This window comes from Rhizobium sp. Root491, from assembly GCF_001427205.1.
Lineage (GTDB): Bacteria > Pseudomonadota > Alphaproteobacteria > Rhizobiales > Rhizobiaceae > Agrobacterium > Agrobacterium tumefaciens.
The window spans coordinates 672,261-726,095 of record NZ_LMFF01000001.1 but is presented as its reverse complement, the minus strand read 5'-3'; the positions used below and the strand labels follow the sequence as shown (position 1 = coordinate 726,095).

Below are 53,835 nucleotides of genomic sequence, written 5' to 3'. Positions count from 1 at the left end.
CAGCAGGCCGCTTCCATCGAGGAAACCGCCGCGGCACTGGAAGAAGTCACCACCACGGTGCGCGACAGCGCAAGGGGTGCTGAGGACGCTGGCAATCTGGTTCAGCGCGCCCGCAGCGGAGCGGAAAAATCCGGCGTCGTGGTCCGCAAGGCGGTTGCCGCCATGCGCGAGATCGAAAAATCATCAGGCGAAATCGGCAATATCATCGGCGTCATCGACGATATCGCTTTCCAGACCAACCTGCTTGCGCTGAACGCAGGCGTCGAAGCCGCCCGTGCGGGTGATGCGGGCAAGGGCTTTGCCGTCGTCGCGCAGGAAGTGCGTGAACTCGCCCAGCGTTCCGCCAATGCCGCAAAGGAAATCAAGACGCTGATCGGCGCTTCCAGCCAACAGGTGGAAAACGGCGTCAACCTCGTCGACGAGACCGGCAAGGCGCTCGAACTCATCGTGGCGGAAGTCGAGGAGATCAACGCCCATGTCAGCGCCATCGTCGTCGCTGCCCGCGAACAGGCGACTGGTCTGCAGGAAATCAACACGGCCGTGAACACCATGGATCAGGGCACGCAGCAGAATGCCGCAATGGTTGAGCAGCAGACCGCTGCCAGCCATTCGCTCGCCCGTGAAGCCGAAGCGCTCAATAGCCTGCTCGGCCAGTTCAAGGTGGGCGGCGTTCGCGGTGCCGTTGCCGGCGCCGGCGGATATTCTGCTCCTCGCCAGTCCTCGGTGAAGCCTGTCTACCAGTCCGCACCCGCCGCACCAGTCAGAAAAGCCGCAGTGAAGCCTGCCTCCACAACCGCAAGGCCGGTCGCTTCACCCGCCCGCGCCCTTGGCCAAAGCCTCGCCCGCGCCTTTGGCGGCAAAGCGGAAGCGCCGGCTGCCAAGGATCAGGACTGGACGGAGTTCTGAGCCTGACGGTCACGATCATCAAGCGTGAATCAGGGGGCTGTGAAGCCCCCTTTTTGTTGCTAGATTTACGGCGCGAGCACTCAACCACGCGTTCTGTCGCCGTTTCTCAACAAAGGTGATTTCGAGATGGCACCTAGCATCAAGTTGAAAGTTCTGGATGGTGCATATGGGGTGGCCCGACTTGAGGCATCTGAAGCCATTCCGGCCTGGGCCGATGGCGGTGGCTTCGTCAGTATCACCCGGACTGATGATGAGCTTTCCATCGTCTGCCGGGAAGATCGTATACCTGGGCATGTCAGATCTGATACGGGTTGGTCCTGTCTAAAGCTACAGGGGCCATTTGCCTTCGATGAAACGGGCATCGTCTTGTCCGTTATCGAGCCGCTCTCGACCAATGAGATCGGTATATTCGTGGTTTCGACTTTCGATGGCGACCACCTGCTTGTGAAATCGAACGATCTGGAAAAAGCTTTCGTTCTGCTGAAAAATGCAGGGCATTCGCTCATCTAATATCCATTTCGCAGCGACACTGATGCACTATGCGTTGGTGGGACGATGATAGTCACGCGGCATGATCGGCCCGCACGGGGTGCCATACGGAAATGTCGCGCGGGGCATCTAGAAGCTCGGGCAAGGCATCGTGCCACGCCTGCCGATAGGGACGATGGATCTGAACGTCGAGTACGTCCTGATGGTCGCTCCAGGTCTCGTGCAGCAGGAAGTGGTTTTCGTTCTCGCCGTCGCGATGCAGGGTCGCATTCACAAAGGTGTCCTCGTGTCGCATGGCGTCGAGCAGATCATTCAGCAATCCTAGAAAACGTTCGCGCTGATCGGCACGGACCTTGAAGCCGATGAGATAGGTGGTGTGCATGGATAGTTACTCCTTTGTACCGTTCATCAGGGCGGCGCGGGTCTCGGCGTCGGCCGGGTAGAAACATTCCAGCACCAGCTCGGACAACGTCACATCCGTGGCGGTTCCGAAAACCGTGGTGGTCGAAATGAAGCGCAGCACGCCCCCGGACAACGGATCGCGTAGTTCGAGCGGTATCGCCAGCGGATCGGCCCCGGCGGAATGCCGTGGAGCTGCAGGCGCGGGATAGGCGGAAAGTTCCGCATGCAGCCGGGAAAGCGTCTCGTCTCCGGTATCTTCGACTTGGCGGCGTAGGCGATCCAGCAGGTGATGCCGCCATTCGGCAAGATTGACGATGCGTGAACTCAAGCCATCAGGATGCAGGCTCAGCCGCAATACATTGAGGGGCGAGTGAAGCAGGTCTTCGGATATGCCGGCGAGAAGCGATTTGATCGCATCATTGGCAAGAACCAGATTCCAGTGGCGGTCGACGGCAAGTGCCGGGAAAGGCATGTGGCCCTGCACCACGGTTTCGACGGCCTTACGAACGGCCGTCATATCAGGCGCATCCAGTGATCGTTCGGAATGGATCGGCGCATAGCCTGCCGCCAGCATCAGCCGGTTGGCGGCGCGGGCTGGCATGGAAAGCTGCTCTGCCAGCCTCGCCAGCATTTCACGGCTGGGCGAAGATCGCCCGCTTTCCACAAAACTCAGATGGCGCGCCGATATCTCGGCATCGGACGCCAGATCGAGCTGGCTCAATCTGCGGCGCGCCCGCCATTCCTTAAGCACCTGGCCGACATGTTCTTGATGATGTGTCATGCCCCGCAGCCTAGCAGAAGATATCGGCAATGCGATTACCTCGCAGGTAATTGTTCTGCGTCACAGCCCCCGGCATGCTCAGGCCGTCAACCAAAAGGAGCGCAATCATGACGCAACATCTCGCAATCGCCGAAACCTACCTCGCTGTCTGGAACGAGGAGAACGATGAACGCCGCCAGCGCCTCGTCAGCCAAGGCTGGGCTGAAATGGCGTGCTATACAGATCCTTTGATGCAGGGTGAGGGGCAGCAGGGGATTGCCGCGATGATCGAGGCGGCGCGGCAGAAATTTCCGGGATATCGCTTTGTGCTCACAGGCACCCCGGACGGCCACGGCAACTTCACCCGTTTTTCATGGCGTCTCATTTCGCCTGACGGAGAAGATGTCGCCGGCGGAACCGATGTCGTCAGCCTAAATGCCGAGGGGCAGATTGAAAATGTCGTCGGTTTTCTCGATGTCGCCGCATCCTGAGGCAGAGGCGGGTCGTCCCGCCTTCTGTCCCGTTAATGCTGTCAGCCGGCGAAACCGACGCCGGCCTGACGCTGGCCGAGCGCATTGAACACGGTGGAAACGATGCCGGCGCGGTCTAGGCCGGCATTGGCATACATGGTCTCGGGCTTGGCCTGCTCCACCCAATGGTCGGGCAGCGTCAGGGTCCGAACCTTCGGGCCATGGTCGACCAAGCCTGCGCTTGACATGAAATGCAGCACATGTGCACCGAAACCGCCGACAGAGCCTTCCTCGATTGTCACCAGAACCTCATGATGAGCGGCAAGCTGGCGGATGAGGTCGAGGTCGAGCGGCTTGGCGAAGCGCGCATCGGCAACCGTGGTCGAAAGTCCGGCGGCATCGAGGTCTTCGGCAGCCGCCAGGCATTCGGCAAGGCGTGTGCCGAAGGAAAGGAGTGCGACCTTGGTGCCCTCCTTGATGATGCGGCCCTTGCCGATCTGCAAAATCTCACCGCGTGCGGGCATCTCGACGCCCACGCCTTCGCCGCGCGGATAACGGAAGGAAATCGGGCCTTCATCATAGGCTGCGGCTGTGCGAACCATATGTTTCAGCTCGGCCTCGTCGGACGCCGCCATAACCACCATGCCGGGCAGGGTGGCAAGGAATGTGGTGTCGAAAGACCCGGCATGGGTCGGTCCGTCTGCGCCGACGAAACCGGCACGGTCGATGGGGAAGCGCACGGGCAAGCTCTGGATCGCCACATCATGCACCAGCTGGTCGTAACCGCGTTGCAGGAAGGTGGAATAAAGCGCGCAGAACGGCTTGTAGCCATCCGCCGCAAGCCCCGCCGCGAAGGTGACGGCGTGCTGCTCGGCAATACCGACATCGAAGGTGCGGGCCGGGAAAAGCTCGGCCATCTTGTCCAGCCCGGTACCATTAGGCATGGCGGCGGTGACGCCGATGATCTTGTCGTCGAGGGTCGCTTCCTGGATAAGCGCTTCGGCAAACACGCTGGTATAGCTCGGCGCATTCGGCTTGGCTTTCGCCTGCGCGCCGGTAATGACATCGAACTTGTTGACGCCGTGATATTTGTCCGCTGCCGCTTCTGCTGGCGCATAACCCTTGCCCTTCTGCGTCACCACATGGATGAGAACAGGGCCTTTCTGGTTGTCGCGCACATTGCGCAGCACAGGCAGCAGGTGATCGAAGGAATGACCGTCGATCGGGCCGATGTGATAGAAGCCAAGCTCCTCGAACAGCGTGCCACCGGTCACGTAACCGCGCGCATGGGTCACGGCGCGGGTAATGGCGCGGTCGATGGTCTTGCCGAGATAGGCGGTGAGTTTCTTGCCGAAATCGCGAAAGCCCATATAGGTGCGGCCGGAGGCCAGCCGCGCGAGATAAGCGCTCATCGCGCCCGTCGGCGGCGCAATCGACATGTCGTTGTCGTTGAGGATGACGATCAGCCGCGCGTCGAGCGCACCGGCATTGTTGAGCGCCTCAAACGCCATACCCGCAGACATGGAGCCATCACCGATGACGGCGATAACCTTGCGGTCGCTCTGATCCAGCCCCGCAGCCACCGCCATGCCGAGACCGGCGGAAATGGAGGTGGAAGAATGGCCGGCGCCAAAATCGTCATATTCGCTCTCGGCCCGACGCGTGAAACCGGAAAGCCCGCCTTCCTGGCGCAGCGTGCGGATGCGCTCGCGACGGCCGGTCAGGATCTTGTGCGGATAACATTGGTGGCCGACATCGAAGATCAACCGGTCTTCCGGCGTGTTGAACACCTTATGGATGGCAATCGTTAGCTCCACCACGCCCAGACCGGCACCCAGATGCCCGCCGGTGCTCGACACCGCGTCGATCATCTCGTCGCGCAACTCCCTTGCCAGTTCCGGCAGGTCGCGATCGTCGATCTCCTTGAGATCGGATGGAAAATTCACCCGGTCAAGCAATGGGGTCTGTGGCATTCCGGTCAATCGTTCGGCCTTTTCTCGTGTCAGCGGCGGGCACCAGTGCGTCTTTCATATGGAAAGCCAGCAGTTGAGCCCTGCATGTCGTTCACTTCTATAGAATTTCAACCCTCCGGCAAAGGGACAAACTCTTCTTCGTCGCCGGGAACGATATCGAAGCGTCCGGTTCTCCACTCCTGTTTGGCCTGCTCTATGCGTTCTTTTGATGACGAAACGAAGTTCCACCAGATGTAACGGCGCTGGTTGAGTGCCGCACCGCCGAAGATCATGATGTGACAGCCGCCGCTGCCGCTCTGTAATGTGATGTCGTCGCCGGGCCGGAAGACGAGCAACTGGTCGGCGGCAAAAACGTCACCTGCGACATCCAGAGAACCGGAAAGAATGTAGATCGCCCGTTCCTCATGGTCGGCGGAGAACGGGAATTTCACACCCGGTTCCAGCGTCAGGTCAACGTAAAGCGTGTCAGTAAAAGCCGAAACGGGGGAAGTGAGGCCTTCGAAATCACCGATAACGACCCGGCCGGATGCGCCCTTGATATCGATCAGAGGCATGTCTTCCCGGGCGGTATGGGAAAAGGCCGGAGCGATTTCCTCCATATGATCGGGGAGGGCAAGCCAGGTCTGCAGGCCGGACATGGAAAGCGGATGGCCGCGCAGGTTTTCCGGCGTGCGCTCCGAATGCACGATTCCGCGCCCCGCCGTCATCAGGTTGATGTCGCCGGGCCGGATGACCAGTTCGGTGCCGAGACTGTCGCGATGCTTGATTTCGCCGTCAAACAGATAGGTAACGGTGGAAAGCCCGATATGCGGATGCGGCTTGACATCCAGCGCCTCGCCCGCCTTCAGGATGGCCGGACCCATGCGGTCGAAAAAGATGAATGGGCCGACCAGCCGCCGCTGCCGCGTCGGCAGCGCCCGCCGCACGGCGAAGCCGCCAATATCGCTGGTGCGCGGAATGATGAGGTTTTCGATGGCGTCGCAGGCGAAAGCATCACCCGCGACAGGATCGTTGCCGGGAAAGAAGGACATCCGAAGCTCCTCGTATCGTTACACGCAAGCTTACCACGAACGATACGACGTGGGAGCGCCGTAATGTTGAACGCTGTGTCGCCCCCGTTCAACAGGACGTGTTTATTCGCCGTCCAGCGGCTCCACGCCCTGCGGTTTTCCGGCGCGGTCGAGACGGATTTTCTCGATACGCTTTTCGGCGGCGTTCAACAGCGTCTCGCAATGTTTTTTCAGGGCTTCGCCGCGCTCGTAGATGGCGATAGACTCGTCCAGCGCCACGTCTCCGCGCTCCAGGCGTGCAACAATGCTTTCCAGCTCGGCGACGGCCTTTTCGAAGGAATAACCGCTGACATCGGCTGTGTTGGCATTTTCCGTCATTTTCAACCCTTCATCATTCTCAAAATATGCATGGCCGCCGATTCCGCCAGCCCTTCCAGATCATAACCGCCTTCAAGCAGGCTGACGACCCGGTTCGAGGCGTATTTGTCTGCCATTTCCAGCAGCCGCCCCGTCGCCCAGTCGAAATCCTCGCCCACCAGATTGATCTGCGCCAGCGGATCGCGGTGATGCGCGTCGAAACCGGCGGAGATGATGATGAGATCGGGCGAAAAATCGGCAATCGCCGGCAGGACGCGGGATTTGAACGCCTCGCGAAAATACTCGCTGCCGGTATTGGGGGAAAGTGGCGCGTTGACGACATTGTTCTTCACGCCAGTTTCGTTTTTATCGCCGCTCCACGGGTAAAGCGGCATCTGGTGGGTGGAACAGAACAGCACTGACGTGTCGTTCCAGAAGATATCCTGCGTACCGTTGCCGTGATGCACGTCCCAGTCGATGATGGCGACGCGCTCTGCGCCGTGCACCTTCTGGGCGTGACGGGCGGCGATTGCTGCATTGTTGAAGAGACAGAACCCCATGGCCTTTGCGGTTTCCGCATGGTGGCCGGGCGGGCGGGACGCAACGAAGACGTTGTCGGCGGCACCCGTAAACACGTCATCTACCGCCACCATCGCAGCGCCAATACCGGTCAGCGCCGCTTGCAGGCTTTTCGGCGAGACATAGGTGTCGGCCTCGACGCGGTTGATCTCGCCATCTTCCTCGGGAATCTGGCGCATGACGGACAGCAGATGCTCCTCCGGATGCGCCAGAAGCACGGCATCCTCGTTGGCCTGCGGCGCTTGCTTGCGGACCAGCCGCTCGAAATTCGGATGTTCGAGCGCAATGTTCAGAGATCGCAGCCGATCCGGCCGCTCGGGATGGCCTTCCGGCGTGATGTGTTCAAGGAAGATCGGATGTTCGTAAAGACGGGTCGCCATTCTCTAATCCTCCCGAAATAAGCTGATCAAGCGCGCTGCGGCAAAAGCGGATAACCGACCATCACAGCGCGGCCGGCAAGGGCGGCAAGCACGGCCTTCAACGCATCGCCGGGAATGAAGGCGAGCGAACCCATGAACGCCTTTTCAAACCCGAGCCCGACCACCAGCGCCAGATAGGAGATGCCGAAGGCATAAAGCACGACCACGCCGCCGGCGAGGCTTGCGATGAAGAAACCGATACCCTGCGTCAGAGCCGACTGGCCGCGATTGACGAGTTTTTCCGAGAGCGTGCCGGTGACGAAAGCGGCAGCAATCCAACCGATCAGGAAGCCCGTGGTCGGAGTGGTGAAGATGGAAAGGCCGCCGCGTCCGCCTGAAAGGACTGGCAGGCCGATGGCGGCGATGAGGATGGTCAGAAGAACCGCGAGCGTGCCGCGTTTCGCCCCCAGCACGACACCGGCCAGCATTACGCCAAGCGACTGCGCGGTGATGGGCACCGGAATGAAACCAAGCGTGATCGGCGGCAAAAGTCCGAGTGCGATGATGATGGCGGAAAACAGCGAGATCAGCACAAGGTCGCGGGTCGTCATGGCTCGGGAACTCCGGATGGTTGTTTTGCCGTCAGCTTTGGCCTCTGAAACCGCGCGCGTCAATGGCGTCGGCGATGGCATCCGCATCCTTCAACGTCATAATGACGAGCGGCACGATGATCGTGGCCAGCCGAACGGGGAGGCCGCGCGCGCGGTGCGCATCGCGCACCGCATGGTAACGATTGACGATCTCCGGCACGAAGCGCACGACGAGCCCGACCGCGAGCCCGATATCGGCCGCCTTGACCAGCCCCAGCCTTTCCAGCGGGGCGGCGGCAAGCGCGATTTCGTCCATGAATTGCGAAATGCTGACGGTGATGGTGACGGCGGTGGCGAGAAGCGCCAGTGCAGTCAGCCGCAAAAGATTGACACTCGCATCGTGTACCGGAAGCAGCAGATAGCTGAAGGCGGCAACGAGGAGAATGGTCAGCATCACCGGGCGTAGCCGCAGGCCGATCTCGCGGAATTGCAGCCGCGTCTCGCGCAGAATGGCGGCGGCCACAACGACGGCGCATCCCAGCAAAAGCAGATCGCGGGTGAGAAACAGCGCAATGCTGAAAACCATCAGCGTCACGAGCTTGAGGCGCGGAGAGACGCGGTAGAGCCAGCCCGTGCCTTCGACATGCAGGGACTTCATCGCGACGCAACCTCCAGATAACGTGCCACCGCCTCTTCGGGGTTGGCGTCTGCAACAAGCTCGCCTTCGTGAAAAACCAGTACGCGATCGAAGCCGGAAAGCAGCGGCAGATCGTGGGTGATGACGACAAGCGCCTGCGACAGTGCAGCCATTGTCTTCTCAACGATCGCGCGGTTTTTGAGGTCGAGCTGATTGGTCGGTTCATCGAGAATGAGGATTTGCGGTTCAGTGACGAGCAGGGCGGCCAGCGCCGCCAGCTGCAATTCGCCGCCGGAAAGCTCGTGCGCGCGCCGTTCTTCCAGATGAGCGATACCGAGCCGGGCAAGCACGGCCTTGACCCGTGTTTCTGTCTCCGTCTTGCCGATGCCGAGTCGCTTGAGGCCGAAGGCGACATCGTCGCGTATGATCGGCAGGATGATCTGGTTCTGCGGATTCTGAAAGATGAAACCGACTGCCTGCAATACCGCTCTCGCATCTTTGACGGTGTCGAGACCGTTCACCGACACCTTGCCGCGCGTCGGCTTTGTCAGACCATTGATCAGCCGCGCAAAGGTGGTCTTGCCCGAGCCGTTGAGGCCGATCACGCCGATACGCCGTTCAGTCAATGTCAGGGACACGGGCTGTAAAGCCTGCCTGCCCTCGAAGGCGACGCCTGCGGTGTCGAAACGGATTTCCAAAATTGATGCATCCCTCTATCGCTTTCCGGTTCTATATCGTGTCATCAACAGAAGTGAAACAAAGAACAAAAAAAGAACATTGCAATCCTGAAAAAGCCGTCATACCTTCTGCTTTATGACGATCAAGGTTTCAAACGAAGCGGCAAGGCGGATTTTTCTGGCGCGGCAGGGGCTTTGCTCTCCGCCCGGAAAGGCGCTTTCCAAGGATGGCCTGCTGCAGCTCATTACCGATATCGGTTTCGTGCAGGTGGACAGTATCGGCACGGTGGAGCGCGCCCATCACCAGATAATATTCTCCCGAAACCAGACCTACAGGCGCGAACATCTGACAGCACTGCTGGAAAAGGACCGCGCGCTGTTCGAGCACTGGACGCATGATGCCTCCATCGTGCCGACCGAATTTTACCCCTATTGGAAGCACCGCTTCCGCCGCCGCGAGCCGATCATTCAGGAGCGCTGGCGCAAATGGCATGGTGAGGGGTTCGATGCGGCTTTCGCCGAGACGCTGGAGCGCATCGCCGCCACGGGTCCTGTTCTGGCGCGTGAGTTGAAGGAGGAGGGGCATCAGTCCGGCGGCTGGTGGAACTGGCATCCTTCCAAGACCGCACTCGAATATCTGTGGCACACCGGCAAGCTTGCCATATCCGGCCGCGTGAATTTCCAGAAGGTCTATGATCTGGCGGAGCGGGTCATTCCCGGCGAGCACCACGAAAGCGAAGTGGAGCATACGCAATTCGTAGACTGGGCCTGCCGGCAGGCGCTCACCCGGCTGGGTTTTGCCACCCATGGCGAAATCGCCGCCTTTTTTGATCTCGTTACCCCGCAGGAGGCGAGGGACTGGGTCAAGAGCCACCGTGACGAACTGTGTGAGGTCTCGCTTCTCGCAAGCGATGGCGGTGCTGCCCGTCCGTCCTATGCTTTTGCGGATTTCAGCGCCGATGTCGCCAACCTGCCGGAGCCGTCGTCCCGCGTCCGTGTGCTGAGCCCCTTCGATCCGCTGTTGCGCGACCGCAACCGCACGGAGCGGCTGTTTGGCTTCTATTACCGTATCGAGGTCTTCGTACCCGAGCCGAAACGGCAATATGGCTACTACGTCTTCCCGCTTCTGGAAGGCGACCGGCTGATCGGCCGTATCGACATGAAGGCAGACCGCAAGCGCAGCACGCTGGATGTGCGCCGCCTGTGGCTGGAACCGGGCGTGCGCGCCTCAGCGGGAAGGCTCGAGAAACTAGACGCGGAATTGTCGCGGCTTGCGAAGTTTACGGGAGTGGAGAGTGTGAATTATCTGGAGGGGTGGCGGGATGTGTAATTGCGCCTTGAGCCGGCGACTGCCTCTTCCGTCATGCTCGGGCCCGTCCCGAGCATCTGCAACGAAAAATGTATAGGATGCGTCTGCAGATCCTCGGCACAAGACCGAGGATGACGCCGGACGGGCGGAGAGGACGCCAAATCGAAGCGCCCTCGCGACGTCCCTAAATCACCCGATATCCGTTGCCGAAATCTTGATCCCGAAGCCTTCCAGCCCGACATAGTGGCGCTCGCGGGTCGTCATCAGCTTGATCGAGCTGATGCCGAGATCTTTGAGAATCTGCGCGCCGAGGCCGATTTCCAGCCACTCATTTTCGCGGGAGCGGGCCTGTGCGTGCGCTTCGTCGGGATCACGCGCCTTGCGCCGTCCGTCCACCTGGCCGACGCCGACAGAACCTTCGCGTAGATAGACGATGACGCCGCGGCCTTCTTCGGCGATCTTCTGCATATAGTGCTGCACCGGCTGGCGGTCGCCGAACACGTCGTCAGCAACGTTTTCAGGGTGCAGGCGGACGGGAATATCGACGCCATCGCGGATATCGCCGAAAATCACCGCCATATGCTGCATCCGGTCCCATGGCAGGGAGTAGGTATGCGCCTTGGCCGGTCCGAACGGGGTTTGGATGGTGAAGGAGGATTCCATCTCCACCAGCGTTTCCTTGCGCTGGCGATAGGCGATCAGATCGGCGACCGAAACATGCTTCATGCCGTGTTTTTCGGCGAAATCCAGAACCTGCGGACCGCGCATCACGGTGCCATCGTCATTGACCAGCTCGCTGATGACGCCGATGGGCGGCAGGCCGGCGAGCCGGCAGAGATCGACGGCCGCTTCGGTATGGCCGGAACGCATCAGCACGCCGCCTTCGCGGGAAATCAGCGGGAAAATGTGGCCTGGCCGTGTGAAATCCGACGCGCCGACATTCGGGTTGGCGAGATTGCGCACCGTCAAGGTGCGGTCATCCGCCGAAATACCGGTCGTCGTGCCATGCTTGAAATCGACGCTGACGGTGAAGGCGGTGGTGTGGGCGCTGTCGTTCTCCGCCACCATGGCGTTGAGGTTCAGCCTCTTTGCCTCGTCACGCGGCATGGGCGCGCAAACGATGCCGGATGTGTGGCGCACGATCAGCGCCATTTTTTCCGGCGTGCAATGAACCGCCGAAATAATCAGATCGCCTTCGTTTTCACGGTCGTCGTCGTCGGTCACGACAACGATCTCGCCAGCTTCGAAAGCGCGGATAGCGTCGACGACACGTTTCTGATCATAGGCCATTTCGGATTACCTCACTTCAACCGGCCGGTCTGGCCACGATCTCTCAAATAATGGTCGGCAACGGTGCAGGCCACCATCGCCTCGCCGATCGGCACGGCGCGGATGCCGACGCAGGGGTCGTGGCGGCCCTTGGTGCGCACATCCACATTGCGACCGTCGGTGTCGATGGACTGGCGCTCCGTCAGAATGGAGGAGGTGGGCTTGATGGCGAAGCGGGCGATGACGGGCTCGCCAGTCGCGATGCCGCCCAGAATGCCGCCGGCATGGTTCGACAGGAAAATCGGTTTGCCGTCATTGCCCATGCGCATCTCGTCGGCATTCTCCTCGCCGGAAAGCTCGGCCGAGGCAAATCCCTCGCCAATCTCCACGCCCTTGACGGCGTTGATCGACATCAGGCTGGAGGCAATATCCTGATCGAGCTTGGCGTAGATCGGCGCGCCGATGCCGGCCGGAACACCTTCCGCCACGACTTCGACGACCGCGCCGATCGACGATCCCGCCTTGCGGATGCCGTCAAGATATTCTTCCCACACCGGCACCATGGCCGGATCGGGGCAGAAGAATGGGTTCTGATCGACCTGGTCCCAATCCCAATTGTCACGGTTGATCTTGTGTTTGCCGATCTGCACCAGCGCACCGCGCACGTTGAGGCTCGGTACCACCTTGCGGGCGATTGCGCCTGCGGCAACACGCGCCGCCGTCTCGCGGGCGGAAGAGCGTCCGCCGCCGCGATAATCGCGAATGCCGTATTTCAGGTCATAGGTGAAGTCGGCATGGCCGGGGCGGAAGCTGCGGGCAATCTCGCCGTAATCCTTGGAACGCTGGTCGGTATTTTCGATCAGCATGGAGATCGGCGTGCCGGTGGTTATCATCGTCTCGCCGTCCTCATCCAGCATCACGCCGGACAGGACTTTGACGATGTCATCTTCACGGCGCTGGGTGACGAAGCGGCTTTGGCCGGGCTTGCGCTTGTCCATCCAGTGCTGCACCTCGGCAAGCGTGAAGCGGATACCGGGCGGGCAGCCGTCCACCACGCAGCCCAAAGCGGGCCCATGGCTTTCGCCCCAGGTGGTAACGCGAAAAAGATGACCGAAGCTGTTATGCGACATATTTCTCTAGACCGGAAAACGAGGGCGCGCCTGCGGACAGGGGCCGTTTAAAACAAGCGGATTTGTCATAGTAGAAAATCGGACCAAGGCAAAAGCCTTTCTTTCATCGCAAGTCCGATAAGAAGGTGACGCTGCGTTCACGACGCCGAGCAGCCCGGAAAACGACAGGCGTGACGATGGCTGACGACTGGCCGGATGAATGATTCGGCGGAAACGGTGCAGGGTTTTCCAGATGACAAAAGTGTAAAGGTGCTGGTGTTTTCCACGCTGTTTCGCGGTTTTCCAATATTGCCGGGAAATGCGGTGTAAAAATCACTAACGACTTGAACGCGATCCAAAATCCGTTCATCAATTGGGCCGAAAATGTCATGGTTGCGGGCAATTTCCGCCACATTCGAAAGGCAATTCTTCATGCATGTAAGGTTTTCACGCAAATTCACGAAAGCTAGATCGATGCGTATGATGATTGCCGCCCTTCTGGCCACCGCCAACTTGCTTATGCCTATCAACAGCTACGCCCAGAGCGTCGATGTCGAGGGAACGATCAGCAAGATAGACGTGAATGCGCTGACCATTACCTTGAACGACGGCAAGAATTACCGTGTGCCGGAAGAGTTCAATTTCGAAGGCCTGAAGGCAGGTGTGAAGGTCGTTGTTTTCTACACGGAAGTGGACGGAAAACGCGTGGTCGATGATCTCGAGGTCGTGCAGTAAACTGCGGTTTCGGCTCTCCTGTTGTCGAGGCGGACCTCTCTAATCCCGGTCGGGAAGCTCCAGAATTTCCATTATGCCGGACTTGATCCGACATCCAGCCGACGAGCGTCTGCGTGGCGGGATTGGTTTTTTTAGCCTAAAGATTTGGGTTGGCCGGGTTCCGGCTCGAGGCCGGAATGACGGAGGAGGATCGATACCCTCACGAAATCCACTCAGCACTGTTCCTGTCGATCTCGACCTTCAAAATCCGGTCCTGCGGGATCTGCGTCGTAGAGGCTTCATCCTTGTCCATGCCGGAAACCAGGCGGAAGATCGAGCGGATCACGCCGCCGTGGCAGACACATACCGTCGGCACCTCGACTGAGGAAAGCCATGCGCCAATACGCCAGGACAGGATTTCATAGCTTTCGGCATGCTGACCTGGGGGAATGAAGTCCCACTTGTTGGCCTTGCGCGCTTTCACCCGGTCGGGAAATTCTTTTTTCAGTTCCGGCAGGGTCTGGCCTTCCCAGTCGCCGAAGGAAACTTCGACGAGGCGGTCATCGGTGCGGTATGCGTGGGGATCGAGCCCCATCGCTCCGCGCATCAGCTCCATGGTCTCGCGCGTGCGCCCGAGCGGGCTTGCCACGTAATCGAAATCACGCGCGGTGTCGCCGAGAATTTGCGCCAGAACCTTGCCGTTGCCGACCGCTTGCGCGCGGCCGAAATCATTGAGCGGAATGTCTTTCTGGCCCTGAAGCCGGCGTATCGCATTCCAGTCCGTTTGTCCGTGCCGGATCACATAGACGAGCAAGGCGATACCCCTGTTTCAAAGTTCGGTCGGCTCAGTCCTTGACCACCGAAATATCCGGCGCGTCAACGGCCTTCATGCCGATGGTGTGATAACCGGAATCCACGTGGTGGATTTCGCCGGTGACAGCCGTCGAAAGGTCGGACAGCAGGTAAAGCGCCGACTTGCCGACTTCTTCGATGGAAACGGTGCGCTTCAGCGGCGCGTTGTATTCGTTCCATTTCAGAATGTAACGGAAATCGCCAATACCGGAAGCCGCAAGCGTCTTGATCGGGCCAGCGGAAACCGCGTTGACGCGGATGCCGCGACTGCCGAGGTCTACCGCGAGATAACGAACGCTGGCCTCGAGTGCAGCCTTGGCCACGCCCATGACGTTGTAGTTCGGCATGACCTTCTCGGCACCGTAATAGGTGAGCGTGATGATCGAACCACCATCATTCATGATCGGCTCCGCCCGCTTGGCAACGGCGGCCAGCGAGAAGACGGAAATGTCCATGGTGCGATTGAAGTTGTCGCGGCTGGTGTCGAGATAACGGCCGGTCAGCTCGTCCTTGTCGGAAAAGGCGATGGCGTGCACGACGAAATCGATCTTGCCCCAATGCTTTTCCAGCCCGGCAAAAACCGCATCGATCGTCTCGAGGTCGGTCACGTCACAGTGGCCGGCCATGAAGGCGCCCAGTTCCTGCGCCAGCGGTTCAACACGCTTCTTCAGCGCGTCGCCCTGCCAGGTGAGCGCGATTTCCGCGCCCGCGTCCGCGCAAGCCTTGGCAATGCCCCAAGCGATTGAACGATTATTGGCGACACCCAAGATGATGCCGCGTTTGCCAGCCATAAGGCCGGATGCCTGAGCCATTGTATGCTCCCTGATACTTTCGATTGATCCTGCCTATGGCATAGGCTGCAATCCTGTTCAAGATTGCCGAGGATCATCTACTGTTAGGGAACGTAACAAAGGGTGCGTTGTCCCGCCTATTCGCAAGACTTTTACAAATAAAGGCCTTCGCGCATGTGGCGCATGAGGTCAGTCACCTTCTCGTCCGGCTTTTCGAGCAGGATGATGCGCAATTCGATGACGAGATCGCCATATCCGCCCTTGCCGTCCGCAAGCCCCTTTTCGGCAAGCCGCAGCTCGCGATCGGAGCCGGACCAGGCAGGAATGGTGACGGTTTCCTCGCCAAGCGGCGTCCGGATACTCGTCTCGCAACCCAGAACCGCGTCACTGAGAGAGATTGGCAGCGTCGTATGAATATCGAAGCCGCGAAGGGAAAAGGCGTCGTCGCGTGCCGCCAGCAACGTGACGGCCAGATCGCCGCGCGCAATGTTCGGCAGCTTCAGCCCCTGGCCCTTTAGCCGCACCACATGACCGTCCGTCATGCCGGGTTCAAGCTGGAAGCGTACCTCGCGTTCGTCGGCAAGGGATACGGTGATCCATTTGCGCTCCAGAAGTTCGGTGACCGTAACGGTGGCTTCCGCCGTGATGTCAGGTGCCTTTTCCGGCGGTGTCTGCGGGGGGCGGAAGCGGCGCACGAGAGCGCTGAAGAGATTGGCGGCGAGCGAAGCGGCTGCGGTTTCGCTTGCAGACGTCTGCGTGGTCTCGCCAGCACCGGGCGCATCGCCTTTAACGCCAGTGGCTGCGGCTTTCGCCGCTTCGGCTGCCTGCTGCACCTTGGGGTCGTTCTGCGCGTCTGCGCCGAAAATCCGCTCGACGATATCTTCGGCCGTTTCGGGTTTTGCATCGGCTTTCTGGCCGGTTTGCGCCCTGTTGCGGGCATCCGCACGGGCCAGTTCCTCCATGAGCTTCTCAGCGGCCCTGGCGCGCTCGGCGGCCTCGCGTGCCGCCTCCCGCTGCTGCATGATTGTTTCGCCGCGCTGCTTTTTCTCGGCCGCCTTGCGGGCCTGGTCGTAAAGATCGCGCTTTTTGGGGTCTTTCAGAAGATCATAGGCCTGCCCGACCTCGGCGAATCGCGCCGACGCGTCAGGGTCATCGCGATTGGCGTCCGGATGGACGGTTTTTGCCTTCGTGCGCCAGGCAGCCTTGATGTCTTCGTGACGGGCGTCACGTTTTAAGCCGAGGATAGAATACGGATCGCGCATGCGAAACACCAGTTACGTTGGCTCAGGCACGTGCAGCCGCTCATGGCGCAATCCTGAAACAAACCCCTCCGAAAAGGGATGCCTGCGATCATTCGCATGCATGCCCTCGGTTCAAACAACGTCGACTGTGGCAATAAGTTGCTAAGCAGTTGTTTACGGGGAATGCGCGCTGCCATGCGGCCGGATTAATTCCGCGCGCCAGGGTAAACAGTTTATTTCTGTTCGAAGCGGGTAAGTAACCATTCGCCGGTTTCCGACAGGCAGGCCTGTCCGGCGTAACTCGCCACACCTTCGAAAGAGTGGCGCGTCGTCTTGAAATCGCGGCAGACGAAACCGCTGGACTTGTCTTCGTGAATGGTGGTGACGACACCGGCGCTGCCGGTTGCGGCATTGGCCCAGGGCAGGGGTTGTTCCGCGAGTTTGGTGAGATCCGCCGATGTGACCGCATTGCGGATGGTCGCGTCGTCGGTCTGCGGGTTATTATTGGGCTGGTTGGGAACAGAGGCGGTGGAAAGCGAGCGATCGACCTTGTCGCCGCCGAACAGGTCAAGGCTGACGCATCCGCTCAGCACCACAAGCATTGACACGATGGCGGAAACTTCCGCTATCGATGAAAGGAGGCCCTTTGTTCGACTGTTCGACTTTGCTATGACGGTCACCATCTTTCGCCAGAGATCATCTCTGGGGTCCAAATCAGCTCGGGAGCATTTTAGTCAATATGTCGGAAACGGGGTTAACATCCAGTGACTTCACTGAAGAAAATGAACCGTTCACGCTTTTTGCCGAATGGCTGAAGGACGCGACGGCCTCCGAAATCAACGATCCGAACGCGGTAGCACTCGCAACCGTCGATGAAAACGGCCTGCCGAATGTGCGCATGGTGCTGCTGAAGGACGTCGACGATCGCGGCTTCGTTTTCTATACGAATTTCGAAAGCCAGAAGGGCCGCGAGATCCTGGGCCAGAAAAAAGCGGCCATGTGTTTCCACTGGAAAAGCCTGCGCCGGCAGGTGCGTCTGCGCGGCGAGGTGGAGATCGTTACCGACGCGGAAGCGGATAGCTATTACGCCTCGCGTCCGCGCGGAAGCCGCATCGGCGCCTGGGCGTCGAAGCAGTCGCGGCCGCTGGAAGGCCGGTTTGCGCTGGAAAAGGCGGTTGCCGAATACACCGCGAAATATGCGATCGGCGATATTCCGCGCCCCTCCTACTGGTCCGGTTTCCGCATTCGCCCGGTCAGCATCGAGTTCTGGCACGACCGCAAGTTCCGCCTGCACGACCGTGTCGAATTCCGCCGCGAGACGCCGGATGAACCGTGGTCCAAGGTCCGCATGTATCCTTGAAAGCTGCAGGAGGCAGGCCGTCCTTGCCTGCCTATTTCAGCAGCGAATCAAATAGCGGCAGGCCGATGACGGCGGAAATGGCGATCAGGCAGTAGCAGATGCGCCTGAACGCCGCCTCGTCGGCAAGCCCGTGCAGCCGCGCACCGGCATAAAGACCCGCCCCGTAAAACGGCAGGGCCAGCAGGAAAAAAACAAAGACGTCAGCGGTGAACAGGCCACCAAAAAAATAGCTGGTGGCGGAGATCACGGTCGAAATCGCGAAATAGAGAATGACATTCGCGCGCACGAAAGCGCCCTTGAGGGCCCCGCCAAGCCAATAGGCGACGATGGGTGGACCGCCCAGTTGCGCCGCACCCGAAAACAGCCCGGCAACAAGTCCAGTGAACAGGGTGAGCGGCGTTTTCGGCCGGCCGCTGTAACGCCAGCCGGAAACGAGAAATAACAGCAGCACGACAACCACGATGGAAATGATCCAGCGCAGGGTGAGCGGATCCCCGCCGGAAAGCAGCAGCGTTCCAAGCGGGACACCGACAAGCGCACCGGCTGCCATGGTGAAGACTTCACGCCGGTCGGCCATGCGCCAGGCCGGCGGTATCATGCCGAGCGTCAAAACGCCGTCCACCACAAGAAGAACCACCGAGGCGATGCGCGGGCCGACAATGGCGCTTGCTAGCGGAATGAAGATGAGGGCCGCACCAAAGCCGGAAAAGCCGCGGGCAAGTCCGGCGAGAAAGGCGGCGCCCGCAAACATGACGAGCAGCGTCGGACTATGCGCGGTGATGAGAGCCGAGAAAAAATCGAGGAGAGGCATGGGTGACTGCATGGGTTTCGAATACCTCTTTATCCCGCATGCAGGCACCTGTCGCGGAAGTTTCAGCTGATTATCGCACGATACGCTTTCGAATCGACGCCGCCGGAGAATCGTGATCAGACTTGTATCTCACGAACAAAGGATGAACAAATGCTTGCTGTCTTGATGCGCCAGTTTGAAGCTGCATCACAGAAATACGCCGAGGAAAATGGGATCGTCCGCGATCCCGACTGGTATATGCTGAAGCTCCAGGAGGAGGTTGGTGAGGTCACGCAGGCCTGGAACCGGCTGACGGGGCGTGGGCGCAGCAAAGGCAGAAGCGAAGAGGAGATGAAACTCGATCTTGCCGACGAAACCGCCGATCTCTTGGGCCACGTGTTGCTGCCCTCGAAGCATCGATAGAGCGCAAGTGGCGTTTTACACCGTCGGTTTGACAGTTTGCGGGGAGGGACGCGACCCTACCGCTGCGGCTCTGCCGCTGCCGCAATTACGAGAGCGAAACGATAGAGAGCAGAGCTGCGAGAATGGCGGCCACCGGTGTCATGACCTGCCGCAGGGTAATCTGAAATGCGGAAAGAGCGAGCAATATCAGCGCTGCTCCGTTTATGGATGTGCCGACAAATGAATTCGCGCAGGATCGGCCTGCCAGCCTATACGTGAGGCACCATAAAGACCAATGGCTAAAGGCATGCGCCGCGCCTTCATGCCTCTGATAACGGCGCCTGTTGCAGGAGGCCGGCAACCGCATGAAGATCGGTTGAAACGGCAATGCATTTTTCCCGCATTTCCTCGGTCGGCGGCGCGACATCCGGCACCATGATCGTCATCATGCCCGCCGATGAGGCGGAGCGCACGCCGTGCCAGGAATCCTCCAGCGCCAGGCAACGGCCCGGATCGATGCCGAGACGTTTTGCGGCAGTAAGATATGGCATGGGCGACGGCTTCGGCTCCGAATAGTCGCCGCGGGCGACGATGGTATCGAAACGTTTGAGCAGGTCATAGGGGCCGAGATGACGCGTGACGGAATCGTGCCGCGAGGAAGTGGCGATGGCGCGGCGTATATCAAGCCTGTCGAGAAGATCGAGGATTTCGACGACGCCGGGTTTCAGCGCCACGCCTTCCGCCATCATCACGGCAAGATGCCGGAGCCAGGCGTCACGGAAGCTGTCGATCGGAAAATCCGCGCCATAATCGGCGAAAATGGTGCCGGTAATGACATCCCACGGGCTGCCGCAGACCTTCTGATAGGTCTCGACCCGCATTCCGTGGCCGCCCTCATCTGACGCGGCCAGAAAGGAATCGCGATAAAGCGTCTCGCTTTCGATCAGCAATCCATCCATGTCGAAAACGACTGCATGCGGGAGAAAAGGCAGCATGGCGGCTCAACCGAACCGGAAGGGGCGTTCGCCGAGGCTTTCGAACGGGCGGAGCAGGTAACCGTCCGGATCGGCAACGATGAATTGCCGGTTACCGACCTCGACTGTGCCGCGCCTGTACCATTTTTCCTCTGACGGCAGGACAAGATCGATCGAGGCCCGCTCAAGCCGCGCGAGGATGGGCAGCAGGGAAGGAACGGCAAGTTGCAGATTCATGCCGCGGCCCAGCGGAAATTCAAGCGCTGCATTTTCCGCCACGAAGGTCCGGGTCGCACCGATCTGGTCGATCATCAGCTGCGCATCACCCAGCGCCAGATAGGCAAAGCCCTCTTCGGCGCGCTCATAAACCACATGAAAACCGATCAGGTCGCAATAAAAAGCGCGGCTTTTCTGCCAGTCGCTGACGGCTAGTTCCGGGACGAGGGCATTTCGTATGATGGTCATGGTCTCCTTTGCCGCGCAGGCCCGGCGATGGGAGGCGTGGCCTGCGGTAATGGGGCGATATTATCGTCTTCCGGGTGACTTGCCAGAGGAATCCTCATCATGGCAGCCATGTGCGGAGTTGTGGGCTGAAGCGGGTTCAACTTTTCGTCCTGCCACAGCTTTTCTCACCTCATGCCGGACATGGTCTGGCACCCAGTCAGCCCAAGTCCTTGGGCTGCAAAGACTCATCTCGCCAAGCGGACGCGGGTAGGCTGGATTCCGGCTCGAGGCCGGAACTACGCCTTCGTGCCGCCGACGGTGATCTGGTCCATGCGCAGATGCGGCTGGCCGACGCCAACCGGAACCCATTGCCCGGCCTTGCCGCAATTGCCGATGCCGGTGTCCAGTTTCGAATCGTTGCCGATCATCGAGACGCGTTTCATTGCGTCCGGCCCGTTGCCGATCAGCATTGCACCCTTCACCGGCGCGCCGATCTTGCCGTTCTCGATGAGATAAGCCTCGGTGCAGCCGAACACGAACTTGCCTGATGTGATATCCACCTGACCGCCACCGAAGGAAACGGCATAGATGCCCTTCTTGACGGAGGAGATGATCTCCTCGGGCGTCTTGTCTCCTGACAGCATGTAGGTGTTGGTCATGCGCGGCATCGGCACATAGGCATAACCCTGCCGGCGGCCATTGCCTGTCGCCTTTGCACCCATCAGCCGGGCGTTCTGGCGGTCCTGCATGTATCCCACCAGCCTGCCGTTCTCGATCAGCACATTATAGGCCGACGGTGTTCCCTCGTCGTCGACGGTGAGTGAACCACGGCGGCTGTCGATGGTGCCGTCATCCACCACAGTCACACCCGGGGCTGCCACCATCTCGCCCATCAGGCCGGCAAAGGCCGAGGTTTTCTTGCGGTTGAAATCGCCTTCGAGGCCATGGCCCACAGCCTCATGCAGCATGACGCCGGGCCAGCCGGAGCCGAGAACCACATCCATGGTGCCGGCCGGCGCATCGACGGCGGTCAGGTTGACGAGCGCCTGGCGCAGTGCCTCGTCCGCACCGCGCTGCCAGTTCTCCGTGGTGATGAAATCGCCAAAGCCGACGCGGCCGCCAATGCCGTAGGAGCCGCTTTCCTGCCGGTCGCCTTCACCTGCGACCACGGAAATATTGATACGGGTCATGGGCCTGACATCGCTGACGCGATGGCCATCGGCGCGCAGAATATCCACTACCTGCCAGCTTGCGGAAATCGTCGCCGTCACCTGTCGGACATTCGCGTCTTTGTCGCGCAAATAGGCATCGATATCGGTGAGAAGTTTCACCTTCTCCTCGAAGCTCGGGCTGCCGATCGGGTTTTCGTCGCCATAGAGCTTTTTGTTAGTGCGTTGTGGGGCTGCGGCATAGGAACCGGAATAACCTCTGGTCACGGCGCCGACAGCATCCGACGCCCGCTTCAGCGCAGCCTGCGACAGCTCGCCCGCATGGGCGTAGCCAACGGTCTCGCCGGCCACGGCGCGCAGGCCAAAACCCTGGTCGGTATTGAAGGAGCCGCCCTTGAGGCGGCCGTTATCGAAGGTCAGCGATTCGGCCTGCGCATGTTCGATGAACAACTCGCCATCGTCTGCGCCGGTGAGCGCTTCCGCGACCAGCTTGCGCAACTGCGTCTCGTCGCAATCGAAGAGATTTACAAGGTCGTTGGTCATTGAAGGCTCCAAACTGAATAGTGTCTGGCAAGCATGTAGGATTGTGGGGCGTCGGTGGCAAGCCAAAGCGTGATTTGGCTCAAGTCAGCTTGAATATGAGGTGCACGAAAAAAGCCATGGCCACATAGACAGGGACGCTATGGAGAAGAACCAGCAACGTCAGACGTCCCCAGTGCTCAGGCGGATTTGGTACGACGCGTTCCCAGTGGAACTGCGACAGAATATTCCCAGTCACAATCATAATCAGCATTTGCGGCTGCGCGTTTCCTACCATGAAATCGGGCAAGAGGCCACTTTCATGAGCAAAGCTCACCGCAAAAGCAAATAGTATAAGTACCAGAAAAACGCCGCAAAACTGACGGAGGGTTACCGGTTTTCTATATTTCATGATATCCGAAAATAGTTAAAACAATACTTTCATGGTAGAGTTTTAGTCTCTCGGATTCAACCTTATTGTTTAAGGAAGCGCGTCGTAGCCTTCGGCAAAGCCGGTGAGCTCGATCGGAATACCGACACGATCCTGATCGACGGATTCACGCAGCGCGAAAACCGCGTTCTTGCCGGCGCGCAGAACCTTCAGCAGCTCGTCGTCAATATCGACCTCGACATAGCAGCCTTCGGAGAAGCAGCGGGTGAAATAGGCGCGGCCAATATTGTTGTTGTCGATATAAAGCTCCATGCCGTCCTTCAGAAGCACGCCAAGCGGTGCGAGGATACGCAGGATGCGCGACTTGCGGTCCGCGGTTTTCAGGACCACCACCGAAAGCCCCACTTCCGGGCGGTCGTCGGCAATCACGTTCTGCATCAGGGCGCATTGATCTTCGGATGCGCCTGCCGGCTTGTCGCAGATCACCGACCATGCTCCATGCGTCGACTTCGGCGTTCCGGGCGGCTGCTGTTGCGCCAGCGCCGCTGCGGCGGGAGCGATGATGGCAAGACCGGCGGCGGCAAGAAAAGTGCGCGCGAGCGGGGAAAGACGCATGGATACCTCTGGGATTCGAATCAGTGCGGCTATTTTGACGCCATAATCCGGAAAAAAAAGCCTTGGTACCTCAATTCCAGCCGAGTTGGGCGGAAATAGGACCTGTTGCCAGGTGCAGGCGCCTGATTTGACCGTGCGGCAGCCGGTGCCTGGTGGCTCAAGCCTGCTGCAAAAGCGCTGCCAGCAGGGGCTGCGCCGGATTTTGACCATTGCCAAGCGCGCCTGAAATATCTTGCAGGATACGGGACATGGGAAACTCGGCTGCGACGAACAATGGTGAAATTGGCTGACATCCGTGTCCTTACGCATATTGCGGCAGAGGACAAACTGTGGTTTGAAGTTAGTACCATAAGCATGGATTCTGCGTCTGTAATTGATCAAGATCAGACGCGTGAGGGAGAGGGTACCGTGACGAATAGGATTTACGCAGCATTGGCGGGGATGACCTGTCTGCTCACGGCTGTCGGCGCCCACGCCGATCAGCCGGTGCATTGGCAAATGGGCATGCAGGAGGCCGCCACGCCGATCATGCACGAAATACGCTGGTTTGAACAATATACGCTCTGGTTCATTGTTCCGGTTACGCTTTTCGTTCTTGCGCTGCTCATTATCGTCGCCTTGAAATTCCGTGCAGCGAAAAATCCGGTGCCGTCCAAGACCAGCCACAACACCGCGATCGAAGTGGTGTGGACACTTGCGCCGGTTCTCATTCTCCTGTTCCTCGCTTTCCCGTCGTTCAATCTTCTGAACGCGCAGCTGACGCAGCCGGAAAACCCTGATCTGACGCTGAAGGCGACTGCGACGCAATGGCTCTGGAACTACGAATACAAGGCTGCCGAGGGCGCCGAGCCGCTCGCCTTCGACAGCTATCTGCTGAAGGAGCAGGATCGTGCAGCTGCAGGCAAGGAGGACAAGGCCCGCTACCCGCGTCTTCTCGCGGTAGACAATGAAATGGTCGTTCCGGTCGGCAAGACCGTTCGCCTTCTGGTGACGGCGGCGCCTACGGATGTCATCCACGCCTTCGCCATGCCCGCTTTCGGTGTTAAGATCGACGCCGTTCCGGGCCGCCTCAACGAAACTTGGTTCAAGCCGGAGAAGGAAGGCCTTTATTACGGCCAGTGTTCCGAGCTTTGCGGCAAGGACCACGCCTTCATGCCGATCGCCATTCGGGTGGTTTCCGAACAGCAGTACAATGCCTGGCACGCCGCCGCCGCTTCAGATCTGAACGGCGCGAACCGGGCACTGATGGCCTCCGTCGATGGCGCTCCGCGCACGGTCGACGTTGCCGCCAACGAAACCAACTGAGACCTGGAGTGACGACAATGGCTGGACCTTCCGCACACGACGATCATCACTCGCATGGTCAATCCGCTCATGATGGGCACGCGCATGATGATCATTCGCATGATCATTCCCACAAGCCGGGCTTTTTCGCCCGCTGGTTCCTGTCGACCAACCATAAGGACATCGGCACGCTCTACCTGATCTTCGCCATCATGGCAGGTATCATCGGTGGCGGGCTTTCGGTTGTCATGCGTATGGAGTTGCAGGAGCCGGGCATCCAGATCTTCCACGGTCTGGCCTCCATGGTTTACGGCTTCGAGGGCGATGCTGCCATCGACGGCGGCAAGCACATGTTCAACGTGTTCACGACAGCGCACGCGCTCATCATGATCTTCTTCATGGTCATGCCGGCGATGATCGGCGGCTTTGCCAACTGGATGATTCCGATCATGATCGGCGCTCCTGACATGGCTTTCCCGCGCCTCAACAATATTTCCTTCTGGCTGATCGTTCCGGCGTTCATCCTGCTGCTCCTGTCGCTTTTCGTCGAAGGTCCGGCGGGCGGTTACGGCGTGGGTGGCGGCTGGACCATGTATCCGCCGCTTTCGACCAACGGCATGCCGGGACCGGCGGTGGATCTTGCGATCTTCTCGCTGCACGTTGCCGGCGCGTCCTCGATCCTTGGCGCCATCAACTTCATCACCACCATCCTCAACATGCGCGCTCCGGGCATGACACTGCACAAGATGCCGCTTTTTGCCTGGTCGGTTCTGGTCACCGCATTCCTACTGCTGCTTTCCCTGCCGGTTCTGGCTGGTGGCATCACCATGCTTCTGACCGACCGTAACTTCGGCACGGCATTCTTCTCGCCGGAAGGCGGCGGTGATCCGATCCTCTACCAGCACCTGTTCTGGTTCTTCGGCCACCCGGAAGTGTACATCCTGATCCTGCCCGGCTTCGGCATCATCAGCCACATCGTGTCCACCTTCTCCAAGAAGCCGGTCTTCGGCTATCTCGGCATGGCATACGCCATGGTCGCCATCGGCGCTGTCGGCTTCATCGTGTGGGCGCACCACATGTACACGGTCGGCCTTTCGCTGGAAGCGCAGCGTTATTTCGTCTTCGCAACCATGGTCATCGCGGTGCCGACGGGTATCAAGATCTTCTCTTGGATCGCGACGATGTGGGGCGGTTCGCTGACCTTCTCGACCCCGATGGTCTGGGCAATCGGCTTCATCTTCCTGTTCACGGTCGGCGGTGTTACCGGCGTCCAGCTCGCCAATGCCGGTCTCGACCGTTCGCTGCACGACACCTACTACGTCGTGGCGCACTTCCATTACGTTCTATCGCTCGGCGCGGTCTTCGCGATCTTCGCCGGCTGGTATTACTGGTTCCCGAAGATCACCGGCTACATGTACAACGAGTTCATCGGCAAGCTGCACTTCTGGGTGATGTTCGTTGGCGTGAACCTGATCTTCTTCCCGCAGCACTTCCTCGGCCTTGCCGGCATGCCGCGTCGTTACATCGATTATCCCGATGCCTATGCCGGCTGGAACCTGGTGTCTTCCTATGGTTCCTATATCTCGGCCGTTGCCGTGTTGATCTTCCTCTTCGGTGTTTGGGAAGCCTTCGCCAAGAAGCGGATCGCTGGCAACAATCCTTGGGGTGAAGGTGCGACGACGCTCGAATGGCAGCTGTCCTCTCCGCCGCCGTACCACCAGTGGGAACAGCTTCCGCGCATTCGCTGAATGCCGGACCGGAGTGCGCGGGCAGGGCTTGCGAACTCCGGAAGCTGAAAAGAGGGGATGGTGTGGGCTTATCCGCGCCGTTTCCCTTGAGGCGGACGGAGTCTGATGCTGCGTGAGGCATTTTGTCCAAGCGAAGCTTTTCGTGCGACATGATAAAAGCCAAGTACTGCCACTATGAATGGGCAGACGCAGCAGGGCGACGGAACGGGCGTGGCGATATGCCAGGCGCATGGCATCGGGTCTTTGACCCCGGTGCTGCTCGTGCCGGAACGTTCGGACCAATGAATTGACGCACCGTGCACGCCGAAAACGACACTCTGTTTTCGGGCTGGTGCAAGGGATGCCGCGGCAAGCGGCATCTGAAGAAAAACAGGATACGAAATGACCGTCATCGACAATCGCGAAATGCTTGGCCTGGAAAGCTCCGAACTTTCGGAAGCCGGCGCGCGCGATTATTTCGAGTTGCTGAAACCGCGCGTCATGTCGCTCGTCGTCTTCACGGCGTTTGCGGGCCTCGTGCTGGCGCCGGGCCACATCAACCCGGTCCTCGGCCTCATCGCCATTCTCTGTATTGCCGTCGGTGCCGGCGCATCCGGCGCGCTCAACATGTGGTACGATGCAGACATCGACGCCGTGATGAGCCGTACCGCCAAGCGGCCGATCCCGTCCGGCCGCGTAGCACCTGGCGAGGCGCTGGCCTTCGGGCTGACGCTCTCGGCCTTTTCGGTGGTCATCCTCGGGCTTGCGGTCAACTGGTTCTCCGCCGGACTGCTCGCCTTCACCATTTTCTTCTACGCCGTCGTTTATACGATGTGGCTGAAACGCTCGACACCGCAGAACATCGTCATTGGTGGTGCTGCCGGCGCTTTCCCGCCCATGCTTGGCTGGGCCTGCGTCACCGGCGGCGTTTCGCTTGATAGCGTCATCCTCTTCCTCATCATCTTCTTGTGGACACCAGCCCATTTCTGGGCGCTGGCGCTGTTCAAGATGCGCGACTACGGCTCCGTCGGCATTCCGATGATGCCGAACGTGGCGGGCGAGCGCTCCACCAAGAACCAGATGATCGTCTACGCGGTGCTGACGGCTGCAGTTGCGGTCGCGCCGTATTTCACCGGTCTGGCGAGCCTCGGTTACGGCATTTTCGCCGCCGTGCTGAGCGCGATCTTCGTTTACTGTTCGCTCGATGTCCGGCGCATGCCTGACAGTGACGAGAAAATGCTGCCCGCCAAGAAGATGTTCGCCTATTCGGTGCTTTACCTCTTCGCCATCTTCTCCGGCCTTTTGGCCGATCATTTCGCTCCGGCCCTGAAAGCCGTGATTTCGGGAGTTTTTTGATGGAAACCGTGGAACTGAGCGCGGCGCAGAAAAAATCGAGGCGCGGGCGCAACGTCGCGCTCGGCGTCTTGCTCGCCGGTCTGGTGGTGCTGTTTTACGTCATCACCATCATCAAGATCGGCTCGCATTGACGGCCTGACAGTGAGGGAATGATCGGAGGAGAGGAGGGGGACATGGCGAATACTGGGGCAAATATCGGGGCAGACAAGGCAACGGCCGGCACGCAGCGGGTGAGCAATCGCTCCATCCTCGTGCTCTGTCTCGTGTTTTTCTGCGCTATGATCGGCATGGCCTATGCCGCCGTTCCGCTCTACAGCCTGTTCTGCCGCGTCACTGGCTATAACGGCACGACCCAGCGCGTCGAGCAATATTCCGACGTCATTCTCGACAAGACCATCAACGTCACCTTCGACGCCAATACGTCGAATGGCCTCAACTGGGATTTCCGCCCGGTCGACAAGCTGGTCACGCCGAAAATCGGCGAGACGGTGCAGATCAATTTCAAGGCGACGAACCGCTCAGCGGTGGCAACCACGGGCACGGCGGTCTTTAACGTCACGCCCATGGAAGCAGGCGCTTATTTCAACAAGGTGGAGTGTTTCTGCTTCACCGAAACGACGCTTCAGCCGGGCGAAACGCTCGAAATGCCGGTGGTGTTTTTCATCGATCCGGATATCGCCACGGCGCGCGAAACGAAGAACATTCATACTTTGACGCTGTCCTATACGTTTTATCCGGCCAAAACCGAAAAACCGGTTGCGTCCTTGCCGGTAAAGACTGAATCTGGCGAAAGCAAATTGTGAGAGGAGACTCGGGCCTTTTGAGCAGGGCCGGGTCTGGGAAGAGATACCAGGGGATTGTCACACATGGCAGATACGCATCAGAAGAACCACGACTACCACATCATAGATCCAAGCCCCTGGCCGCTTCTGGCCTCGATCGGCGCCTTCATTCTGACCTTCGGCGGCGTCTGTTACATGCGTTACCTGTCGGCTGGCTCCTTCAAGCTGTTCGGCATGGAACTGGCCAATCCCTGGCTGTTTTACATCGGTCTCGTCATCGTGCTTTACACCATGTACGCATGGTGGGCAGACACGATCAAGGAAGCCAATGAGGGTAGCCACACCCGCGTCGTTTCGCTTCACCTGCGTTACGGCATGATCATGTTCATCGCCTCTGAGGTGATGTTCTTCGTCGCGTGGTTCTGGGCCTATTTCGATGCCAGCCTTTATCCGCACGAGGCCATTCAGGCGTCGCGCCTCGAATATACCGGCGGTCAGTGGCCGCCAAAGGGCATCGAGGTCATCGATCCCTGGCACCTGCCGCTCTACAACACCGTCATCCTGCTTTTGTCGGGCACCTGCGTCACCTGGGCGCACCATGCCCTGCTGCACAATGACCGCAAGGGGCTGATCACCGGTCTCGTCCTCACCGTTGCGCTCGGCGTCCTGTTCTCGACCGTGCAGGTTTACGAATACATGCACGCCCCGTTCGACTTCAAGAACTCGATCTATGGCGCGACCTTCTTCATGGCGACCGGCTTCCACGGTTTCCACGTTTTCGTCGGCACTGTTTTCCTGCTGGTCTGCCTGCTGCGCGCCATTGCCGGCGGCTTCACGCCGAAACAGCATTTCGGCTTCGAAGCAGCTGCCTGGTACTGGCACTTCGTTGACGTCGTCTGGCTGTTCCTGTTCTTCGCGATCTACATCTGGGGCGGCTGGGGCGCGCCGCTGGCGGAGTGATGCGGTTTGTTTTCTGACTCGGAGGGCGGCATCTGCCGCCCTTTGTGTTTAAACAGGCGGGCCGGACGGAGGTTTAACCGGCCCAAGGCGGGAGGCCATCATGTCTGAACCCGGAAACGGCGGCTTTGCGCCGGTGGACCCAATAAAAGTCGGGCTGAAGGGCTGCTGCCCACGTTGCGGCAATGGCAGGCTGTTCGACGGCTTCCTGACCCCGAAACCCGCATGCAGTGCTTGCGGGCTGGATTACGGCTTTGCCGATGCGGGTGAAGGCCCGGCCGTCTTTGTCATGCTGATCGTCGGTTTCCTTGTCGTCGGGCTGGCGCTTTGGTTCGATCAGCGTTTTGCGCCGCCCGTCTGGGTGCATGTCATGCTCTGGTTGCCTTTTGCGGTGATCGTCTCCCTCGTGCTGCTGCGCAAGATGAAGGGCATCATGATTGCGCTGCAATACCGCAACAATGCAAGCGAAGGCAGGCTTGATCGTGAATGAGGTTTCCCACATGAAGGCGGCGGAAAGACGCATCTGGTTTGCCGCGCCGCTCGTCCTTTTGGCACTTGCCATCCTTCTCGGGCTAGGCACATGGCAGGTGAAGCGGCTTTACTGGAAAGAAGCGCTGATTGCCGATATCGAGGCGCGGCGCAACGCAAGTCCGGCCACGCTCTCGCAGATCGAGGTCATTGCCAAAAGCGGCGGCGAAATTGAATATCGCAGGGTCAACGTTTCCGGCGTTTTCGATCATGCCCGCGAGCGGCATTTCTTCGCCACCCACCAGGGCAGAACCGGCTATTACATCTATACTCCGCTGTCGCTTGCCGATGGCCGTATCCTCTTCGTCAATCGCGGCTTCGTGCCGTTTGAGATGAAGGAGGCAACGAAGCGGCCTGAAGGGCAGGTCGCTGGCGAGGTGGAGATCAAGGGACTGGCGCGCGCGCCGCTCGTTGCAAAACCGTCTTCCCTGCTGCCGGATAACGATATCGCCAAGAACATCTTCTATTGGAAGGATCTGGCGGCCATGGCGTCGAGCACCGATATCCCGCCCAACAGGCTGGTCAACCTGTTCGTGGATGCCGACGATGCGCCGAACCCCGGCGGCTGGCCACAGGGCGGCGTGACGCTGATAGATTTGCCCAACAATCACCTGCAATATGCGATAACGTGGTATGGTCTGGCGGCGGCCCTTGTCATCGTCGCCGGTTTTGCCTATTTCCGGAACGGTAAGGCGCAAGGTGAATAACGCGCGCCCTGTCCGGTAAGGCTGGCTACCGGGCAAGGGCAAGGAGCACGCCAAGGAGCACGAATGAACATCGCCGTTTCCAAACCCCCTTTGACGATAAGGCTGTGCGGACCGCGCGGCTTTTGCGCGGGCGTGGACCGGGCGATCCAGATCGTCGTGCTGGCGCTGAAAGCCTATGGCGCGCCGGTCTATGTCCGCCACGAAATCGTCCATAACCGATATGTGGTCGAGGGGCTGGAAGCCAAGGGCGCGATTTTCGTCGAGGAACTGCACGAAATCCCCACCGAGCATCGCGAGCAGCCGGTGGTCTTTTCCGCCCATGGCGTGCCGAAATCCGTGCCGGAGGATGCGCAGGCGCGCAACCTGTTTTATCTCGATGCCACATGCCCGCTCGTCTCCAAGGTCCATAAGCAGGCCATGCGCCACCAGCGCCTCGGCCGTCATGTCGTGTTGATCGGCCATGCCGGTCACCCTGAGGTCATCGGCACCATGGGCCAGCTGCCCGAAGGTACTGTTTCGCTGGTCGAGACGGTGGAGGATGCCAGCACCTATGAACCGGTGGACCGAGAAAACCTCGGTTTCGTTACCCAGACAACGCTGTCTGTCGATGATACCGCAGGCGTTATTGCCCGGTTGCAGGAACGTTTTCCGGCCATTCAGGCGCCAGCCGCCGACAGCATTTGTTACGCCACCACCAACCGTCAGGATGCGGTGAAGCAGGCGGCCCCCGGCTGCGATCTCTTCATCGTGGTCGGCGCTCCCAATTCGTCAAACTCGAAGCGGCTGGTGGAAGTGGCGCTGCGCGCTGGCGCCAAACATTCGGTTCTGGTGCAGCGTGCGGCGGAAATCGACTGGGATGCGATCGGCGATATCCGCACCGTCGGTCTTTCGGCGGGCGCTTCCGCGCCGGAGGTCATAGTTGATGAGATCATCGAAGCCTTCAAGGCGCGTTTCGATACGACGCTCGATCTGGCCGTCACGGTGGAGGAAACGGAACATTTCCTCGTCAACCGCGAACTGCGCAGCATCGAGCTGACGACGGACGACATGGCTTTCGTGAACGGCAATGCCAGCAATGCCCTGCCACCGAAAGCCGCCACTGGCGCCTAGACCGGGATGGCGAGATATGTGAGCGGTTCCCACCGCGCATATGTCATCCCCTCTTCAGATTTTCACTCCATCCTTCATCAAGAGATTTGAAATTGGCAGTTTATACGGACATCACCGAAGATGATCTGAGGAATTTCCTCATACAATACGACGTTGGCAGCCTCACATCCTATAAGGGCATTGCCGAAGGCGTTGAAAACTCCAATTTCCTGCTGCATACGACGAAGGATCCACTGATCCTGACGCTTTACGAAAAGCGTGTGGAAAAATCCGATCTGCCGTTCTTCCTCGGTCTCATGCAGCATCTGGCCGCCAAGGGTCTGTCCTGCCCCTTGCCGCTGCCGCGCAAGGACGGGGAACTGCTGGGCGAATTGTCCGGTCGCCCAGCGGCGCTGATCTCCTTCCTTGAAGGCATGTGGCTGCGAAAACCGGAAGCGAAACATTGCCGGGAAGTCGGCAAGGCGCTGGCCGCCATGCATCTGGCCGGTGAGGGGTTCGAGATCAAGCGCCCCAATGCACTCTCCGTCGATGGCTGGAAGGTGCTATGGGACAAGTCTGAAGACCGCGCCGACGAGGTGGAGAAGGGCTTGAAGCAAGAGATCCGCCCGGAAATCGATTATCTCGCCGCCCATTGGCCGAAGGATTTGCCCGCGGGCGTCATCCATGCGGACCTGTTTCAGGACAACGTTTTTTTCCTCGGTGACGAGCTTTCCGGCCTCATCGATTTTTACTTCGCTTGCAACGACCTGCTCGCCTATGACGTGTCGATCTGCCTCAATGCCTGGTGCTTCGAGAAGGATGGTGCGTACAACGTCACCAAGGGCAAGGCGCTGCTGGAAGGTTACCAGTCAGTGCGCCCGTTGAGCGAGGCGGAACTGGATGCCTTGCCGCTTCTGGCACGCGGCTCGGCGCTGCGCTTCTTCCTGACCCGCCTCTATGACTGGCTGACGACGCCGGCGGGCGCGCTGGTGGTGAAGAAAGACCCGCTGGAATATCTGCGCAAGCTGCGGTTCCACCGCTCCATCAGTCATGTCGCCGAATACGGGCTGGTTGGCGAATGAAACATGTCGATATCTTCACCGACGGCGCCTGCTCCGGCAATCCCGGTCCGGGCGGCTGGGGTGCCGTGCTGCGATATGGCGAGACCGAAAAGGAATTGTCCGGCGGCGAGGCCGATACCACCAACAACCGCATGGAACTGCTGGCGGCCATCTCGGCGCTCAACGCGCTGAAAAGTCCCTGCGAAGTCGATCTCTATACCGACAGCGCCTATGTCAAGGATGGCATCACCAAGTGGATTTTCGGCTGGAAAAAGAAGGGCTGGAAAACCGCCGATAACAAGCCGGTCAAGAATGTGGAGCTGTGGCAGGCGCTGGAGGCGGCGCAGGAGCGCCATAAAGTGACGCTGCACTGGGTCAAGGGCCATGCAGGCCACCCGGAAAACGAGCGCGCCGACGAATTGGCACGCAAGGGCATGGAGCCTTTCAAACGCCGGTAACGGAAGTCTGATTTCTTCCATGCGGCCCTGATCCGGGCCAACCGTGATAAGGGATTGTGAAAACTGAAACCCGATCTATCTTGTCGTCAAACAGTTGGACGATGTTCCAGCGGAGGAGAGACATTCAGATGATCCTGCATTGTGTATTTCTACGGTTCAAGGCTGCAACGGCATCCTCTGAAAAACACGCGGTGTTTGAAGCAATTGCGGCCCTCAAGAACGTGATACCCGGCATAATCGACGTGAAATACGGCCAGAACGTTTCGCCGGAAGGCCTGAATGGCGGTTTCGTCGATGGCTTCATCGTGACGCTGGACAGCCCGGAAGCCCGCGACGAATATCTGGCGCACCCGCAACACATGGAAGTCGGTCAACGTTTGGTCTCGCTGACCGATGGCGGTCTGGCCGGGCTTCTGGTGTTCGATATGAATGTGTGAAAAAGGGCGGTTTGACCGCCCTTTAATGGATACTGTACTTCATTCGCGACGACAGAGAGGTGGCTTAAAGCTGCTCGATCATCGCTGCAGCGGCCGAGACCGTCGCCTGGCCGGGATTTTCTTCCACGTTGAGCGATGTAACCACGCCGTCTTTCACCAGCATCGAATAGCGCTTGGAGCGCACGCCGAGGCCACCGCCGGAGAGGTCGGCATCGAGGCCGAGCGCCTTGGTGAAGGCGGCGTCCCAGTCGGCGAGGAAGTGAATTTTGCCCTGGCCGCCGGACGATTGTGCCCATGCGCCCATGACGTGCCAGTCGTTGACGGAAACGACGGCGATGTCATCCACGCCCTTTGCGAGAATGGCGTCGCGGTTTTCGAGGTAGCCCGGCAGGTGGTTCAGCGAGCAGGTGGGAGTGAAAGCGCCGGGTACGGCAAAAAGAACCACCGTCTTGCCGCCAAAAAGCGCATCGGTGGTGGTTTCCACCGGGCCATCGGCGGTCTTTTCCTTGAAGGTTGCGGAAGGCAGTTTTTCGCCGATCTTGATAGTCATGTCCATGCTCCTATGGCCGTTTGGTTCGCGCGACTATAGAGCAAGGAAAAGAAAACTGTCATACGGTTTTCGCGGGAAATTCCATGGCTGAGACAGCCGTTCGGGATATGCCGCCTGAACGGTCAGGGCTTTGGAAAATTGAGCATGGTCTCCATGGTCCGATCGCCGGATTTGACAAGAATGGGCCAGCTGTTGCCCTGCACCTGATAGGTTTTTGGCAAGCCCTTGATGTTCATGTAGAAGGAGAGCTTGCGCTTGTCTCGCACCAGGTTCTGCGGCTCATAATAGGCAAAACCGGAGGGGCCGGCGATGAATATCTCGGTCTCCTTCGGCGCGTTTTCCGGCAGCTGCAATTGCACGCCAAGCATGGTCTTGTCGGGCGTGATGTGGAAATCGACAACCTTGAAATCGTCGGACGCAGCCTCTGGCAGCGTCTCGCGCGCCTCTTCCAGCAATCGCCGCTCTTCGTGGTCGTCATCGCCCGCATTGCCGCGGCTGATCGAAAACGTCGCCTCAAAGGGAATGCAGATATTCTGGCAGACGCCGATGAAGGCGGTGAGGTCGATATTGCCTCCCGCTTTGGCGTCCACGGCTTTCAACTGAAAGGGAATGCTGACAGCGTGATCGTAGCCGATATCGGTGATATCGCCGTTCTCGATGAGTTTGGGAACAGGATAGGCCATCGATGTCAGGCTTACACCGCTTGCCGGATCAAGCGTGATCTTGGGCGGTATTCCAGCTTCGCCTGGTTCGCGCCAATAGGTTATCCAGCCGTCTTTCGGCTCGATCTGCAACACGCCGCGCACCACGCCGTCCGCATCCATGGCAAGGCTTGCCACACGCATCTGGCCGCCTTCACTTCTCGCCCAGTCGGTAATTTCGGCCTGCGCTACTTGCCCGCCACCGAGTAGGGCGGCGAAGGCAACGGCGAGGCGAAGATGTGAAAATCGAAAGAATGTCCTGACGCTCATTCTTTCCGTCTAACCCAACATCGCCTGATGGACCAGTTACGAATTCGTGCGGTTCATCATTTTCGGTTGATTGATCGGGCGCGATGCCGCATCCTGTGCTTTGTCGAAGTGCGAACGCCGCTTTCCCGTTCAACGATGGAATTCGGCAAGCTGGAGGCGCCGGTGAGCTTTTCAACCCTGATGGACAAACGCGAACGTGGCTTTTTTGACAGCCAGTTCCTCATTGCGATGCCGGGGCTGGACAATGGCAATTTTGCCCGTTCGGTGGTCTATATCTGCGCCCATTCGGATGCCGGAGCCATGGGTTTCATCATCAACCGGCCGCAGCAGATCACCTTCACGGATATTCTGCTGCATCTGAAGCTGGTGGACAGCAACGACGCCATCATGCTGCCCAACCGCACCCGGGAATTTCCGATCCAGTGCGGCGGCCCGGTCGAATCCGGCCGGGGTTTCGTGCTGCATTCCGATGATTATTTAAGTGAATCGAGCATTCCGGTCAGCGACGACATTTCCTTGACGGCGACGCTGGATATCGTGCGCGCCATTTCCAATGGTCGCGGCCCGCAAAAGGCCACCATGATGCTCGGTTATGCCGGCTGGGGTCCGGGCCAGCTGGAAAACGAGATCGCCAATAATGGATGGCTGAATTGCCCGGCGGCGGAAGAGCTGATTTTCGACCGTGGACTGGACAACAAATACGAGCGGGCGCTTGCGCTTATGGGTGTGGATGCTCGCATGCTTTCTGCGGAAGCCGGCCACGCCTGATTTTTTCGTGATGCTCCTTTTGTCGACTGCTGGAACCAATCCCAATCCCTGACGTTAACAATCCCGAAAGCCGCACAGACAGTACGGCTCAACTAGGGAGCAGTAACATGGGTAGCACATCAGACAAGATCGCCGGTACAGCCAAGGAAGTTGCTGGCAAGGTCAAGAAAAACGTCGGCGAAGCAACCGGCAACAACGAGCTGCGCGCCAAGGGTGCCGCTCAGGAAACCGAAGGCAAGGTACAGAAGAACGTCGGCAAGGCCAAGGATGCGGTCAAGGGTGTTGTTGATCGTATGTAATGTCACCTGACGGGCTCCCGTGTCTTTGATGCGGTGCTTTGGAGCGCATGTGTTATCGCACATGCGCTCTTGTCGTCTGGGGGCCTGAAGGGCGGGTTTGTTACGCCTTTCACCTTGGTCTCTTATATTCGCCTTCACCCAATTCATCCACCGCAAGGGTTTCATGAATGAAGCTTTTCTCCTGCGCTTCCTGTGGCCAGCCGGTCCACTTCGACAATCGTTTCTGCGTCTCTTGCGGCCATCGTCTGGCCTTCGTGCCGGAGCGCCTTTCCATGGAAGCGCTGGCGCCTGCCGGTGAGCCGAACTGGCAACTCGTGGCCCAGCCGGAAAGACAGGTGCGGTTCTGCGCCAATGAGGTGAACGACATCTGCAACTGGTCTGTGCCGGCGGAAAGCCAGAACGCCTTTTGCCCGGCCTGCAGCCATAACCGTCTCGTGCCAAATATCGCGACGGATGAGGGTATCGAACAATGGCGCGGCATCAGCCAGGCGCAGCGGCATTTGTTCTATTCGATATTGCGTCTCGGCCTGCCGCATCCCAACCGCGATGCCGATCCTGTCGGCGGGCTAGTCTTCGACTTTCTGGTCGACGAAGTCGCACCTGACGGTTCGGTCATTCCCGCCATGACCGGCCACGACGAGGGCCTGATCGCCATTCGCGCGGCAGAGGTGGATGATGCGACGCGCGAGCAGGTGCGCACCAACATGAACGAGCCGTATCGCACCATGCTTGGCCATTTCCGCCATGAGGTCGGGCATTTCATCTGGAACAAGCTGGTTCGTGATGAGAACCGACTGGAGGCCTGCCGCGCGGTATTCGGTGATGAGCGCGAAGACTATGCCGCGGCGCTACAGCGCAATTACGAGCAGGGGCCGCGCCCCAACTGGCAGGAAACTTTCATAAGCGCCTACGCCTCCGTGCATCCCTGGGAGGATTTTGCCGAGTGTTTCGCGCATTATCTTCACATCGTCGATACGCTGGAAACCGCGCGCGCCTTTGGCGTGGCGATAGACCCCGACGGACATGAGGAAATGGCGGCGGAGGTCACTTTCGATCCCTATAATGCCCGTAGCGCCGCACAACTGGTCAAGGCCTGGATTCCGCTCAGCGTCGCCATCAACTCGATCCAGCGCAGCATGGGGGAGGCGGACCTTTATCCCTTCGTGCTGGCCCCGCCTGTTGTGAGCAAGATGGAATTCATCCACGACCTGCTACACGGCAGGATCGACGCGATGCCTCAACAGCAGATGCAGCAGTTCTCGATGGCGCAGTGAATACGAGACACGAGAAGTCATAGTCAGGAAACGCGTCGTTTCCTTCTCCCGTCATTCCGGCTCAATGCCGGAATGACGGCGGTGGATGGAGTAGCCCTTTACCACCCCATACTCCAATTCCTCTTACGAAGCTCGCTTCGTCGGCTGGAACCGCTCCCGCAGAAGCTTCAGCGCCGCATCGCCGGAAACCGGTGTGCCGAACAGGAAGCTCTGGCCGAAATGGCAGTTCATGCGTGAGAGTTCCGCCGCATCCTCAGGCGTTTCAATGCCTTCCGCCACCACCTGCATATCGAGCGCGCGCGCCATGGCGATAACAGAGCGCAGCAGCACGTTGCGCTTGTCGCTGGTATTGGCCACCAGTGCCTTGTCGAGCTTGATCGTGTCGAAGGGGAAGCGGGTGAGATAGGCAAGTGACGAATAGCCGGTGCCGAAATCGTCCATGGCGAGGCTGATGCCCGTTTCCTTCAGCTTGGAAAGCACCAGCCGCGCCTGTTCCGGGTTCTCCATCACCACGGATTCCGTCAGCTCCAGCTTCAGCTGCTGCGGATTACAGCGCGTTCGCGTCAGCATGCCGCGCACGTCGTTATACAATTCGTTATTCAGCAATTGCGCGCTGGAAATATTGACGGAGATGAAGATCGGCATCTTCTCGATGGAATGCTGCCAGTCCATCAGGTCGGTCGCTGCCCTCTCCAGCGCGAACATGCCGAGCGGTTCGATCAGGCCGGAGGCTTCCGCGATGGGGATGAATTCGCTCGGCGGAATGTTGCCGCGTTTGGGGTGTTCCCACCGCATCAGCGCCTCGAAACCGGCCAGCGCGCCATCGTCAAGCTTGACGATGGGCTGATAGGCGAGCGACAGCTCCTTGCGCTCGATGGCGCGGCGAAGATCGCTTTCCATTTGCAGGCGGTCGGTGCCGGACGTGCGGAAAGCGGGACGGAACGGCTCGACGCGGTTTCCGCCAGCGCGCTTGGCGCGGTACATCGCCAGTTCCGCATCGCTCAAGAGACCTGCGGCACTTTCCTGCTGGTCGATCCATGAAACGAGGCCGATGGAGGCGGTGAGGATGATTTCGCGATTGGCGAAATTGATCGGCACCATGATTGCCTTGTTCACCGCATCGGCGAAATCGGCCACCCGCTGCGGATCGCGCTCCGAGGTCAGGATCAGGCCGAATTCATCGCCGCCGAGACGCGCCAGCGTATCCTGCGGTTTCAACAGGCGGCGCAGACGCCGCGTCAGCGCGATGAGAATATTGTCGCCTGCAGCAATGCCGAGCGTATCGTTGACCAGCTTGTAACGGTCGATATCGATCGCCATCACCGTCGGGCGCACGCCGTCGCTTTCAGGAGAGAGGTTGAGGATCGATTGCAGGCGGTCGAGGAAGACCTGCCGGTTCGGTAGCCCGGTCAGATTGTCATTCATCGCATCCTGCAACAGCCGCTCCACCGAGTTCTTCTGCTCGGTGATGTCGGTGATGGTGCCGACGCAGCGGATGATTTCGCCGTTAGAGCCGAGAACCGGGCGGGCGCGGATTTGCAGCCAATGGAAATGTCCGTCTTCAGCGCGAATGCGGAATTCGTGATTGAGGCGGCCCTTGCGATGGTCGAGCAGCACGTCGAGCGTTGCCTTGAACCGGTCGCGATCGTCAGGATGCAGGCGCGGCAACCAGTTGCGCGCAGCACCATGCATCGTGCCGGGCTCCAGCCCCAGACGGTTGGAAATATCAGGTGTGGTGACGATGCGGTCGCGCGTCACGTCCCAGTCCCACACGGTATCGCCGCTGCCCGTCAGTGCGAGAGATTGCCGTTCGAGATCGGAAAACAGGCCCTGCTGATAGGCGCTGCCGGCAAAGGCATGCTGGATGACTGTGAAGCCGATCAGAAGCACGATCAGCACCAGCCCGCCGCCAAGCGCCGGCTGCACGATGTCGTTGTCCAATTGTCCGGTCACCGTCAGCCAGCTGCCGAACAGCCAGACGAGGATGAGCGCCCAGGACGGAACGAGCAAAATCGCCCGGTCGTAACGGTTGAAGCCAAGATAGATGATGAGTGCGATGCCGGCCGTCGCCGTCAGCGCGAAGGAGACGCGCGCGATACCGGAGGCGACCGAAGGATCGTAAATCGCGACGCCGAACAGCAGCGCCAGCCCCACCACCCAGGCAAAGGTCGCATAACCCAGATGCGCGTGCCAGCGGTTTAGATTGAGATAGGTAAACAGGAAGACCACGAAGCTGGAGGCGAGAGCCACTTCGGCGCCCGCCCTCCATATTCGCTGATCGCTGGATGTGACGGTGATGAGTTTTTCAAGGAAGCCGAAATCGACGCAGATATAGGCGAGCACCGCCCAGGCGAGCGCGGCCGACGCCGGCAGAACCGAGGTTCCCTTGACGACGAACAGGATGGTCAGGAGCACGGCCAGCAGGCCGGCAATGCCGAGAACGATGCCGCGATAAAGCGTGAAGGCGTTGATCGTATCCTTGTAGGCTTCCGGTTCCCACAGATAGATCTGCGGCAATTGCGGGGTCGACAGCTCGGCGACGAAGGTGATGACGGAGCCGGGATTGAGCGTGATGCGGAACACGTCGGCATCCGGGCTTGGCTGCCGGTCAAGCGCAAAGCCTTCGCTCGGTGTGATCGCGATGATGCGCTGCGAGCCGAGATCGGGCCAGAACAGCTTGGAATTCACCAGACGGAAATGCGGTGCGACGATAACGCGCTCCAGCTGCTCTTCCGAGACGTTGGCGAGCGCGAAGACGGCCCAGTCGCCCTGATGGTCGGTGGAGCTGGCACGCACCTCGATACGGCGGCGGATGCCATCCGGACCGGGCGCGGTCGAGACCTGAAAGGCTTCACCCTGATTGGCATAGATATCGGTTGTCGCGGTGAGATCGAGCGCCGTATCGTCACGGGAAATCTTCACTGGCTCGAAGGCGTAGGAAAGAGACGAAAAAAGCAGGAAAAACAGGAAGAACGGCGCAGCCAGTGCAATTGCCGCCAGACGTTTCGACAGGCACGGCGCAGAGTGAGTGTAAGTCATGTATCGTACTTCGTTCCACTGGAGCTTTGCTTGTCGGCAAGAAGGGAAAACATCGTATGATCCCGCCATTGGCCGTTGATTTTCAGATATTCCCGCAAGAGGCCTTCCCGCTGGAACCCGGCATTTTCGAGAAGCCGGATGCTTTTGAAGTTTTCCGGAATACAGGCTGCCTCGATACGGTGCAACTGAAGTCCGTTGAAGATATAGGGTATTACCAATTTTAATGCGGCAGACATATGGCCTTGCGCGGCGTAGCGTTCGCCCACCCAATATCCAATCATGCAGCTTTGTGCAGCACCCCTCCTGATATAACCGATGGTGATGCCGCCAACGAGCAACGTCTCCTTCTCGAATAGCAGAAACGACACGGCGGTGCCGGAGGAAAACTCCTGGCCGTTGCGCACCACACGCGTGCGGAAGGAGCCTTCCGTCAGTTCGTCCGGGCGCCAGGTGGGTTCCCATGGCTGGAGAAACTGACGGCTTTCCGAGCGCAGAACGTGCCACTGCTTGAAATCGCCATAGCGCGGCAGTCTGAGAAGATGGTTGGCGCTGCGCAGTTCCGGGGTGTCGTTATGTCGGGAAAGAAAACGCAGCATTCACCATCCCTGTACGGAAAGAAACCGCAACCCTCAGCCGTTCGCCTTTATCCTTGCGGGCTGCTGCGCGGAAAGCGCGGCAGTAATGTCTGAAAGAGGCGGCAGCTGTTCGAGCGGGCCAATTGCAGACAACGTCGGAACTGTATCGAAAAACAGCCGTCCTGCAAGATCGGTCAGGCGTTCCCGCGTGATGTCGTTCAGGCGCTCCATCATCTCCTCATTGGGGATGGGCCGGCCGTAAAGCATCATCTGCCGTGCCATCTGGCCGGCACGGGCTGCCGGGCTTTCCTGACCCATCAGCAGTTGCGCGCGGATTTGTGCGCGGGCGCGGTCGATTTCTTCCTGATGAATGGTCTGGGAAGATTTGCGCAACTCGTCGACGATGACGGGCATCAGTTCCGGCAGGTCGTTGCCGCCGGTCGCCGCATGCACGCCGAAAATGCCGGTGTCGGAAAAACCCCAATGGAAGGCATAAACGGAATAACAAAGGCCGCGGGACTCTCGCACTTCCTGGAACAGGCGCGATGACATGCCGCCCCCAAGAATATTGGCGAGAATTTGCGAACAGTAGAAATCGCGCGCGTGATAGGCCTTGCCCTCGAAGCCGAGAAGCACCTGCGCGTCCATGAGGTCACGGGTCTCGCGGATTTCCCCGCCGGTATAGATCGCCTTTTCGAGAACCGGCGTGGTGACCGGCAGCTGCGGCAGCGAGGCAAAGCGTTCTTCCACCTGCTTCACGAAGCTTTGGTGATCGACAGCACCCGCTGCAACGACGAAGATGCGATCCGTCGTATAGTTGCGGGCGAGATAATGCCTGATCTGGGCGCTGGTGAAGGATTGCACGGTTTCCGGAGTGCCGAGGATCGGGCGGCCGATGGTCTGGTCGCGATAGGCGACGCCGGAAAAATTGTCGAAAATCACATCGTCAGGCGTATCGGTGGCGGCACCGATTTCCTGGAGGATGACGTTTTTCTCCCGCTCCAGCTCGTCTTCGTCGAACAGCGACTCCGTCAGAATGTCTGCAAGAATATCGACGGCGAGCGGAACGTGGTCTTTCAGGACGCGGGCGTAGTATGAAGTTGTTTCCGTCGATGTCGCGGCGTTGACTTCGCCGCCGACATTTTCGATCTCTTCGGCGATCTGCCGGGCGGTGCGGCGCGCCGTACCCTTGAAGGCCATATGCTCGAGAAGATGGGCGATGCCGTGCTCGGCAGTCGTCTCGTTGCGGGACCCGGATTTGATCCACACCCCAAGAGCAACGCTTTCGAGATGCGGCATTCTTTCCGTGACAACGGTCAACCCGGACGAAAGCCGGGTCACATTAACTCTCATATCAAGTCTTTCCGCGTCTCTATTTGCCGGCGCGTGCGTGGCTGCCGATGAAGGTTTCCACCGTCTTCAGCTCTGCGTCCAGAATGTCGAAACGCTCCTCCCGGTTCATAATGTCAGCTAGCCATACTGGAAGCGCCGGGTCGATTGCGCAAGCGGATTTTACGGCGGCCGGGAATTTAGCCGGATGGGCAGTGGACAGGACCACCATCGGGCTTGATGCCTTTTCGTGTTTTTCCGCCACAAAAACGCCGGTCGCCGTATGCGGGTCGATCAGGTAACCGGTTTTCTCAAGCGTATCGCGGATCGTCGCCGCCACCTGCTTTTCGGTGGCGCGGCCGGCGCGGAAATCCTTCTTGATGAATTTCAGCGCATGCGGCGGGATTTCAAACGCGCCGGATTGCTTGAGGCCATCCATCGACGCCTTTACCGCAGCGGAATCGCGGCCATAGGCCTCAAACAGCAGCCGCTCGAAATTCGAGGATATCTGGATGTCCATCGAGGGCGAAGTGGTGGGCGTGACGCCGCGCATCTCGTAACGGCCGGTCTTCAGCGTACGCGCCAGAATGTCGTTGTCGTTGGTGGCGATGACAAGCTTGTCGATCGGCAGGCCCATCTTCTTGGCGACGTAACCGGCGAAGATATCACCGAAATTGCCCGTTGGGACGGTGAAGGAAATCTTCCGGTCGGGACCGCCGAGCGACAGGGACGCCGTGAAATAATAGACCACCTGCGCCATGATGCGCGCCCAGTTGATGGAGTTGACGCCCGAAAGCTTGACGCCGTCGCGGAATTTCGCGTCGTTGAACATTTCTTTGACGAGGTTCTGGCAATCGTCGAAATTGCCGTTGATCGCCAGCGCATGCACGTTGGAGGCGGTGGAGGTCGTCATCTGGCGCTGCTGCACCGGAGAGACCTTGCCATTGGGGAAAAGGATGAAGATGTCGGTGCGCTCGCGCCCGGCAAAGGCGTCGATGGCTGCGCCGCCCGTGTCGCCGGAGGTGGCGCCGACGATGGTGGCGCGCTCTCCACGCTCAGCCAGCGTATAATCCATCAGGCGGGCGAGAAGCTGCATCGCCACGTCCTTGAAGGCAAGCGTGGTGCCGTGGAAAAGCTCCAGCACGAAGGTGTTCGGCCCGGTCTGCGTCAGGGGTGCTACGGCCGGATGGCGGAACGTCGCATAGGCGTCGTCGATCATCGCCCGGAACTTGTCGGCCGGAATTTCACCGCCGGTGAAACGGTAGAGAACCTCAAACGCGATGTCCTGATAGGACTTGCCGCGCAGGTTGCGGATTTCCTTTTTCGACATGGAGGGCCATTCGCGCGGCACGTAAAGCCCGCCATCACGGCCAAGGCCCGCCAGAAGCGCGTCGCAGAAACCAAGCGAAGGGGCCGCACCCCTGGTCGATACATATTTCACGAGATAGTCCCTTGTCGTTTACCGGTCTGTCCGTTGCCGTTACCGGCTCTTTATCAGCAGCATCCCGCCGGAATGAGGCGATTGGCGAGGTAATGAAGGGCTTTTTTGAAAATTCAAGCAAAACCAAACATGCCAATCGATTTTTTCCGGCGTCGCTGCTATAGACCATCGCCAACCTGCGTGAAAGGTCAATAAACAGCGTCTCCGGTTCGGTTCCGGGACAATGGAGAGGGAATTAGAAGAGTGTCAGGGAATTTCTTGCGTTTGTCCGCCGCGATGTCGCTTCTGGCCGTTGTTGCAGGATGCAATTCCTCCAATCCGTCAGACTCGCTTGCCGTCAACCCTCCGGCGGCGCAGGCAAATGCCGTTGCTCCGGTGGTGCAGGCCAACTGCCCGACGGTCACGGTTCTCGACGCCAATGCCGTCCACCGCGTCTATGCCGGTGGCGCAAAGGACGATCCGCAGAAACTCGCCTATCAGGTTTCGCTGTCAGACACGACGCGCTCTTGTACCGCGAACGAAACCACGCTGACGGTAAACGTGCTGGCCCAGGGCCGTCTCGTTCCCGGCCCGATGTCGAAGCCCGGCCGCGTGACCGTACCGATCCGCGTCACCGTTAAGGACGGCGACGGCGAGATTTACGGCGAAACGACCAATTTCGCCATCGACGTTGCTGCAGGCGGTGCCGGCACGCAGTTCATCTTCAACAACGATCATGTCGCCATTCCCAACGGACCGGGCGGCGCACCGAGGTCGGTCAGTGTCTATATCGGTTTTGCCGAGCAGGGCGCAAAGGCCAAGACCAAGCGCCGGTGATTTGACGGGCGAAATGTAAAAACCCGGAGGCTGCTGTTGCGGGCTTCCGGGCAGATCGCAAACAAACCATGCCTCATACGCAACGTCATCCTCGGGCCTGTCCCGAGGATCCGAACACGTATCGTGGAATCAAGTCGTTGCAGATGCTCGGGACAGGCCCGAGCATGACGAAGTGGCGTTTGTGACAAAGTCAGAGATTAAAAAGCGCCTTCCCACTCCGCCATCGCTGCAATAACGGCGGGCAGGTCCTGCATCCGTGAAATCACCGTTTCCGCGCCCGCATCCGTCAACCGGTCGGCATGGCTCGAATAGGTGTGGGATGCGCCGGTGAAGCCGATGACGCGCATGCCGGCTGCCTTTGCACCATGCACGCCGTGCACGGAATCCTCGATTACCACGGCGCGATCCGGTGAAACGCCGAACTGGGCTGCGCCATGCAGGAAGATATCCGGCTTCGGCTTGACGCGGTCGGCTCCGAGATCCTTGGCGGAGTAGATATGCGGTGCGAAATAGGGCTTCAGGCCCACCTTCGTCAGCATCATGTCGAGGCGGTGGCTGGAGGAATTCGAGCAGATGCAACGCGGTGTCGTCAGGCGCGACAGAGCGAACTTGACGCCCTCGATGATCTTCACGTCGCGTTCCAGCCGCGCGTCGAGCAGCTTTTCCGACTTGTCGAGCAGCGATGCGGAAAACGGGATGCTGGCTTCGCTTTCCACCTGCAGGAGGATGTTTTTCCAGGTCATGCCGGCGAAACGCTCGCCCATTTCCTCGACGGAGATCGGATACCCGGCCTCGGTCAGAAGGCGGGACTCCACCTGTGCGGCGATGATTTCGGAATCGACCAGAACGCCGTCACAGTCGAAAATAATGAGGTCGAAGCCGCTCATGGGCGCTCCCTGTATCGGATTTGCCTTGGAAAAAAGTGATGCCCGGGCTTTTAGACCAAGTCCGCGTCAAGCTCAACCGGCTGGCCCGCAAGGGTCGGTCGCGCCCGGCTCATAGCTGGGATTTGGCTTTGCGCGTTTCCTGCGTGCAAAAACAGCTACACAGATCAGCGCCGGATGCGTTATGGGATGTTATGCCCAAGACAGCGAAAACCAGACCCGAAGATACCATTGCCGCACGCATCAGCCGCACACTGGCTGACCGCATCGTGCGCGGCGAGCTGTCGCCGGGTGAACGTCTGAGGCAGGATCACATCGCCGCCGAATTCGGCGCATCGCATGTGCCGGTGCGCGAAGCGTTCCGCAGGCTGGAGGCGCAGGGCTTGGCCGCCAGCATTCCGCGCCGCGGCGTGCGGGTCGCGGATTTCGGCCTCGCCGATGTGCGCGAAGTCGCGGAAATGCGCGCCGCGCTTGAGGTTCTGGCGCTGCGCCACGCCATTCCAAACATGACTTCAGCCATTCTCGACCAGGCGGAGGCCGCCACGCTCGAAGGCGATAGCGCGGTCGACGTGCAGCATTGGGAAGAGGCCAATCGCCGCTTCCACCGCCTCATCACGGCGCCTTGCAACATGCCGCGCCTGATGGAGGCGATCGACGGCCTGCATGCCGCGAGCGCCCGGTTCCTGTTTTCCGCCTGGCGGGCAGGATGGGAGCGCCGCACCGATACCGATCATCGCGCGATCCTCGACGCATTGCGCGGCGGCCGTGCCGAGGAGGCGGTGCGAATTCTCGACGGGCATGTGCAATGGATCGGCCGCAAGGCAATCCGCACCCCTTCAGGCTCGGTGCACGATGCCTTCGCCATCGTCGGATAGGCCGGGAATGATTGGCTGGGCTCGCTTGGACTCCGCCGGAAAAGTCGGTTATCGATATCCGCCCGCGATGACGATCTGCGGTGCGTGAAGGGAGCATGGATGGCTGCTGATACGGCGAAATCACGGAGCGGATTTTTCCTTTGTCCGCCGATCTGTTTCCTTGATCGGAAACGCGTCCCGTGACGGTCCGCCTTCGCCCCCATCACCTTCTCTGCATGCTGACCTATGTGGGGAAGGGATATACCTCCGGTTTTGTCGAAAACTACGACCGTGTCGCCGCTCGGCTGAACGCCGGCGAAGAGGATATCGAGCTGGTCGATGGGCCGGACGATATCTGCGTTGGCCTGTTGTGCGAAAGCCATGCCCACTGTTTCAACGAGGGCGTGGTCCAGAGGGACGAGGCGGCCCGGCTTTCGGTTTCAACGCTTTTGAACGAGACAATCACCGCCGGAAAGCGGCTGCGGGCAACGCCGGAGCTACTGGAGAAAATGCGTCTGGCCTTCGCCGCCGGAGACATCCGGCAGGCCTGTCGCGGCTGCCAGTGGATTAGGCTGTGCGATCGCATCGCGGCATCAGGATTTACCGGCGTGAAAATTGGCGAACCGCCGCCGCACCCGGCCGGGCAGCGGCTTACTGCTACTGCGGCACATTCGTCTCGGTTCTCTCGGCGGCCTTGACCGTCGCCTTGATCTCCTTCGGCTCGCGCCCGGATTTCTTGTCGTAGCTCACCTTCACCGAATAATCGCCGGGATGCAGGGTCTCCTGATGCCGGTTGCCGTAACGGCCGGAAATTTCCTTTTGCGTACCCTGAAGGTCCTTGGTCGTTTCGACGATGTCGATCCGCTCCGCACCCGGTGCCGTGATTGCCAGAACACCAGCATCGAGGTTGAGGTTGATCTCGGTGCGTTTTCCTGCAGTTACGGTGAAGGGCTGTTCCACCGTGACCTTGCCCAGACGCGCCCGCATCACGAAATCGCCTGCAGGCATTTCCATGGTTTTGCCGGTGCCGTAAACGCCGTTGATGGTCTGGCGCGTGCCATCAAGCGTCTCCTTGGCTGAAAGCGCTTCGAAACGGATATCGTCCGTTTCCACAGCCTTGCCACCGTCCGTATAGGCCGCCTTGGCAACGACCACGCCGCTCGGGATGACTAGATCGTGGCTGATCGTCTCGCCCGCCTTGATGGCAAGCGTTTCCTGCGCACGCGCAGGGCCGATGCTGCCGGCGAGGAGGAGTTCGCCCGCCGGCACGAAGGTCGTGTTCTGCCCGTAAACGCTGTCCTTGAAATCGTCCTTGGTGATTTCGGTTTTCGCCTGGCTTTCCACATCGCCGCCGGGGCTGCGTTTTGGCACCACCGTCAGTTCCGCCGCGTCGAAATTCGCCTTTGGCCTCGTAAGGCTTCCCTCCTTCACCTCGAAGGGTATTTCGCGACGGATGTTGCCCAGCGCTGCCACCCCGACATATTTGCCCGCCGGCAGCTTCGCTTCGAAGGTGGCGTCGTAGGAGCCGCCGGCATTGACGTCGCTGCGCACTCCGGCCCGGTCGGCTTTGTAGAAATCCCACCGCACCCTGTCGCTGTTGCCGAGCGATGGGCCGCCATCGAACAGCACAGCGTCGGTGACGACGTTGTATAGCGGTGCCGGCTCCTGCGCCCCCAAGCTTGACGGCAGCGCCGCCAGAAGAAGAGCCGCGGAAAAGGCATGCACTGAAAAAGAAGCCACTCGCGTTACGGACGTCATTGCGGATTACCCCCTGAGTTGCCGGTATTGCCAGCACCGACATGCGGAACACGACAACCCGTTGTGCACAACGTTTTTGCGCCACTTCGGGTTCCCCGCCCGCGCCAGCAAATTGCGCGTGTCGGCCGCAACAGCCATTTATTTCGCATTTTCCGTGACTTGTTCAGGCTTTGATAACCATCTTCGGTAACCATAAGCATCAGTAGAGAGTAAGCGTATGGAGCGAGTACCAATGGCAGCAGTTTTTCCGCTGGCCGATTTTCGGCGTGCCGGTTTTGATCGTGCGGGCGAGAGTGACGCCTGGAAAGACAGCATAATCAAAGGTGATTGTGTCGCTGCCTTGGATGCCCTCCCGAGCCAGTCGGTGGATGCGATTTTCGCCGATCCGCCCTACAACCTCCAGCTTGGCGGTACGCTTCACCGGCCAGATCAGTCGCTGGTTGATGCGGTCGATGACGAGTGGGACCAGTTCTCCTCCTTCGAGGCCTATGATGCCTTCACCCGCGCCTGGCTGCTGGCCTGCCGCCGCGTGCTGAAGCCGAATGGTACCATCTGGGTCATCGGCTCCTACCACAACATCTTCCGTGTCGGCTCCATGCTCCAGAACCTCGATTTCTGGATCCTGAACGATATCGTCTGGCGCAAGACCAATCCCATGCCCAACTTCAAGGGCCGCCGTTTCCAGAACGCCCATGAGACCATGATCTGGGCGAGCCGCGATCCGAAAGCCAAGGGCTATACCTTCAACTACGAAGCGCTGAAGGCCTCCAACGACGACGTTCAGATGCGCTCCGACTGGCTGTTCCCGATTTGCAGCGGCCATGAGCGGCTGAAAGGTGACGACGGCAAGAAGGTGCATCCGACCCAGAAGCCGGAAGCATTGCTGGCACGCATCATCATGGCCTCCACCAAGCCTGGCGACATCGTGCTCGACCCGTTCTTCGGCTCCGGCACCACGGGTGCGGTTGCAAAACGTCTCGGCCGCCACTTCGTTGGTATCGAACGCGAACAGGATTACATCGACGCGGCGTCTGCCCGCATCGCCGCCGTCGAGCCGCTCGGCAAGGCGGAGCTGACCGTTATGACCGGCAAGAGGGCCGAACCGCGTGTTGCCTTCAACACCCTGGTGGAAAGCGGTCTCGTCCGTCCCGGCCAGGTGCTGACCGATGCAAAGCGCCGTTATAGCGCCATTATTCGTGCCGATGGTACGATTGCATCCGGCGGGACTGCCGGCTCCATTCACCGTCTTGGTGCAAAGGTGCAGGGTCTCGACGCATGCAACGGATGGACGTTCTGGCACTTCGAGGATGGCGACCAGCTGAAGCCTATCGATGATCTGAGAACAATCATCCGCAGTGAACTGGCAAAGGCCTGACAGTCTAAAGCCCAAAAGGCTGAAGGCAACGATCCACCGCCCGCCATTGTCAGCATACGTCTCCGTCCGGTTTAGTACCTTCAGTCCCGGATGGAGAACGACCAACGCCCGGCACTTCGGTGTCGGGCGTTGGTATTTTTGAATATCTAAATTTAGCCAGACAAGTTTCGCGCAAGAGAACGGTCATAGTGTCCTACGCAAAGCAATGGTTGTGAAAATCCGGTTCGGAAAGTTCACGAAAACATTGCTGTCCCATGCCGCTTGCGGCAGGACTGGCGCAGGCAGGAGACCGCCATTTCCGCCTGCGCCAATTTTCTTTTTGGATCTGATGGTCTGTCAGACATCCACGCCGTAGGATTGCAGATCCTGCTTCAGCTTTTCCGCTCCGGTAAAATGCACCGCCTGCCAGCCGGCGGCCTTGGCGCCTTCGACATTCACAAGCGTATCGTCAATGAAGATGCTTGCGGCAGGGTCGAGGCCAAATTCCTTCGCGTGCAGCTCGTAGATCGCCACATCCGGTTTCAGCAGCTTCACATCGCCAGAAACCGTCACACCGCGCGGCAGGGTGAGGAAGGGGAACATCTTCTGCGCTTCGCGGAAGGTATCGGAGGCGAAGTTGGTCAGCATAGTCACGTCGTGACCGTTATCGATCAGGCCGGTCATGATCGCGACGCTGTCGTCATAGGAATGCGAGACCATCTCATGCCAGAACTTGCGGAAGGCGCGGATATGCTCTTCCCGCTCGGGAAACTGCTCCATCAGCAGCGCCTCGGCGTCTTCCCAGCCGCGTCCGCGATCCTGTTCGAGGTTCCAGTCATGGGTGCAGACATTCTCGAAGAACCATTTGCGCTCGTCGGCATCGGGAATGAGGCGGCTATAGGGAATATGCGGATCGTAGTGGATCAGTACCTTGCCGATGTCGAATACGATATGCTCAATCTTGGTCATCGAAACTTCCTGCTTTCATCGAATGCGGATGGAATAGCCTGTGCGATGACTTTTTTCATCACCGTCGGCAAGGCTTGCGCGTCAAGATTTGTAACCGGCTCCCACCATCCGTCATCCGCGCCAGTTTCAAGCCCATCCGGTACTTGTGCCCGATAGACGGAGAGCCGCAGCTCGAAATGGGTGAAGACATGCACGATGACGCCCGCCGCTTGCCAAGACGCGGCAAAAGGCGCGTGGCTCGTGTCGGTGCCGCCATCCACGCGGGCGGTCCATGCCGTTGTCGGCACCTCCGTCATGCCACCGAGAAGGCCGCTTTCTATGCGCCGCCGCAGCAGAATTTCGCCGCTTGCATTCACCGCCACGAAGGCGGCTCCCAGCCGCACCGGTTTTGCCTTTTTCGCGGCCTTGACCGGAAACCGCTCCGGCTCGTCATGGGCAAGCGCCAGACAGCCGCCATTGAACGGACAGAGCGCACAGGCAGGGCGCTTCGGCGTGCAGATCGTCGCACCGAGATCCATCATCGCCTGCGCAAAATCGCCCGGCCGGTCGGAAGGCGTAAGCTCCGCCACCTTCGCCTTCATGGCGGGTTTCGAACCGGGCAGGGGTGCATCTATCGCGAAAAGGCGGGAGATGACGCGCTCCACATTACCGTCCATCACCGCCGCCTGCCGGTTGAACGCAATGGCCGCCACGGCAGCAGATGTATAGTCGCCGATGCCGGGCAGCTTCTTCAGGCCCTCTTCGGTATCGGGAAAGACTCCGCCATGCTCTTTCGCCACAGCTTCCGCACATTTTTTCAGGTTGCGGGCGCGGGCGTAATAACCAAGTCCCGCCCATGCAGCCATCACATCCTCAACCGGTGCCGCCGCCAGATCGCTGACATGAGGCCACGTCGCGAGGAACTTCAGGAAATAGGGTTTCACCGCCTGCACCGTCGTCTGCTGCAACATCACTTCGGAGAGCCAGACATGATAGGGATCGGCACGTTTTCCTTGTGCCGCCATGGCCGGCGAGGTGCGCCAAGGCAACTCGCGATGGTGGCGGTCGTACCATGCGAGCAGCATCTGCGCGTGCGATGACGGGGCGGTTTTTTGAAGCATGGTTTGCCGTTTCTCTTCGATTCGGCCTATAGTTGGGCCATTCATACCGACCTATCAAGAAGCTCCGGACTGTCCGGTCCTGAAACCCGAGTGAAAAATGCGATATCCACGCAAAGGCGTCATCCAGATTGCCGAAATAGCCAATGGCATCATGGATCCCCTCCTGTCGAAACGGGCGGGCATCAACACGGCGCTGCTCGGCTCGTGGGACGAGATCGCCGGCGATGACTTCGCCGATTGCACGCGGCCGGAAAAGATTACCTGGCCGCGTCGCGACGAGGGTCCGGATCGCGGCGGTTACCAGCCGGGCGTGCTGACGATTGCCTGCGAAGGCGCGCGCGCTCTGTTCCTCACCCATGCACAGGGCGAGCTCATCGCCCGCATCAACGGCTTTTTTGGCTTTCCGGCGGTACGCCAGATCAGGATCGTGCAGAAGCCGGTATCGCAGCCCGTTCCCCGCCGGCGAAAGCCGCCGCCGCTGCGCGGTGATGCGGCAAAACGTCTCGACGACATGATGGACGGCATCGAGAGCGAAGCGCTGCGCAAGGCAGTGGAAAGGCTCGGCACGGCGGTGATGCAGAAGAAGAAGCCGCGGGGCGGGACGATTTGATGTCGCGCACGGTCCTTGACTGGTCACAATTCTTTGACAAGAAGAGTTCAAAACCCCGCTTGTGATGAACAGGCCGTCGCTATATCGGAATCAACAGACAATAGAGTCTATTACCAACAGGTGCTTTCATGCATTTTTCCGAACTGACCATTTCCCGTCGCAGCCTTCTCGGCGGCGTTGCACTTGCTGCCCTTGCCACGGCCCTGCCGTTTGCCTTCACGCCGGGCGTTGCCCAGGCGCAGGAATTGCCTGAATCCACCGGTGACGTGGATATGGCTGCGGTGTTGAAGCCCGGTCCGCTGCCGGAAGCGGCGCTCGGCGATGCGAACGCTCCCGTCAAGATCGTCGAATATATGTCGATGACCTGCCCGCATTGCGCCAATTTCCACAACAAGACCTTTGACGAGATCAAGAAGAAATACATCGATACCGGCAAGGCCTATTTCGTCATCCGCGAATTCCCGTTCGATCCGCGTGCCGCCGCTGCCTTCATGCTGGCGCGCTGCGCACCGGAAGGACAGTATTTCCCGTTCGTTTCCATGCTGTTCAAGCAGCAGCAGAGCTGGGCAACAGCCCAGGATGCCCGTGCGGCCCTGCTGCAATTGTCGAAAATGGCCGGTTTCTCACAGGAGTCTTTCGAGGCCTGCTTGACGAACCAGAAGCTTCTGGATGATGTGAACGCAACGATGCAACGCGGTGCGACGGAATTCGGCGTCAACTCCACGCCGACTTTCATCATCAACGGCAAGAAATACGCGGGAGACATGTCGGTTGAAACCATGTCGGCTGTCATCGACAAGCTGCTCTGATCGCCGAACCCTTAAAGGAACGGGCGGCGGATATTTCCGTTCGCCCGTTTTTTATTGCCGTTATTTCAGGCGGAGCGGAGCGGCATGAAGTTCAACAAGCTCCGCGTCGTCGGTTTCAAATCCTTCGTTGAACCCTCGGAATTCATCATCGAGCCGGGTCTGACCGGTGTCGTCGGTCCCAATGGTTGCGGCAAGTCCAATCTGGTCGAAGCGCTTCGCTGGGTGATGGGCGAAAACTCCTACAAGAACATGCGCGCATCCGGCATGGATGACGTCATCTTCTCCGGTTCCGGCAATCGCCCGGCCCGCAACACCGCCGAGGTCGGCCTTTATCTCGACAATTCCGATCGCACCGCGCCCGCCGCCTTCAACGATGCCGATGAAATTCAGGTGACGCGCCGCATCGAGCGCGAAAACGGCTCGGTCTATCGCATCAACGGCAAGGAAGCGCGCGCCAAGGATGTGCAGCTTCTGTTTGCCGATGCCTCCACCGGCGCGCGTTCGCCCTCGATGGTGGGGCAGGGGCGTATCGGTGAACTCATCAATGCCAAGCCGCAGGCCCGCCGCCAGCTTCTGGAAGAGGCGGCCGGCATTTCCGGCCTGCATTCCCGTCGCCATGAAGCGGAGCTTCGCCTGCGCGCTGCGGAGACCAATCTGGAGCGGCTGGAGGATGTGACCGCCCAGCTTGAAAGCCAGATCGAAAGCCTGAAACGCCAGGCGCGGCAGGCCAACCGTTTCAAGATGCTGTCGGCGGATATCCGCGCCCGCGAGGCGACCCTGCTGCATATCCGCTGGGTAGAAGCCAAGGAAGCCGAAGGCGAAGCGGAAAGCGCGCTTAATCAGGCCACGAACATCGTTGCCGAAAAGGCGCAGGCGCAGATGGAGGCGGCC

At 59.6% G+C, this 53,835-nt stretch carries 60 protein-coding genes and 1 pseudogene (2 of these 61 running past the window's edge); 29 read left to right on the top strand and 32 right to left on the bottom strand.

The features are described from left to right. Together ASD46_RS03675 and ASD46_RS03670 are read left to right on the top strand one after the other, a co-directional pair. Window positions 1-906 carry the 3' end of a methyl-accepting chemotaxis protein gene (locus ASD46_RS03675; RefSeq protein WP_025592645.1) on the top strand. It extends 1,116 nt beyond the left edge of the window, so 906 of the gene's 2,022 nt are visible here — the last part of the coding sequence; its start codon lies beyond the left edge, outside the window; it ends in the stop codon at window positions 904-906. A gap of 126 nt (window positions 907-1,032) precedes the next feature. Continuing rightward, window positions 1,033-1,416 carry an ACT domain-containing protein gene (locus ASD46_RS03670; protein WP_013635593.1) on the top strand — a complete coding sequence of 128 codons (384 nt, stop codon included), beginning with the start codon at window positions 1,033-1,035 and terminating at the stop codon, window positions 1,414-1,416. A gap of 52 nt (window positions 1,417-1,468) precedes the next feature. Here ASD46_RS03670 and ASD46_RS03665 read toward each other — a convergent pair whose 3' ends face one another. Beyond that, complete coding sequence (locus tag ASD46_RS03665) at window positions 1,469-1,777, bottom strand: putative quinol monooxygenase (RefSeq protein WP_025592648.1); 309 nt, start codon at window positions 1,775-1,777, stop codon at window positions 1,469-1,471. A 6-nt stretch (window positions 1,778-1,783) separates the two neighbouring features. Further along, window positions 1,784-2,578 carry a helix-turn-helix domain-containing protein gene (locus ASD46_RS03660; RefSeq protein ID WP_025592651.1) on the bottom strand — a complete coding sequence of 265 codons (795 nt, stop codon included), beginning with the start codon at window positions 2,576-2,578 and terminating at the stop codon, window positions 1,784-1,786. 107 nt (window positions 2,579-2,685) lie between these two features. On the opposite strand from ASD46_RS03660, the gene ASD46_RS03655 reads away from it, so the two are divergent. After that, entirely contained in the window at window positions 2,686-3,048 is a 363-nt protein-coding gene (locus tag ASD46_RS03655) for a nuclear transport factor 2 family protein (protein ID WP_035197932.1), read from the top strand. Between the two features lie 41 nt (window positions 3,049-3,089). Here ASD46_RS03655 and dxs read toward each other — a convergent pair whose 3' ends face one another. The 7 genes from dxs to ASD46_RS03620 all read right to left on the bottom strand — a co-directional run bounded on the left by dxs (window position 3,090) and on the right by ASD46_RS03620 (window position 9,230). Continuing rightward, window positions 3,090-5,009, bottom strand: coding sequence for a 1-deoxy-D-xylulose-5-phosphate synthase (gene dxs / locus ASD46_RS03650; protein WP_060641849.1), 1,920 nt, complete (start codon window positions 5,007-5,009; stop codon window positions 3,090-3,092). A gap of 98 nt (window positions 5,010-5,107) precedes the next feature. Further along, on the bottom strand, window positions 5,108-6,031 hold the full coding sequence (locus tag ASD46_RS03645) for a pirin family protein (RefSeq protein ID WP_003511747.1): 924 nt from the start codon (window positions 6,029-6,031) through the stop codon (window positions 5,108-5,110). A gap of 102 nt (window positions 6,032-6,133) precedes the next feature. Beyond that, window positions 6,134-6,388 (bottom strand): exodeoxyribonuclease VII small subunit, encoded by a 255-nt coding sequence (locus tag ASD46_RS03640; protein WP_003503059.1) that lies wholly within the window; start codon window positions 6,386-6,388, stop codon window positions 6,134-6,136. 2 nt (window positions 6,389-6,390) lie between these two features. Beyond that, entirely contained in the window at window positions 6,391-7,326 is a 936-nt protein-coding gene (locus ASD46_RS03635) for a histone deacetylase family protein (protein ID WP_003511750.1), read from the bottom strand. 26 nt (window positions 7,327-7,352) lie between these two features. After that, the gene (locus tag ASD46_RS03630; RefSeq protein WP_035197936.1) at window positions 7,353-7,916 is read right to left on the bottom strand and encodes a biotin transporter BioY; all 564 of its coding nucleotides are present in this window, start codon (window positions 7,914-7,916) and stop codon (window positions 7,353-7,355) included. Between the two features lie 31 nt (window positions 7,917-7,947). After that, window positions 7,948-8,553: an energy-coupling factor transporter transmembrane component T family protein gene (locus ASD46_RS03625; protein ID WP_013635601.1), complete on the bottom strand. Its 606-nt coding sequence runs from the start codon at window positions 8,551-8,553 to the stop codon at window positions 7,948-7,950. Further along, window positions 8,550-9,230 (bottom strand): energy-coupling factor ABC transporter ATP-binding protein, encoded by a 681-nt coding sequence (locus ASD46_RS03620; protein ID WP_013635602.1) that lies wholly within the window; start codon window positions 9,228-9,230, stop codon window positions 8,550-8,552. Before ASD46_RS03620 ends, ASD46_RS03625 begins: the two co-directional genes overlap by 4 nt. A gap of 115 nt (window positions 9,231-9,345) precedes the next feature. Between ASD46_RS03620 and ASD46_RS03615 the strand changes: the two genes are divergently transcribed. Next, window positions 9,346-10,539, top strand: a complete 1,194-nt coding sequence (locus ASD46_RS03615; RefSeq protein WP_035197937.1) for a winged helix-turn-helix domain-containing protein — start codon at window positions 9,346-9,348, stop codon at window positions 10,537-10,539. Between the two features lie 168 nt (window positions 10,540-10,707). Here the strand turns inward: ASD46_RS03615 and ribB are convergent, their stop codons facing one another. The 3 genes from ribB to ASD46_RS27315 all read right to left on the bottom strand — a co-directional run bounded on the left by ribB (window position 10,708) and on the right by ASD46_RS27315 (window position 13,287). Beyond that, window positions 10,708-11,808, bottom strand: coding sequence for a 3,4-dihydroxy-2-butanone-4-phosphate synthase (gene ribB / locus ASD46_RS03610; protein WP_003511757.1), 1,101 nt, complete (start codon window positions 11,806-11,808; stop codon window positions 10,708-10,710). Between the two features lie 11 nt (window positions 11,809-11,819). Continuing rightward, the gene (gene aroC / locus ASD46_RS03605) at window positions 11,820-12,917 is read right to left on the bottom strand and encodes a chorismate synthase (protein ID WP_003511758.1); all 1,098 of its coding nucleotides are present in this window, start codon (window positions 12,915-12,917) and stop codon (window positions 11,820-11,822) included. A gap of 103 nt (window positions 12,918-13,020) precedes the next feature. Next, complete coding sequence (locus ASD46_RS27315; protein WP_162248377.1) at window positions 13,021-13,287, bottom strand: hypothetical protein; 267 nt, start codon at window positions 13,285-13,287, stop codon at window positions 13,021-13,023. Between the two features lie 83 nt (window positions 13,288-13,370). Between ASD46_RS27315 and ASD46_RS03600 the strand changes: the two genes are divergently transcribed. Beyond that, the gene (locus tag ASD46_RS03600) at window positions 13,371-13,631 is read left to right on the top strand and encodes a DUF1344 domain-containing protein (RefSeq protein WP_003511760.1); all 261 of its coding nucleotides are present in this window, start codon (window positions 13,371-13,373) and stop codon (window positions 13,629-13,631) included. A gap of 199 nt (window positions 13,632-13,830) precedes the next feature. Here the strand turns inward: ASD46_RS03600 and ASD46_RS03595 are convergent, their stop codons facing one another. The 4 genes from ASD46_RS03595 to ASD46_RS03580 all read right to left on the bottom strand — a co-directional run bounded on the left by ASD46_RS03595 (window position 13,831) and on the right by ASD46_RS03580 (window position 17,177). Then, window positions 13,831-14,424, bottom strand: coding sequence for a histidine phosphatase family protein (locus ASD46_RS03595; RefSeq protein ID WP_013635606.1), 594 nt, complete (start codon window positions 14,422-14,424; stop codon window positions 13,831-13,833). 31 nt (window positions 14,425-14,455) lie between these two features. Further along, window positions 14,456-15,274: an enoyl-ACP reductase FabI gene (fabI, locus tag ASD46_RS03590; RefSeq protein WP_003511762.1), complete on the bottom strand. Its 819-nt coding sequence runs from the start codon at window positions 15,272-15,274 to the stop codon at window positions 14,456-14,458. 131 nt (window positions 15,275-15,405) lie between these two features. Next, on the bottom strand, window positions 15,406-16,515 hold the full coding sequence (locus ASD46_RS03585; RefSeq protein WP_025592658.1) for a DnaJ C-terminal domain-containing protein: 1,110 nt from the start codon (window positions 16,513-16,515) through the stop codon (window positions 15,406-15,408). 212 nt (window positions 16,516-16,727) lie between these two features. Continuing rightward, window positions 16,728-17,177 carry an RT0821/Lpp0805 family surface protein gene (locus ASD46_RS03580; protein WP_003511767.1) on the bottom strand — a complete coding sequence of 150 codons (450 nt, stop codon included), beginning with the start codon at window positions 17,175-17,177 and terminating at the stop codon, window positions 16,728-16,730. A 56-nt stretch (window positions 17,178-17,233) separates the two neighbouring features. On the opposite strand from ASD46_RS03580, the gene pdxH reads away from it, so the two are divergent. After that, window positions 17,234-17,854, top strand: coding sequence for a pyridoxamine 5'-phosphate oxidase (gene pdxH / locus ASD46_RS03575; protein ID WP_003511768.1), 621 nt, complete (start codon window positions 17,234-17,236; stop codon window positions 17,852-17,854). A 31-nt stretch (window positions 17,855-17,885) separates the two neighbouring features. Here the strand turns inward: pdxH and ASD46_RS03570 are convergent, their stop codons facing one another. Next, window positions 17,886-18,665: a sulfite exporter TauE/SafE family protein gene (locus ASD46_RS03570; RefSeq protein ID WP_025592662.1), complete on the bottom strand. Its 780-nt coding sequence runs from the start codon at window positions 18,663-18,665 to the stop codon at window positions 17,886-17,888. A gap of 150 nt (window positions 18,666-18,815) precedes the next feature. On the opposite strand from ASD46_RS03570, the pseudogene ASD46_RS03565 reads away from it, so the two are divergent. After that, window positions 18,816-19,099: pseudogene (locus ASD46_RS03565) on the top strand (pyrophosphatase). 267 nt (window positions 19,100-19,366) lie between these two features. Here the strand turns inward: ASD46_RS03565 and ASD46_RS03560 are convergent. The 5 genes from ASD46_RS03560 to ASD46_RS03540 all read right to left on the bottom strand — a co-directional run bounded on the left by ASD46_RS03560 (window position 19,367) and on the right by ASD46_RS03540 (window position 23,158). Next, window positions 19,367-20,041: an HAD family hydrolase gene (locus ASD46_RS03560; RefSeq protein WP_003511772.1), complete on the bottom strand. Its 675-nt coding sequence runs from the start codon at window positions 20,039-20,041 to the stop codon at window positions 19,367-19,369. A gap of 6 nt (window positions 20,042-20,047) precedes the next feature. After that, window positions 20,048-20,485 carry a bleomycin resistance protein gene (locus tag ASD46_RS03555; RefSeq protein WP_003511773.1) on the bottom strand — a complete coding sequence of 146 codons (438 nt, stop codon included), beginning with the start codon at window positions 20,483-20,485 and terminating at the stop codon, window positions 20,048-20,050. A gap of 275 nt (window positions 20,486-20,760) precedes the next feature. Beyond that, complete coding sequence (tldD, locus tag ASD46_RS03550) at window positions 20,761-22,176, bottom strand: metalloprotease TldD (RefSeq protein ID WP_003511774.1); 1,416 nt, start codon at window positions 22,174-22,176, stop codon at window positions 20,761-20,763. A gap of 79 nt (window positions 22,177-22,255) precedes the next feature. After that, a complete protein-coding gene (locus ASD46_RS27575) occupies window positions 22,256-22,564 on the bottom strand; it encodes a hypothetical protein (protein ID WP_025592666.1) in 309 nt (102 codons plus the stop codon). Window positions 22,565-22,633: 69 nt separating this feature from the next. Next, entirely contained in the window at window positions 22,634-23,158 is a 525-nt protein-coding gene (locus tag ASD46_RS03540; RefSeq protein WP_003511775.1) for an invasion associated locus B family protein, read from the bottom strand. Between the two features lie 441 nt (window positions 23,159-23,599). Between ASD46_RS03540 and coxB the strand changes: the two genes are divergently transcribed. From coxB to ASD46_RS03480, 12 genes are all read left to right on the top strand, one after another. Beyond that, window positions 23,600-24,463, top strand: coding sequence for a cytochrome c oxidase subunit II (gene coxB, locus ASD46_RS03535; protein ID WP_019564187.1), 864 nt, complete (start codon window positions 23,600-23,602; stop codon window positions 24,461-24,463). A gap of 17 nt (window positions 24,464-24,480) precedes the next feature. Continuing rightward, entirely contained in the window at window positions 24,481-26,190 is a 1,710-nt protein-coding gene (gene ctaD, locus ASD46_RS03530) for a cytochrome c oxidase subunit I (RefSeq protein WP_003511781.1), read from the top strand. Window positions 26,191-26,571: 381 nt separating this feature from the next. Then, a complete protein-coding gene (cyoE, locus tag ASD46_RS03525) occupies window positions 26,572-27,525 on the top strand; it encodes a heme o synthase (protein WP_025592668.1) in 954 nt (317 codons plus the stop codon). Then, the gene (locus ASD46_RS27660) at window positions 27,525-27,656 is read left to right on the top strand and encodes a hypothetical protein (RefSeq protein ID WP_013635615.1); all 132 of its coding nucleotides are present in this window, start codon (window positions 27,525-27,527) and stop codon (window positions 27,654-27,656) included. The genes cyoE and ASD46_RS27660 overlap by 1 nt, the downstream gene beginning before the upstream one ends. A 42-nt stretch (window positions 27,657-27,698) precedes the next feature. After that, window positions 27,699-28,328 (top strand): cytochrome c oxidase assembly protein, encoded by a 630-nt coding sequence (locus ASD46_RS03515; protein WP_003511786.1) that lies wholly within the window; start codon window positions 27,699-27,701, stop codon window positions 28,326-28,328. 63 nt (window positions 28,329-28,391) lie between these two features. Further along, window positions 28,392-29,267: a cytochrome c oxidase subunit 3 gene (locus ASD46_RS03510; protein ID WP_003511788.1), complete on the top strand. Its 876-nt coding sequence runs from the start codon at window positions 28,392-28,394 to the stop codon at window positions 29,265-29,267. A 100-nt stretch (window positions 29,268-29,367) separates the two neighbouring features. Continuing rightward, entirely contained in the window at window positions 29,368-29,754 is a 387-nt protein-coding gene (locus ASD46_RS03505) for a DUF983 domain-containing protein (protein WP_019564184.1), read from the top strand. Window positions 29,755-29,764: 10 nt separating this feature from the next. Beyond that, complete coding sequence (locus ASD46_RS03500) at window positions 29,765-30,499, top strand: SURF1 family protein (RefSeq protein WP_025592673.1); 735 nt, start codon at window positions 29,765-29,767, stop codon at window positions 30,497-30,499. A gap of 63 nt (window positions 30,500-30,562) precedes the next feature. Next, window positions 30,563-31,609, top strand: coding sequence for a 4-hydroxy-3-methylbut-2-enyl diphosphate reductase (ispH, locus tag ASD46_RS03495; protein WP_003511794.1), 1,047 nt, complete (start codon window positions 30,563-30,565; stop codon window positions 31,607-31,609). A 92-nt stretch (window positions 31,610-31,701) separates the two neighbouring features. Further along, window positions 31,702-32,670 (top strand): homoserine kinase, encoded by a 969-nt coding sequence (locus ASD46_RS03490; protein ID WP_003511797.1) that lies wholly within the window; start codon window positions 31,702-31,704, stop codon window positions 32,668-32,670. After that, window positions 32,667-33,107, top strand: a complete 441-nt coding sequence (gene rnhA / locus ASD46_RS03485) for a ribonuclease HI (RefSeq protein WP_003511799.1) — start codon at window positions 32,667-32,669, stop codon at window positions 33,105-33,107. Before ASD46_RS03490 ends, rnhA begins: the two co-directional genes overlap by 4 nt. A gap of 128 nt (window positions 33,108-33,235) precedes the next feature. Further along, on the top strand, window positions 33,236-33,544 hold the full coding sequence (locus ASD46_RS03480) for a Dabb family protein (RefSeq protein WP_003511801.1): 309 nt from the start codon (window positions 33,236-33,238) through the stop codon (window positions 33,542-33,544). A gap of 64 nt (window positions 33,545-33,608) precedes the next feature. On the opposite strand, the gene ASD46_RS03475 is transcribed toward ASD46_RS03480, so the two are convergent. Together ASD46_RS03475 and ASD46_RS03470 are read right to left on the bottom strand one after the other, a co-directional pair. Next, on the bottom strand, window positions 33,609-34,094 hold the full coding sequence (locus ASD46_RS03475) for a peroxiredoxin (RefSeq protein ID WP_003511803.1): 486 nt from the start codon (window positions 34,092-34,094) through the stop codon (window positions 33,609-33,611). A gap of 122 nt (window positions 34,095-34,216) precedes the next feature. Further along, window positions 34,217-35,065, bottom strand: coding sequence for a protein-disulfide reductase DsbD domain-containing protein (locus tag ASD46_RS03470; protein WP_019564180.1), 849 nt, complete (start codon window positions 35,063-35,065; stop codon window positions 34,217-34,219). A 162-nt stretch (window positions 35,066-35,227) separates the two neighbouring features. Between ASD46_RS03470 and ASD46_RS03465 the strand changes: the two genes are divergently transcribed. The 3 genes from ASD46_RS03465 (at window position 35,228) to ASD46_RS03455 (ending at window position 37,406) form a co-directional block, all read left to right on the top strand. Further along, complete coding sequence (locus ASD46_RS03465) at window positions 35,228-35,833, top strand: YqgE/AlgH family protein (protein ID WP_003511807.1); 606 nt, start codon at window positions 35,228-35,230, stop codon at window positions 35,831-35,833. Window positions 35,834-35,940: 107 nt separating this feature from the next. Then, entirely contained in the window at window positions 35,941-36,132 is a 192-nt protein-coding gene (locus tag ASD46_RS03460; RefSeq protein WP_003511808.1) for a CsbD family protein, read from the top strand. 167 nt (window positions 36,133-36,299) lie between these two features. After that, on the top strand, window positions 36,300-37,406 hold the full coding sequence (locus ASD46_RS03455; RefSeq protein WP_025592675.1) for a putative zinc-binding metallopeptidase: 1,107 nt from the start codon (window positions 36,300-36,302) through the stop codon (window positions 37,404-37,406). Window positions 37,407-37,529: 123 nt separating this feature from the next. Here the strand turns inward: ASD46_RS03455 and ASD46_RS03450 are convergent, their stop codons facing one another. The 4 genes from ASD46_RS03450 to thrC are packed head-to-tail and all read right to left on the bottom strand — an operon-like array spanning window position 37,530 to window position 43,790. Further along, a complete protein-coding gene (locus ASD46_RS03450; RefSeq protein ID WP_003511812.1) occupies window positions 37,530-40,445 on the bottom strand; it encodes an EAL domain-containing protein in 2,916 nt (971 codons plus the stop codon). Continuing rightward, window positions 40,442-41,041 (bottom strand): GNAT family N-acetyltransferase, encoded by a 600-nt coding sequence (locus ASD46_RS03445; protein ID WP_003511814.1) that lies wholly within the window; start codon window positions 41,039-41,041, stop codon window positions 40,442-40,444. The genes ASD46_RS03450 and ASD46_RS03445 overlap by 4 nt, the downstream gene beginning before the upstream one ends. A gap of 33 nt (window positions 41,042-41,074) precedes the next feature. Then, the gene (locus ASD46_RS03440) at window positions 41,075-42,373 is read right to left on the bottom strand and encodes a M16 family metallopeptidase (RefSeq protein ID WP_003511816.1); all 1,299 of its coding nucleotides are present in this window, start codon (window positions 42,371-42,373) and stop codon (window positions 41,075-41,077) included. 19 nt (window positions 42,374-42,392) lie between these two features. Next, window positions 42,393-43,790, bottom strand: coding sequence for a threonine synthase (gene thrC, locus ASD46_RS03435; protein ID WP_003511817.1), 1,398 nt, complete (start codon window positions 43,788-43,790; stop codon window positions 42,393-42,395). Window positions 43,791-44,066: 276 nt separating this feature from the next. On the opposite strand from thrC, the gene ASD46_RS03430 reads away from it, so the two are divergent. Continuing rightward, the gene (locus ASD46_RS03430; RefSeq protein WP_003511819.1) at window positions 44,067-44,606 is read left to right on the top strand and encodes a hypothetical protein; all 540 of its coding nucleotides are present in this window, start codon (window positions 44,067-44,069) and stop codon (window positions 44,604-44,606) included. 197 nt (window positions 44,607-44,803) lie between these two features. Here ASD46_RS03430 and ASD46_RS03425 read toward each other — a convergent pair whose 3' ends face one another. Beyond that, on the bottom strand, window positions 44,804-45,493 hold the full coding sequence (locus ASD46_RS03425) for an HAD family hydrolase (RefSeq protein ID WP_013635629.1): 690 nt from the start codon (window positions 45,491-45,493) through the stop codon (window positions 44,804-44,806). A 191-nt stretch (window positions 45,494-45,684) separates the two neighbouring features. On the opposite strand from ASD46_RS03425, the gene ASD46_RS03420 reads away from it, so the two are divergent. Beyond that, the gene (locus ASD46_RS03420; protein WP_013635630.1) at window positions 45,685-46,365 is read left to right on the top strand and encodes a GntR family transcriptional regulator; all 681 of its coding nucleotides are present in this window, start codon (window positions 45,685-45,687) and stop codon (window positions 46,363-46,365) included. Window positions 46,366-46,580: 215 nt separating this feature from the next. Then, window positions 46,581-47,042: a DUF1284 domain-containing protein gene (locus ASD46_RS03415; RefSeq protein WP_025592678.1), complete on the top strand. Its 462-nt coding sequence runs from the start codon at window positions 46,581-46,583 to the stop codon at window positions 47,040-47,042. On the opposite strand, the gene ASD46_RS03410 is transcribed toward ASD46_RS03415, so the two are convergent. Then, window positions 47,002-48,102, bottom strand: a complete 1,101-nt coding sequence (locus ASD46_RS03410; RefSeq protein ID WP_025592680.1) for a hypothetical protein — start codon at window positions 48,100-48,102, stop codon at window positions 47,002-47,004. The genes ASD46_RS03415 and ASD46_RS03410 overlap by 41 nt on opposite strands. Before the next feature lie 232 nt (window positions 48,103-48,334). Here ASD46_RS03410 and ASD46_RS03405 point away from each other — a divergent pair, with 232 nt between their 5' ends. Beyond that, on the top strand, window positions 48,335-49,477 hold the full coding sequence (locus ASD46_RS03405; protein ID WP_003511827.1) for a site-specific DNA-methyltransferase: 1,143 nt from the start codon (window positions 48,335-48,337) through the stop codon (window positions 49,475-49,477). A gap of 336 nt (window positions 49,478-49,813) precedes the next feature. Here the strand turns inward: ASD46_RS03405 and ASD46_RS03400 are convergent, their stop codons facing one another. Both ASD46_RS03400 and mutY read right to left on the bottom strand, forming a co-directional pair. Next, window positions 49,814-50,425, bottom strand: a complete 612-nt coding sequence (locus ASD46_RS03400; protein ID WP_003511829.1) for an HAD family hydrolase — start codon at window positions 50,423-50,425, stop codon at window positions 49,814-49,816. Further along, window positions 50,422-51,525 (bottom strand): A/G-specific adenine glycosylase, encoded by a 1,104-nt coding sequence (gene mutY, locus ASD46_RS03395; RefSeq protein ID WP_025592682.1) that lies wholly within the window; start codon window positions 51,523-51,525, stop codon window positions 50,422-50,424. Before mutY ends, ASD46_RS03400 begins: the two co-directional genes overlap by 4 nt. 97 nt (window positions 51,526-51,622) lie before the next feature. Here mutY and ASD46_RS03390 point away from each other — a divergent pair, with 97 nt between their 5' ends. From ASD46_RS03390 to ASD46_RS03380, 3 genes are all read left to right on the top strand, one after another. Next, window positions 51,623-52,135: a DUF721 domain-containing protein gene (locus ASD46_RS03390; protein WP_003511832.1), complete on the top strand. Its 513-nt coding sequence runs from the start codon at window positions 51,623-51,625 to the stop codon at window positions 52,133-52,135. Window positions 52,136-52,263: 128 nt separating this feature from the next. Beyond that, entirely contained in the window at window positions 52,264-52,944 is a 681-nt protein-coding gene (locus ASD46_RS03385; protein WP_003511833.1) for a DsbA family protein, read from the top strand. Between the two features lie 84 nt (window positions 52,945-53,028). Continuing rightward, window positions 53,029-53,835, top strand: the beginning of a protein-coding gene (locus ASD46_RS03380) for a chromosome segregation SMC family protein (RefSeq protein ID WP_025592684.1). The gene runs 2,661 nt beyond the window's last position; 807 of the gene's 3,468 nt are visible here — the first part of the coding sequence; its start codon is at window positions 53,029-53,031; its stop codon lies off the right edge, out of view.

What these genes read in the sequence shown, in the direction of transcription:
- ASD46_RS03670 (WP_013635593.1), top strand. Translation starts at nt 1,033, where the DNA reads ATGGCACCTAGCATCAAGTTGAAAGTTCTGGATGGTGCATATGGGGTG.
- ASD46_RS03665 (WP_025592648.1), bottom strand. Translation starts at nt 1,777, where the DNA reads ATGCACACCACCTATCTCATCGGCTTCAAGGTCCGTGCCGATCAGCGC.
- ASD46_RS03660 (WP_025592651.1), bottom strand. Translation starts at nt 2,578, where the DNA reads ATGACACATCATCAAGAACATGTCGGCCAGGTGCTTAAGGAATGGCGG.
- ASD46_RS03655 (WP_035197932.1), top strand. Translation starts at nt 2,686, where the DNA reads ATGACGCAACATCTCGCAATCGCCGAAACCTACCTCGCTGTCTGGAAC.
- ASD46_RS03645 (WP_003511747.1), bottom strand. Translation starts at nt 6,031, where the DNA reads ATGTCCTTCTTTCCCGGCAACGATCCTGTCGCGGGTGATGCTTTCGCC.
- ASD46_RS03640 (WP_003503059.1), bottom strand. Translation starts at nt 6,388, where the DNA reads ATGACGGAAAATGCCAACACAGCCGATGTCAGCGGTTATTCCTTCGAA.
- ASD46_RS03635 (WP_003511750.1), bottom strand. Translation starts at nt 7,326, where the DNA reads ATGGCGACCCGTCTTTACGAACATCCGATCTTCCTTGAACACATCACG.
- ASD46_RS03630 (WP_035197936.1), bottom strand. Translation starts at nt 7,916, where the DNA reads ATGACGACCCGCGACCTTGTGCTGATCTCGCTGTTTTCCGCCATCATC.
- ASD46_RS03625 (WP_013635601.1), bottom strand. Translation starts at nt 8,553, where the DNA reads ATGAAGTCCCTGCATGTCGAAGGCACGGGCTGGCTCTACCGCGTCTCT.
- ASD46_RS03615 (WP_035197937.1), top strand. Translation starts at nt 9,346, where the DNA reads ATGACGATCAAGGTTTCAAACGAAGCGGCAAGGCGGATTTTTCTGGCG.
- ribB (WP_003511757.1), bottom strand. Translation starts at nt 11,808, where the DNA reads ATGGCCTATGATCAGAAACGTGTCGTCGACGCTATCCGCGCTTTCGAA.
- aroC (WP_003511758.1), bottom strand. Translation starts at nt 12,917, where the DNA reads ATGTCGCATAACAGCTTCGGTCATCTTTTTCGCGTTACCACCTGGGGC.
- ASD46_RS27315 (WP_162248377.1), bottom strand. Translation starts at nt 13,287, where the DNA reads ATGACATTTTCGGCCCAATTGATGAACGGATTTTGGATCGCGTTCAAG.
- ASD46_RS03600 (WP_003511760.1), top strand. Translation starts at nt 13,371, where the DNA reads ATGCGTATGATGATTGCCGCCCTTCTGGCCACCGCCAACTTGCTTATG.
- fabI (WP_003511762.1), bottom strand. Translation starts at nt 15,274, where the DNA reads ATGGCTCAGGCATCCGGCCTTATGGCTGGCAAACGCGGCATCATCTTG.
- ASD46_RS03585 (WP_025592658.1), bottom strand. Translation starts at nt 16,515, where the DNA reads ATGCGCGATCCGTATTCTATCCTCGGCTTAAAACGTGACGCCCGTCAC.
- ASD46_RS03580 (WP_003511767.1), bottom strand. Translation starts at nt 17,177, where the DNA reads ATGGTGACCGTCATAGCAAAGTCGAACAGTCGAACAAAGGGCCTCCTT.
- pdxH (WP_003511768.1), top strand. Translation starts at nt 17,234, where the DNA reads ATGTCGGAAACGGGGTTAACATCCAGTGACTTCACTGAAGAAAATGAA.
- ASD46_RS03570 (WP_025592662.1), bottom strand. Translation starts at nt 18,665, where the DNA reads ATGCCTCTCCTCGATTTTTTCTCGGCTCTCATCACCGCGCATAGTCCG.
- ASD46_RS03560 (WP_003511772.1), bottom strand. Translation starts at nt 20,041, where the DNA reads ATGCTGCCTTTTCTCCCGCATGCAGTCGTTTTCGACATGGATGGATTG.
- ASD46_RS03555 (WP_003511773.1), bottom strand. Translation starts at nt 20,485, where the DNA reads ATGACCATCATACGAAATGCCCTCGTCCCGGAACTAGCCGTCAGCGAC.
- tldD (WP_003511774.1), bottom strand. Translation starts at nt 22,176, where the DNA reads ATGACCAACGACCTTGTAAATCTCTTCGATTGCGACGAGACGCAGTTG.
- ASD46_RS27575 (WP_025592666.1), bottom strand. Translation starts at nt 22,564, where the DNA reads ATGAAATATAGAAAACCGGTAACCCTCCGTCAGTTTTGCGGCGTTTTT.
- ASD46_RS03540 (WP_003511775.1), bottom strand. Translation starts at nt 23,158, where the DNA reads ATGCGTCTTTCCCCGCTCGCGCGCACTTTTCTTGCCGCCGCCGGTCTT.
- coxB (WP_019564187.1), top strand. Translation starts at nt 23,600, where the DNA reads ATGACCTGTCTGCTCACGGCTGTCGGCGCCCACGCCGATCAGCCGGTG.
- ctaD (WP_003511781.1), top strand. Translation starts at nt 24,481, where the DNA reads ATGGCTGGACCTTCCGCACACGACGATCATCACTCGCATGGTCAATCC.
- cyoE (WP_025592668.1), top strand. Translation starts at nt 26,572, where the DNA reads ATGACCGTCATCGACAATCGCGAAATGCTTGGCCTGGAAAGCTCCGAA.
- ASD46_RS27660 (WP_013635615.1), top strand. Translation starts at nt 27,525, where the DNA reads ATGGAAACCGTGGAACTGAGCGCGGCGCAGAAAAAATCGAGGCGCGGG.
- ASD46_RS03515 (WP_003511786.1), top strand. Translation starts at nt 27,699, where the DNA reads ATGGCGAATACTGGGGCAAATATCGGGGCAGACAAGGCAACGGCCGGC.
- ASD46_RS03510 (WP_003511788.1), top strand. Translation starts at nt 28,392, where the DNA reads ATGGCAGATACGCATCAGAAGAACCACGACTACCACATCATAGATCCA.
- ASD46_RS03505 (WP_019564184.1), top strand. Translation starts at nt 29,368, where the DNA reads ATGTCTGAACCCGGAAACGGCGGCTTTGCGCCGGTGGACCCAATAAAA.
- ASD46_RS03500 (WP_025592673.1), top strand. Translation starts at nt 29,765, where the DNA reads ATGAAGGCGGCGGAAAGACGCATCTGGTTTGCCGCGCCGCTCGTCCTT.
- ispH (WP_003511794.1), top strand. Translation starts at nt 30,563, where the DNA reads ATGAACATCGCCGTTTCCAAACCCCCTTTGACGATAAGGCTGTGCGGA.
- rnhA (WP_003511799.1), top strand. Translation starts at nt 32,667, where the DNA reads ATGAAACATGTCGATATCTTCACCGACGGCGCCTGCTCCGGCAATCCC.
- ASD46_RS03480 (WP_003511801.1), top strand. Translation starts at nt 33,236, where the DNA reads ATGATCCTGCATTGTGTATTTCTACGGTTCAAGGCTGCAACGGCATCC.
- ASD46_RS03475 (WP_003511803.1), bottom strand. Translation starts at nt 34,094, where the DNA reads ATGACTATCAAGATCGGCGAAAAACTGCCTTCCGCAACCTTCAAGGAA.
- ASD46_RS03470 (WP_019564180.1), bottom strand. Translation starts at nt 35,065, where the DNA reads ATGAGCGTCAGGACATTCTTTCGATTTTCACATCTTCGCCTCGCCGTT.
- ASD46_RS03460 (WP_003511808.1), top strand. Translation starts at nt 35,941, where the DNA reads ATGGGTAGCACATCAGACAAGATCGCCGGTACAGCCAAGGAAGTTGCT.
- ASD46_RS03455 (WP_025592675.1), top strand. Translation starts at nt 36,300, where the DNA reads ATGAAGCTTTTCTCCTGCGCTTCCTGTGGCCAGCCGGTCCACTTCGAC.
- ASD46_RS03450 (WP_003511812.1), bottom strand. Translation starts at nt 40,445, where the DNA reads ATGACTTACACTCACTCTGCGCCGTGCCTGTCGAAACGTCTGGCGGCA.
- ASD46_RS03445 (WP_003511814.1), bottom strand. Translation starts at nt 41,041, where the DNA reads ATGCTGCGTTTTCTTTCCCGACATAACGACACCCCGGAACTGCGCAGC.
- ASD46_RS03440 (WP_003511816.1), bottom strand. Translation starts at nt 42,373, where the DNA reads ATGAGAGTTAATGTGACCCGGCTTTCGTCCGGGTTGACCGTTGTCACG.
- ASD46_RS03430 (WP_003511819.1), top strand. Translation starts at nt 44,067, where the DNA reads ATGTCGCTTCTGGCCGTTGTTGCAGGATGCAATTCCTCCAATCCGTCA.
- ASD46_RS03425 (WP_013635629.1), bottom strand. Translation starts at nt 45,493, where the DNA reads ATGAGCGGCTTCGACCTCATTATTTTCGACTGTGACGGCGTTCTGGTC.
- ASD46_RS03420 (WP_013635630.1), top strand. Translation starts at nt 45,685, where the DNA reads ATGCCCAAGACAGCGAAAACCAGACCCGAAGATACCATTGCCGCACGC.
- ASD46_RS03415 (WP_025592678.1), top strand. Translation starts at nt 46,581, where the DNA reads ATGCTGACCTATGTGGGGAAGGGATATACCTCCGGTTTTGTCGAAAAC.
- ASD46_RS03410 (WP_025592680.1), bottom strand. Translation starts at nt 48,102, where the DNA reads ATGACGTCCGTAACGCGAGTGGCTTCTTTTTCAGTGCATGCCTTTTCC.
- ASD46_RS03405 (WP_003511827.1), top strand. Translation starts at nt 48,335, where the DNA reads ATGGCAGCAGTTTTTCCGCTGGCCGATTTTCGGCGTGCCGGTTTTGAT.
- ASD46_RS03400 (WP_003511829.1), bottom strand. Translation starts at nt 50,425, where the DNA reads ATGACCAAGATTGAGCATATCGTATTCGACATCGGCAAGGTACTGATC.
- mutY (WP_025592682.1), bottom strand. Translation starts at nt 51,525, where the DNA reads ATGCTTCAAAAAACCGCCCCGTCATCGCACGCGCAGATGCTGCTCGCA.
- ASD46_RS03390 (WP_003511832.1), top strand. Translation starts at nt 51,623, where the DNA reads ATGCGATATCCACGCAAAGGCGTCATCCAGATTGCCGAAATAGCCAAT.
- ASD46_RS03385 (WP_003511833.1), top strand. Translation starts at nt 52,264, where the DNA reads ATGCATTTTTCCGAACTGACCATTTCCCGTCGCAGCCTTCTCGGCGGC.